The sequence below is a fragment of the Gemmatimonadales bacterium genome, from assembly GCA_036500345.1.
Classification (GTDB): domain Bacteria; phylum Gemmatimonadota; class Gemmatimonadetes; order Gemmatimonadales; family GWC2-71-9; genus Palsa-1233.
Window position 1 is genome coordinate 1 of the sequence record DASYCE010000017.1, and the last position, 57,671, is coordinate 57,671.

Annotated in this window: 50 protein-coding genes (1 of these 50 running past the window's edge); 30 read left to right on the forward strand and 20 right to left on the reverse strand. The window is 66.2% G+C overall.

Annotated elements, in window-relative coordinates; genetic code table 11:
* From VGM20_09145 to infA, 3 genes are all read left to right on the forward strand, one after another.
* Positions 1-531: MFS transporter (locus VGM20_09145; GenBank protein HEY4101028.1), on the forward strand; the 531-nt coding region annotated here is incomplete at its 5' end.
* A 24-nt stretch (positions 532-555) separates the two neighbouring features.
* A complete protein-coding gene (locus VGM20_09150) occupies positions 556-2,271 on the forward strand; it encodes a M3 family oligoendopeptidase (GenBank protein HEY4101029.1) in 1,716 nt (571 codons plus the stop codon).
* A gap of 100 nt (positions 2,272-2,371) precedes the next feature.
* Positions 2,372-2,590: a translation initiation factor IF-1 gene (gene infA / locus VGM20_09155; GenBank protein HEY4101030.1), complete on the forward strand. Its 219-nt coding sequence runs from the start codon at positions 2,372-2,374 to the stop codon at positions 2,588-2,590.
* A 21-nt stretch (positions 2,591-2,611) separates the two neighbouring features.
* On the opposite strand, the gene VGM20_09160 is transcribed toward infA, so the two are convergent.
* The 7 genes from VGM20_09160 to VGM20_09190 all read right to left on the reverse strand — a co-directional run bounded on the left by VGM20_09160 (position 2,612) and on the right by VGM20_09190 (position 8,593).
* Positions 2,612-4,372 (reverse strand): serine/threonine-protein kinase, encoded by a 1,761-nt coding sequence (locus tag VGM20_09160; GenBank protein ID HEY4101031.1) that lies wholly within the window; start codon positions 4,370-4,372, stop codon positions 2,612-2,614.
* A 12-nt stretch (positions 4,373-4,384) separates the two neighbouring features.
* Entirely contained in the window at positions 4,385-4,993 is a 609-nt protein-coding gene (locus VGM20_09165) for an HD domain-containing protein (protein ID HEY4101032.1), read from the reverse strand.
* The gene (gene queE, locus VGM20_09170) at positions 4,990-5,628 is read right to left on the reverse strand and encodes a 7-carboxy-7-deazaguanine synthase (protein ID HEY4101033.1); all 639 of its coding nucleotides are present in this window, start codon (positions 5,626-5,628) and stop codon (positions 4,990-4,992) included. Before queE ends, VGM20_09165 begins: the two co-directional genes overlap by 4 nt.
* The gene (gene queC / locus VGM20_09175) at positions 5,629-6,321 is read right to left on the reverse strand and encodes a 7-cyano-7-deazaguanine synthase QueC (GenBank protein HEY4101034.1); all 693 of its coding nucleotides are present in this window, start codon (positions 6,319-6,321) and stop codon (positions 5,629-5,631) included.
* Between the two features lie 9 nt (positions 6,322-6,330).
* A complete protein-coding gene (locus VGM20_09180) occupies positions 6,331-6,873 on the reverse strand; it encodes an inorganic diphosphatase (protein HEY4101035.1) in 543 nt (180 codons plus the stop codon).
* A 143-nt stretch (positions 6,874-7,016) separates the two neighbouring features.
* A complete protein-coding gene (locus VGM20_09185; GenBank protein ID HEY4101036.1) occupies positions 7,017-7,898 on the reverse strand; it encodes a TIGR01777 family oxidoreductase in 882 nt (293 codons plus the stop codon).
* Complete coding sequence (locus VGM20_09190) at positions 7,898-8,593, reverse strand: site-2 protease family protein (GenBank protein HEY4101037.1); 696 nt, start codon at positions 8,591-8,593, stop codon at positions 7,898-7,900. The genes VGM20_09185 and VGM20_09190 overlap by 1 nt, the downstream gene beginning before the upstream one ends.
* 163 nt (positions 8,594-8,756) lie before the next feature.
* On the opposite strand from VGM20_09190, the gene speA reads away from it, so the two are divergent.
* Positions 8,757-10,736 carry a biosynthetic arginine decarboxylase gene (gene speA, locus VGM20_09195; GenBank protein HEY4101038.1) on the forward strand — a complete coding sequence of 660 codons (1,980 nt, stop codon included), beginning with the start codon at positions 8,757-8,759 and terminating at the stop codon, positions 10,734-10,736.
* On the opposite strand, the gene VGM20_09200 is transcribed toward speA, so the two are convergent.
* Positions 10,737-13,451, reverse strand: a complete 2,715-nt coding sequence (locus VGM20_09200; GenBank protein HEY4101039.1) for an ABC transporter permease — start codon at positions 13,449-13,451, stop codon at positions 10,737-10,739. It lies immediately after the preceding gene.
* Positions 13,452-13,461: 10 nt separating this feature from the next.
* Positions 13,462-13,791 carry a PadR family transcriptional regulator gene (locus tag VGM20_09205; protein ID HEY4101040.1) on the reverse strand — a complete coding sequence of 110 codons (330 nt, stop codon included), beginning with the start codon at positions 13,789-13,791 and terminating at the stop codon, positions 13,462-13,464.
* A 164-nt stretch (positions 13,792-13,955) separates the two neighbouring features.
* On the opposite strand from VGM20_09205, the gene VGM20_09210 reads away from it, so the two are divergent.
* The 6 genes from VGM20_09210 to VGM20_09235 all read left to right on the forward strand — a co-directional run bounded on the left by VGM20_09210 (position 13,956) and on the right by VGM20_09235 (position 21,812).
* Positions 13,956-15,125: a hypothetical protein gene (locus VGM20_09210; GenBank protein HEY4101041.1), complete on the forward strand. Its 1,170-nt coding sequence runs from the start codon at positions 13,956-13,958 to the stop codon at positions 15,123-15,125.
* On the forward strand, positions 15,122-16,285 hold the full coding sequence (locus VGM20_09215; GenBank protein ID HEY4101042.1) for a 6-bladed beta-propeller: 1,164 nt from the start codon (positions 15,122-15,124) through the stop codon (positions 16,283-16,285). The genes VGM20_09210 and VGM20_09215 overlap by 4 nt, the downstream gene beginning before the upstream one ends.
* A 98-nt stretch (positions 16,286-16,383) precedes the next feature.
* Complete coding sequence (locus VGM20_09220) at positions 16,384-16,896, forward strand: hypothetical protein (GenBank protein HEY4101043.1); 513 nt, start codon at positions 16,384-16,386, stop codon at positions 16,894-16,896.
* 74 nt (positions 16,897-16,970) lie between these two features.
* Positions 16,971-17,306: a PadR family transcriptional regulator gene (locus VGM20_09225; GenBank protein HEY4101044.1), complete on the forward strand. Its 336-nt coding sequence runs from the start codon at positions 16,971-16,973 to the stop codon at positions 17,304-17,306.
* A 4-nt stretch (positions 17,307-17,310) separates the two neighbouring features.
* Positions 17,311-19,920, forward strand: a complete 2,610-nt coding sequence (locus VGM20_09230; GenBank protein ID HEY4101045.1) for an ABC transporter permease — start codon at positions 17,311-17,313, stop codon at positions 19,918-19,920.
* Between the two features lie 32 nt (positions 19,921-19,952).
* Positions 19,953-21,812 carry a DUF2779 domain-containing protein gene (locus VGM20_09235; GenBank protein ID HEY4101046.1) on the forward strand — a complete coding sequence of 620 codons (1,860 nt, stop codon included), beginning with the start codon at positions 19,953-19,955 and terminating at the stop codon, positions 21,810-21,812.
* Between the two features lie 170 nt (positions 21,813-21,982).
* Here VGM20_09235 and VGM20_09240 read toward each other — a convergent pair whose 3' ends face one another.
* Complete coding sequence (locus VGM20_09240; GenBank protein HEY4101047.1) at positions 21,983-23,269, reverse strand: citrate synthase; 1,287 nt, start codon at positions 23,267-23,269, stop codon at positions 21,983-21,985.
* Between the two features lie 91 nt (positions 23,270-23,360).
* Between VGM20_09240 and VGM20_09245 the strand changes: the two genes are divergently transcribed.
* Complete coding sequence (locus VGM20_09245; protein HEY4101048.1) at positions 23,361-24,194, forward strand: ADP-ribosylglycohydrolase family protein; 834 nt, start codon at positions 23,361-23,363, stop codon at positions 24,192-24,194.
* A gap of 19 nt (positions 24,195-24,213) precedes the next feature.
* On the opposite strand, the gene VGM20_09250 is transcribed toward VGM20_09245, so the two are convergent.
* From VGM20_09250 to dinB, 3 genes are all read right to left on the reverse strand, one after another.
* Complete coding sequence (locus VGM20_09250; protein ID HEY4101049.1) at positions 24,214-26,052, reverse strand: acyl-CoA dehydrogenase family protein; 1,839 nt, start codon at positions 26,050-26,052, stop codon at positions 24,214-24,216.
* Positions 26,053-26,058: 6 nt separating this feature from the next.
* Positions 26,059-26,454, reverse strand: a complete 396-nt coding sequence (gene queF, locus VGM20_09255; GenBank protein HEY4101050.1) for a preQ(1) synthase — start codon at positions 26,452-26,454, stop codon at positions 26,059-26,061.
* 74 nt (positions 26,455-26,528) lie between these two features.
* On the reverse strand, positions 26,529-27,722 hold the full coding sequence (gene dinB / locus VGM20_09260; protein HEY4101051.1) for a DNA polymerase IV: 1,194 nt from the start codon (positions 27,720-27,722) through the stop codon (positions 26,529-26,531).
* A gap of 84 nt (positions 27,723-27,806) precedes the next feature.
* Between dinB and VGM20_09265 the strand changes: the two genes are divergently transcribed.
* The 9 genes from VGM20_09265 to VGM20_09305 all read left to right on the forward strand — a co-directional run bounded on the left by VGM20_09265 (position 27,807) and on the right by VGM20_09305 (position 39,640).
* The gene (locus tag VGM20_09265) at positions 27,807-28,697 is read left to right on the forward strand and encodes an NAD(P)-dependent oxidoreductase (GenBank protein ID HEY4101052.1); all 891 of its coding nucleotides are present in this window, start codon (positions 27,807-27,809) and stop codon (positions 28,695-28,697) included.
* Positions 28,694-29,503: a TrmH family RNA methyltransferase gene (locus VGM20_09270; protein HEY4101053.1), complete on the forward strand. Its 810-nt coding sequence runs from the start codon at positions 28,694-28,696 to the stop codon at positions 29,501-29,503. The genes VGM20_09265 and VGM20_09270 overlap by 4 nt, the downstream gene beginning before the upstream one ends.
* A gap of 66 nt (positions 29,504-29,569) precedes the next feature.
* Complete coding sequence (locus VGM20_09275; protein HEY4101054.1) at positions 29,570-30,145, forward strand: cytochrome c3 family protein; 576 nt, start codon at positions 29,570-29,572, stop codon at positions 30,143-30,145.
* 34 nt (positions 30,146-30,179) lie between these two features.
* A complete protein-coding gene (locus VGM20_09280) occupies positions 30,180-33,185 on the forward strand; it encodes a molybdopterin-dependent oxidoreductase (protein ID HEY4101055.1) in 3,006 nt (1,001 codons plus the stop codon).
* A 1-nt stretch (position 33,186) separates the two neighbouring features.
* Positions 33,187-34,545 (forward strand): NrfD/PsrC family molybdoenzyme membrane anchor subunit, encoded by a 1,359-nt coding sequence (gene nrfD, locus VGM20_09285; GenBank protein HEY4101056.1) that lies wholly within the window; start codon positions 33,187-33,189, stop codon positions 34,543-34,545.
* Entirely contained in the window at positions 34,545-35,060 is a 516-nt protein-coding gene (locus VGM20_09290) for a DUF3341 domain-containing protein (protein HEY4101057.1), read from the forward strand. The genes nrfD and VGM20_09290 overlap by 1 nt, the downstream gene beginning before the upstream one ends.
* Entirely contained in the window at positions 35,053-35,655 is a 603-nt protein-coding gene (locus VGM20_09295; GenBank protein HEY4101058.1) for a cytochrome c, read from the forward strand. Before VGM20_09290 ends, VGM20_09295 begins: the two co-directional genes overlap by 8 nt.
* A complete protein-coding gene (locus VGM20_09300; protein HEY4101059.1) occupies positions 35,655-36,953 on the forward strand; it encodes a hypothetical protein in 1,299 nt (432 codons plus the stop codon). The genes VGM20_09295 and VGM20_09300 overlap by 1 nt, the downstream gene beginning before the upstream one ends.
* An 83-nt stretch (positions 36,954-37,036) precedes the next feature.
* Positions 37,037-39,640, forward strand: coding sequence for a response regulator (locus VGM20_09305; GenBank protein ID HEY4101060.1), 2,604 nt, complete (start codon positions 37,037-37,039; stop codon positions 39,638-39,640).
* Positions 39,641-39,745: 105 nt separating this feature from the next.
* Here the strand turns inward: VGM20_09305 and VGM20_09310 are convergent, their stop codons facing one another.
* From VGM20_09310 to VGM20_09320, 3 genes are all read right to left on the reverse strand, one after another.
* On the reverse strand, positions 39,746-40,660 hold the full coding sequence (locus VGM20_09310; GenBank protein ID HEY4101061.1) for a zf-HC2 domain-containing protein: 915 nt from the start codon (positions 40,658-40,660) through the stop codon (positions 39,746-39,748).
* Entirely contained in the window at positions 40,641-41,243 is a 603-nt protein-coding gene (locus VGM20_09315) for a sigma-70 family RNA polymerase sigma factor (GenBank protein ID HEY4101062.1), read from the reverse strand. The genes VGM20_09310 and VGM20_09315 overlap by 20 nt, the downstream gene beginning before the upstream one ends.
* Positions 41,244-41,316: 73 nt before the next feature.
* The gene (locus tag VGM20_09320; GenBank protein HEY4101063.1) at positions 41,317-42,084 is read right to left on the reverse strand and encodes a hypothetical protein; all 768 of its coding nucleotides are present in this window, start codon (positions 42,082-42,084) and stop codon (positions 41,317-41,319) included.
* Between the two features lie 163 nt (positions 42,085-42,247).
* Between VGM20_09320 and VGM20_09325 the strand changes: the two genes are divergently transcribed.
* Positions 42,248-42,730, forward strand: a complete 483-nt coding sequence (locus tag VGM20_09325; GenBank protein ID HEY4101064.1) for a plastocyanin/azurin family copper-binding protein — start codon at positions 42,248-42,250, stop codon at positions 42,728-42,730.
* A gap of 12 nt (positions 42,731-42,742) precedes the next feature.
* Here VGM20_09325 and VGM20_09330 read toward each other — a convergent pair whose 3' ends face one another.
* The 4 genes from VGM20_09330 to VGM20_09345 all read right to left on the reverse strand — a co-directional run bounded on the left by VGM20_09330 (position 42,743) and on the right by VGM20_09345 (position 46,951).
* A complete protein-coding gene (locus tag VGM20_09330) occupies positions 42,743-43,648 on the reverse strand; it encodes a phosphatase PAP2 family protein (GenBank protein HEY4101065.1) in 906 nt (301 codons plus the stop codon).
* The gene (locus tag VGM20_09335) at positions 43,639-44,613 is read right to left on the reverse strand and encodes an NAD(P)-dependent oxidoreductase (protein ID HEY4101066.1); all 975 of its coding nucleotides are present in this window, start codon (positions 44,611-44,613) and stop codon (positions 43,639-43,641) included. The genes VGM20_09330 and VGM20_09335 overlap by 10 nt, the downstream gene beginning before the upstream one ends.
* Complete coding sequence (locus VGM20_09340) at positions 44,610-45,671, reverse strand: GNAT family N-acetyltransferase (GenBank protein ID HEY4101067.1); 1,062 nt, start codon at positions 45,669-45,671, stop codon at positions 44,610-44,612. The genes VGM20_09335 and VGM20_09340 overlap by 4 nt, the downstream gene beginning before the upstream one ends.
* Before the next feature lie 71 nt (positions 45,672-45,742).
* Positions 45,743-46,951, reverse strand: coding sequence for a pyridoxal phosphate-dependent aminotransferase family protein (locus VGM20_09345; GenBank protein HEY4101068.1), 1,209 nt, complete (start codon positions 46,949-46,951; stop codon positions 45,743-45,745).
* 174 nt (positions 46,952-47,125) lie between these two features.
* Between VGM20_09345 and VGM20_09350 the strand changes: the two genes are divergently transcribed.
* The 9 genes from VGM20_09350 to VGM20_09390 form a co-directional block, all read left to right on the forward strand.
* Positions 47,126-49,276, forward strand: a complete 2,151-nt coding sequence (locus VGM20_09350; GenBank protein ID HEY4101069.1) for a M6 family metalloprotease domain-containing protein — start codon at positions 47,126-47,128, stop codon at positions 49,274-49,276.
* Positions 49,273-49,659, forward strand: a complete 387-nt coding sequence (locus VGM20_09355; protein ID HEY4101070.1) for a hypothetical protein — start codon at positions 49,273-49,275, stop codon at positions 49,657-49,659. The genes VGM20_09350 and VGM20_09355 overlap by 4 nt, the downstream gene beginning before the upstream one ends.
* A complete protein-coding gene (gene hemG, locus VGM20_09360) occupies positions 49,656-51,041 on the forward strand; it encodes a protoporphyrinogen oxidase (protein ID HEY4101071.1) in 1,386 nt (461 codons plus the stop codon). Before VGM20_09355 ends, hemG begins: the two co-directional genes overlap by 4 nt.
* Positions 51,042-51,111: 70 nt before the next feature.
* Positions 51,112-51,396: a hypothetical protein gene (locus tag VGM20_09365; protein HEY4101072.1), complete on the forward strand. Its 285-nt coding sequence runs from the start codon at positions 51,112-51,114 to the stop codon at positions 51,394-51,396.
* A 516-nt stretch (positions 51,397-51,912) separates the two neighbouring features.
* Positions 51,913-52,506, forward strand: a complete 594-nt coding sequence (locus VGM20_09370; GenBank protein HEY4101073.1) for a porin family protein — start codon at positions 51,913-51,915, stop codon at positions 52,504-52,506.
* A gap of 124 nt (positions 52,507-52,630) precedes the next feature.
* Positions 52,631-55,291 (forward strand): response regulator, encoded by a 2,661-nt coding sequence (locus tag VGM20_09375; GenBank protein HEY4101074.1) that lies wholly within the window; start codon positions 52,631-52,633, stop codon positions 55,289-55,291.
* On the forward strand, positions 55,288-55,674 hold the full coding sequence (locus VGM20_09380; GenBank protein ID HEY4101075.1) for a response regulator: 387 nt from the start codon (positions 55,288-55,290) through the stop codon (positions 55,672-55,674). Before VGM20_09375 ends, VGM20_09380 begins: the two co-directional genes overlap by 4 nt.
* A complete protein-coding gene (locus tag VGM20_09385) occupies positions 55,671-56,801 on the forward strand; it encodes a hybrid sensor histidine kinase/response regulator (protein HEY4101076.1) in 1,131 nt (376 codons plus the stop codon). The genes VGM20_09380 and VGM20_09385 overlap by 4 nt, the downstream gene beginning before the upstream one ends.
* Positions 56,802-56,866: 65 nt before the next feature.
* Positions 56,867-57,671, forward strand: the 5' portion of a protein-coding gene (locus tag VGM20_09390; GenBank protein ID HEY4101077.1) for an efflux RND transporter periplasmic adaptor subunit. 443 nt of this gene lie beyond the right edge of the window; the window shows 805 of its 1,248 coding nt (coding positions 1-805); its start codon is at positions 56,867-56,869; its stop codon lies off the right edge, out of view.

Sequence of the window (57,671 nt, forward strand, 5' to 3'; positions counted from 1 at the left end):
GGGATGTTCGCGTTCACGCTCCTCACGGCGGTGCTGGCGCTGTGGCTCAACGCGAGATTCGGCGTGACCGAAAAGACGATCGGCTTCTTCTTCATGTATTACGGCGGGCTTTCGTTCGTGATGCGGTCGGCCTTCCTCGGCCCGGTGGTCGACCGGATCGGCGAGATCGGCGCGCTCCGCGTCGGGACGATCCTGCTCACCGTGGGAATGCTGCTTTATCCCCTCGTCCCCACCGTATGGTTGATGGCGGTCGTCATTCCATTTGTTCCGATTGGTACCGCGCTGATGTTTCCCTCGGTCACTTCGCTCCTCTCACACGCGGTGAACCAGGCCGAACTCGGGACGATGATGGGGGTGGCGCAGACCTTTGCCGGGTCGGCGCGGGTGCTGGCACCGATTCTCGGCACAATTGCATTCCAGCGCCTGGGCGTGAATTCGCCGTTCGTCCTCGGCGGGTGCATCGTGGCAATGGTCAGTTGGGTGACATTCCGCCATATTCGGGCCCCGTCTCCGGCCGAATCCATCGTCTGAGGCGTTCGGCGTTATCATCAAGGGATGGCCATGATTCCTCTGCCTGAGAGCAGCGCCGGCTTTGCCGACGCTACCTGGGATACGCTTGCGCCTTTTTACCGGGAGCTGGAGCTCGCCCCGGTCGACGCGTCGTCGCTCGAGGAATGGCTGGCGCGGTGGTCACGGCTCGACGAGCTGGTGACCGAGGCGGCGTCGCTCGCGATGATCGCCTACACCTGCGACACCGCCGACGAATCCAAGAAGACAGCCCATCTCCGGTTCACGACGTCAATCCTTCCGCGCCTCGAAGAGGCTGAGGTTCTGCTCGCCAAGCGCTTGATCGCCATCGGGACCGACCGCCCCGATTTTCAGACTGCATTGCGCCGCTTCCGCACCGCGATCGAGATCTTCCGCGAGGCGAACGTCGCGCTGGTCTCGGAGGCCGAAGCGCTGGCGGCGCAGTACCAGCAGACGACCGGCACGATGACCGTCGATTGGGGTGGAGAGCGCGTCCCGCTGCCGCGGCTGGCTCCGTTTCTCAAGAGCCACGATCGGGCGGTGCGCGAATCGGCGTGGCGCGCGTCGAATTCTCCGTACGTGGCTGCACACGACGACCTCGCGGCATTGTTCGATCGGATGGTATCGATCCGGCAACAGATGGCGCACAACGCAGGGTTCCGCGATTTCCGCGACTACTCCTTCACGGCGAAGTGCCGCTTCGACTACACCCCACCCGACTGCGAACGGCTGCACGACGCAATCGAGCGTCACGTTGTCCCGGCGACGTTGCGGACCCTCGAACATCGGCGCGCCAGGCTGGGGCTTCCGGCGCTTCGCCCCTGGGACCTTGCCATCGATCCGTGGCGCGAAACGTCGCCGGTACCCTATCGTGACGTGAAGGAATTGCAGGAGACCGCCGCACGGATCTTTACGTCAGTCGATCCGGCGCTCGGCGATCAGTTCCGCACGATGATGACGGAACATCTGCTCGATCTCGAATCGAGATCCGGCAAGGCGCCGGGCGGGTACTGCGACACGCTGCACGCGCGCGGCCGTCCGTTCGTGTTCATGAACGCCGCGGGTGTGGCCGAAGACGTCACCACACTGCTCCACGAAGCCGGTCACTGTTTCCATGCGTTCGCGTCCCACGCCAAACCGTTCATCTGGCAGCGGCATCCCGGTGCCGAGTCGGCGGAGCTGGCGTCGATGTCGATGGAACTCCTGGCGGCACCGCACCTGGCGCGTCCGGTCGGGTACTACACCGACGCCGACGCGATGTCGACCCGGCTCGAGCATCTCGAGGACGCGCTCCTCTCGCTGGCGCACATCGCCTCGGTCGATGCCTTCCAGTCATGGATCTACACCAGCGCCCAGGGGAACGATGCCGCCGTGCGCGACCGGACGTGGCTGGCGCTGCGCGAACGCTTTGAACCGGGAATCGACTGGAGCGGGTTGACCGACGAACGGGTGGCGCGGTGGTATCGCCAGCTGCACATCTTCCTTTACCCCTTCTACTACATCGAGTACGGGATCGCGCAGATCGGCGCGTTGCAGGTCTGGCGCAACGCGCGGAAGGATCCCGCCGGCGCCGTTGCCGCGTACCGGCGCTTCCTGGCGCTCGGCGCGACGCGCCCTCTCCCGGAGCTCTACCGGGAGGCGGGGGTGCAGCTCTCGTTCGATGCCGGGCTGGTCGGGGAGTTGGTGGCCCTGGTCGAGGAGGAGATGACGCAGTTGCGGGGCGCGCTCCTCAAGGCGGCCTAGAGGCCGGTCGATGGTTGCGCCGCTTCAGGCGCCCCGGCAGATTAGCTTCCCGCCAACCCGCCTCGCCACTTGGGAGGAGGTTCTTCAAACCGGAGATTGGATGGCAAAAGAAGAAGGAATTGAAATGGAGGGCGTTGTCCAGGAAGTCCTCCCGGATCGCAACTACCGCGTTCTACTGGACAACGGACACACCATCCTGGCGTATGCGGCAGGGAAGATGTCGAAGTTCAAGATCCGCGTCCTCGAAGGCGACCGTGTCAGCGTTGTCCTCTCTCCGTACGATCTCACGCGCGGCCGGGTGGTCTACCGCCACAAGTAAGCCGGAATTCGTCCCCGCCGGCTAGGTGCCGAGAATCCTGGCGGCGAGCCGGGCGAGGTCGCTCCCCTTCTTCCGCAGTCCTTTCTGCACGGCGTCGTCAATCGCGGCGAGGAAGTCGCTGGCTGTCGGCCAGCGCGCGTTGACGTCGTTGAGCATCCCGCGCGCGAGGACTGCCGCAAGCGCGTCGCCGACGTCGGGGCGCTCCTCCACGAGATCGGGAACCACGTCGGTCGTCTGCTTGGCGAGAATCTGCTCGACCGTGCCGCCCGCGAACGGCGGCCGGCCCAGGAGCGCGAACGCCGCCACCGCCGCCAGCGAATAGAGATCGGTGCGTTGATCGACCCGTTCGCCGAGGAGCTGCTCCGGTGACGCGAACTGGGGCGTCCCGCTCTGTGAAGTCGCGCCGCCGAACCTTCCGGCGCCTCGAAGCGCCAGCGCCAGCCCGAAATCGGTGATGCGAAGCGACCCGTCTGCTTCCAGGAGCATGTTTTCCGGCTTGATGTCGCGGTGCACCAGCCCGAGGGTGTGGGCGTGCCCCAGCGCCGAAAGCGCCTGGCGCAAAAGGCGAAGGACGCGATCGAGCGGAATCGGTCCTTCGGCGGCCACGAGCTGCCCGAGATTGGGACCGTCGACTATCTCCATCGTATACCAGAGGAGACCCGAGCGGCCCGAGATGTCGTAGATGTTGACGATGTTCGGGTGATTGAGCCGGGCGGCAAGCTGCGCTTCGCGGCGGAATCGTTCGACCGTCGCGGCATCCTGCGTGAGATGCGGATGCAGCACCTTCAGCGCGACCTCCCGCTCCAGATGCAGGTCGCGAACGCGGTAGACCCGACCGAAGCCGCCTTCGCCCAGCGGTGCGAGCAGCTCGTAATCATCGCCCAGCGCCCGGCGCAGGCGCGCTTCCCAGTGCGGTCCCTCCCAGCGCGACGCATCGCCGAGATCCCCGGGAAGTGGCGTGAGGCTCACCACCGGTGTCTCGAACGTTCCCGCCTCGCTGGCGAAATCCTCGAGCATCTCGATGGCGGTGAGGTAGCGGCGTCGCGGCTCGGGGAGGAGCGCCCGCTGGATCACGCGTTCGAGCGCGGCCGGCACGATCGGTCGAATGGTGCGCGGTGGAATCAGGTCGCGTGAATCGACCGGCGGTGTCGTTGCCGTCACCGTGTAATAGAGAATCGCGCCGGCGGTGTAGATGTCGCTGGTCGGGTCGCCGGGGGATCCGCGACGCACTTCCGGTGCGATGAACGGCGTCCCGCTCGGCATCTCGTTCGCGGGAATCTCCGGCAACGTCAGATTGCAGTACCGCAGGTCCGTGACACAACCGCGACCCGACATCGTGAGGAGCAACCCCGCGGGAACGACGCGACGCACCACGACACCGCGCGAATGTGCGTGCTCGAGCGCGCCGAGGAGGTCGCGCGCGAGGACATGCACCGTCGGGATCGGCCGCGGCCCGCGCTGGATCGCCTCGGCGAGGCTCTCACCCTCGATCCAGTTTCCGACGCGGTACGCCACGTCGCCGTTGACCGCCGCTTCGTAGACATGCCGGATGGCAGGATGATCGAGGCGGCCGAGGGCCTCGGCTTCCTTGAGGAACCAGCCGCGCTGCGCCCCGGTGCCGCCCACGGTCACACGGATCGACACGTTCCGGCGGAGCATCGTATCCCAGCCGAGAAAGAGAAAACGGTCGGACGACGCGGCCACCGCCTGGTCGAGACGGAAGCGGGGGGAGAGCGTCGATTCGATGTGGTGGAGCGTCGTCTCGGGGACAGTCACGGCCATCCCCAAAGATAGTTATTCGTCGGACTGGAGCGCGGACCAGAGCCGCAGCTTGAGCGCATGGAGTTCGCTCTTCATTCCCCGCGCATGCCAGTCGCTGCGGCGGTCGAACGCTTCGAGGATGTCGTCGTAGCAGCAGAGTTCGTTCAGCGTCGACGGCAGGCCGCTTGGCGCGAGATACTCCGGTCCGAGACGTTCGGCGATTGCCAGCGCCGTGCCGCACTGATGGATCTCGTCGCCGCAGCAGATGTCGAGCGCCCGGCTCGAGACGCCGAGGAGATGATTGATCAACGCGTGCTTGCGCTGCAGCCACGACACGCGCGTTCCGCGATCATCCTCCGACACCTCGACCGCTTCGCGCGCCAGGTTGAGCACCGCCACGCCGAATTTGTCCTCGATCTTGACGAAGACCTCCTGGTGCAGCCGCGGCGGAGTCACTTCGATCACATTGTGCAGGATCGCGGCGACGAGGGTGACTTCGTCAGCACCGTGGCGCGCGAGGATCACGGCGACATTCGCGGGATGCGCGAAATACGTCATCGCCCCATCCACCGGGGCGTACGGCGCCCGGTACTTCGCCGCAAAGGCGAACGCGTGGTTGATGTCGTCGCTATATCCGTTCATGGCAGCCCGAGGAACTTATGCGTCTGGAGCGAGAGCGCCCAGCGCGGGTGGGCCAGACAGTATGCGGTGGCGGCTCGGGTATTGGCGTCGCGGTCGGGCCCGTCCATCGGCTGCAGCAGGAAATGGCGGAAATCCAGCTCCTCGAACGCCTCCGGACGGGCGGCGTCCTGCGGAAAGACCAGCTTGAGCTCATCGCCGGTCGTCTGGGCGAGGGTCGTCCCGGCCTTGGGCGAGATGCAGATCCAGTCGATCCCGGCGAGGACCGGCAGGGTGCCGTTCGACTCGATGGCGATCTCGAACTGTCGGGCGTGGAGTGCATCCACCAATGCGTCGTCGAGCTGGAGCGTCGGTTCGCCGCCGGTGCAAACGACGTAGCGACCTGCCGCGCGGTCGTCACTCGGCCAGGTTGCGGCGATGGCGTCGGCGAGCGCGGCAGCCGTGGCGAACTTGCCGCCGCCGGGTCCATCGGTCCCCACAAAGTCGGTGTCGCAGAACTGGCAGACTGCGGCGCGACGATCGCTCTCGCGTCCGCTCCAGAGATTGCAGCCGGCGAACCGGCAGAAGACGGCGGCGCGCCCCGCCTGGCGACCCTCACCCTGCAGCGTGTAGTAAATCTCCTTCACGGCGTATGCCATTCAGCGCCCCATGCCCTGATACGGAGCCGGGTCGGCGAGGCCCAGGCGCGCAAAGGCGTCGAGCCGAAGGATGCAGGCGTCGCAGTGACCGCACGCGTGCCCCGACGGATCGGGATCGTAGCAACTGCGGGTCATCCCGAAATCGACGCCGAGTTTGCGGCCGAGTTCGACGATCTCCGGTTTGGTGAGACGGAGCAGCGGCGCGCGAATCGTCATGTCGGTGAGGCGCGATCCGAGCCGGGCCGTGGCCTGGAACGCGGCGATGAACGGCGGGCGGCAATCGGGATACCCGGAGTAGTCGAGTGCATTGACCCCGATGTAGATGTCGTGAGCCCCGATCACTTCCGCGTGCGCCAGTGCGAATGAGAGAAAGATGGTATTCCGCGCCGGGACGTAGGTGATCGGCACTCCCATCCCGATCTCATCGGACGTGCGGTCCTTCGGGACGTCGAGGTCGGCGGTGAGCGCGGAGCCGCCAAATGCTCGCAGGTCGATATCGACGATGCGGTGCTCGGTGGCGCCCGTCGCGGCGGCAAGTGCCGCGGCGGCGGTGAGCTCCACGGCGTGCCGTTGCCCGTAGCGGAAGGAGAGGGCGTGTATCTCGAAATTCGCGGCGCGCGCGACCGCGAGGCAGGTCGCCGAGTCCATGCCGCCGGAGAGGAGGACGATCGCCTTCGCGCGCTGGCCGGTCATCCGCCAAACTTAGTCCGCCTTGGGCGACGTCAATCCGGCTCGGGCGAGATGGCGTGCCTCCTTGGCACCGGCGATCCGGAGGACCCGGAAGGTTCGGCCGAGGATCCGGTTGTAGTCCTCGAAGAACCGCCCGATATCCTCGATCTGCTCCCGGCCGAGGTCGGTGATCGTCTCGACTTCGCAGAACCGCCGCGACTGTGCTGCGACGGCAATCAGCCGGTCATTGCGCTCGTGCTTGCCGCGCTCCTTCTGCTTCCCTTCGACCACGCCCGCCAACCGCGACCAGACCGCACACCCCGGAAAGGGTGGCGAGTCGGCGAGGAGCATCACGTCGAGCGGGTCGCCATCCTCGCCCCGGGTCGACGGGATGAATCCGAACGAGTAAGGGAAGGCGAATCCCTCGGGAAGGAAGTGGGCAACCTCGAAGGTGCCGATCTCAGGTTCATATCGATACTTGGCGAACGACCCGGCCGGCGTCTCGATGATCACCCGCCAGAGCTTTTTCTTGCGATCGTATCCCGGCAGGCGCTCGGGGTTCATGGCGCAGCTCATTGATGAGGAGATCCCGCGCGGCCGGCATCATCACCGTGACCCGGCCCCACTGAATTGTGACGCGGGATTTGTCGTTGCTGGCACGCCTCCGACTGACCGACCCCGTCGCACCGAGCGGCGAACGGCATGCAGCACTGATCGTCTCAGATTTCCGCGAACGCCTGCGGCAGCGAGCGAACACGGTACGGATAGTCGTGCGCCTGGAGCACCGCTGGGCTGGCGCGCTGGCTGGCAAGGAGCGCGGCATCGGCGACTTCGCCGAGGACGAGTCGCAGCGCGAACGCGGGCGCCGGGACGATCGCCGGCCGGTGCACTGCGGCGCCGAGCGCGTGTGCGAAGGTCGCGTTGCGAACTGGTTCGGGCGACACGACGTTCACGGCGCCGGCGATAGCTGTGTACTGCATGATGAACGCAACGGCGTGAACGACGTCTTCGAGGGCAATCCACGACATCCATTGGCGCCCCGATCCGAGCCGGCCACCAATCCCAAGGCGAAAGACGGGGAGCATTTTCGCGAGCGCACCGCCGCGCGAATCGAGAATGATCCCGAACCGGGTGTGCACCACACGAATCCCGGCGGCACGCGCCGGATCGGCCGCACCTTCCCAGTCCGCGGCGAGATGCGCCAGGAAGTCGTCTCCGGGCGGGGACGATTCGTCGAGCAAGTCGTCGCCGCGGTCGCCGTAAATCCCGACTGCAGACGCGGTGATCAACAGCTGCGGCGGTTGGGCAAGCTGCGCCAGCACGCTGCTGAGCCACGCCGTGACCGGGACACGTGATGCACGGAGTGCCGCCTTGCGGCGCGTCGTCCAGCGGCCGCTCGCGAGGTTTTCTCCCGCGAGATGGATCACCGCATCACACCGCTCCAGCGGTGCCGTGTCGATTGTCTGGCGGTCCGGATCCCAGACGATGGTGCCCGGGCCGGGTCGGCGAGAAATCCTGATCACATCGTGGCCAGCCACTGCCAGGTGACCAGTCAGCGCTGTCCCGAGAAATCCGGTGGCCCCGGTGATTGCGACCCGCATCAGGGGGCCGGCAGGACGGCGGCGCGTTGGGCCATGCGCAGCTCCGCTTCCGCCGCGGTAAAGACGAAGACGCCGACCAGCAGCAGGATCACGTTGCCACGCACGCCGAGGAAGACGAAGACCAGAGCGAGACATTGTCCGACGCGAGCCGCGATGCGCGTGGCACGGAGCGCGCCGAGCCTCGTGGCGACCAGCGCCCGAAGGACGCGGCCACCATCCATCGGGAAGGCGGGAAGGAGATTGAAGACCAGCAATGCAGCGTTGGTCGCGATGACGGTGGGCCAGAGCGCGCCGTGCGCCAGGTCGAGGAAGAAGATCCCTCCGTTTCCGGTCGCCCAGAACGCGACGACGCCGACCACGACGATGGCGAGCGTCACCGCCGGCCCCGCCAGCGCCACCACCAGTTCCTGCAGTGGCTTGCTCGGGAGTGCCTCCAGCCGCGCGATCCCGCCGATCGGTGAGAGGAGGATCTCGGGAGTGTGGATGCCGTAGCGGCGTGCCGCCACGATGTGCCCGAACTCGTGGAGCAGCACCGAGAGGAAAAGCAGCAGGATGAACGCCGTCTCCTGCACGGCGCCGGACGGCCCGTCACTCCGCCATCCGGTCCAGGCGTACCACGCCACCAGCAGCACGAAGGTGAAGTGGATCAGCACCCAGGTTTCGCCGACCCGAAAGATCCTGAATGACCAGCGCATTGCGGCTCCTCTGACCAGCCCCGGTCGGCGGGGGGCATCCGTCGGACGCAGTAATCTGCCACCGCCGGCGATCGGCCGCGCTGCAGGCTCGACGGGCCGTGGCCGCAATATCGGCAACGCGCCGCCGCGATTACTCTTACTGGCACTTACGCCGGAGAGGTCGATGGCAGCAACGGCAGCACCCGTTACACACTCAGCTTCGTCCCAGAACTCGCCGTCATCAGCCGCCCCGGCCGCCGGGGAGGCGCCCCGCTGGACCACTCGTGACGCCGAGAAGCTCTACAACATGAAGGGGTGGGGCCTTGGCTACTTCCGGATCAACGACGAGGGGCACGTCACGGTGCATCCCGATGGGTCGTCGAACCGGGAGATCGATCTCTACCACATCGCCATGGACCTCAACGCGCAGGGCGTCGGGCTGCCGCTCCTGCTGCGCTTCTCCGACATTCTGAAGTCACGGATTTCCGAACTCGCCACACGCTTCCGCACTGCGATCGAGGAGTTCGGATACGAGGGGACCTACACGACGGTGTATCCGGTGAAGGTCAACCAGCAACGCCACGTGGTGCAGGAGATCGTCGAGTTTGGTGCCGCGCACAACGTCGGACTGGAATGCGGCTCCAAGCCGGAGCTCATGGCGGTCCTCGGCCTCAAGGAGAGCACCGAGTCGCTGATCGTCTGCAACGGCTACAAGGACGAGGAGTTCATGCGCCTCGCCCTGATCGGCCAGCAGCTCGGTCACACCGTGATGATCGTGCTGGAGCAGCTCAGCGAGCTCGAGGTCCTCCTCAAGGTCGCCGCCGAGATGAATGTCGAGCCGACCGTCGGCGTGCGAATCAAGCTCGCCACCGAGGGGTCGGGGCGCTGGGCGAAGAGCGGCGGTGAAAAATCGAAGTTCGGATTGTCGGCGGTCGAACTCGTGCGGTTGCTCGACACCCTCCAACGAAGCGGCAAGCAGCACCTCCTCAAGCTGGTGCACTTCCATCTCGGCAGTCAGGTCACCGACATCCGGTACGTGAAGGCGGGACTGGAGGAAGTCGGCCGGTACTATGTCGAACTGCGCAAGATGGGATTCGACATCACATATGTCGACGTCGGCGGCGGTCTTGGCGTCGACTACGACGGTTCGCGGACGACGCGTCCCGCGTCGATGAACTACACGATGCGCGAGTACGCCAACGACGTGGTGTACACCATCGGTGGAATCTGCCGGAACGAAGAAGTGCCGATGCCGGCGCTGATCTCGGAGTCGGGCCGCGCGGTCACTGCACACCATTCGCTGCTGCTGATCAACGTGATCGACTGTGAGTCGCAGTTCGAGCCGCAGCCGGTGGCGCTCGGTGACGATGCGCAGCCGCTGCTGGTCGAGATGAAGGAGAATCTCGATACGCTCACCGTGGATCGCATCGACGAGGCGTTCCACGACGCCGTCTTCGCCAAGGGACGCGCCCAGGAGTATTTCGCGAGCGGCGTCTACTCCCTTCGCGATCGCGCCAATGCCGAGCAGCTGTACCTCACCACGCTCAACGCGCTTGCCGCGGTGATCGGCGACGATCGTGCGCTCTATCCCGAGATCGTGAACCATCTCGATACCGCGCTGGTCGACCGGTACTTCTGCAATTTCTCGCTCTTCCAGTCATTGCCCGACAACTGGGCGATCGATCAGCTCTTCCCGATCATGCCGATCCATCGTCTCATGGAGGCACCGACGCGCCGCGGGACGATCCAGGACGTCACCTGCGATTCGGACGGGGTGATCGATCGCTTTGCCGGCGGGCGCAAGGGGAAGCCGTCGCTCGAACTCCATCCGTGGCGCGAGAACGAGCCATACATCCTCGGCATCTTCCTCACCGGCGCGTACCAGGAGATTCTCGGCGACCTGCACAACCTCTTCGGCGACACCAACGCCGTGCACGTGCGCCTCAAGGATGGCGGCTACGAGATCACCGACCTGGTCCACGGCGACACGGTGACCGAAGTGTTGACGTACGTGCAGTTCCACGGGTCGGACCTGTTGGCGACGTTCCGCCGCAAGGTGGGGCGCGCGGCGGGGCTGTCACGTCACGATGCGAATGCGTTCATCGCGGACTACGTCGCGGGCCTCGAGGGGTACACGTATCTCGAAGGGGATCTGCCGGAGTAACTATTCCGCCCTGAGCGCCCGCATCGGATCGACGCGCGCCGCCCGGCGCGCCGGAATGAAGCTCGCCAGCGCCGCCACGACGAGGAGCACCGCCGCGACGACGCCGAAGATCACCGGATCGTGGGACGATTCCTGGAAGAGGAGCGGCTCGATCCAGTGACTCCCGCCAAGGGAGACTGCGACACCAAGAATGACACCGGCCGCCGCGAGCTTGAGCCCACCGGTCACCACGTGTCCCACGATATCGCGTCTCCCCGCTCCCAGCGCCACGCGAACGCCGATCTCATGCATTCGCTGGCCCACGTTGAACGCGATCACGCTGTAGAGTCCGATCGCAGCGAGCAGCAGCGCCAGGGCGCCGAAGATGACGAACATCGAGGCACCGAGTTCCCACGCCTGTGTCTGGTCTCCGATGATGTCGCGGATTGGCGTCACGGTGACGTACGACGCCCCCGGCATCACCGCCTGGAGCGCCTTGCGAACCGGCTCCAGCATCGCATCGGGGTCGCCCTGCACCCGGACGAAGAGTCCTCCGTGATCAGGCTGGACCTGCTCCGCAGGCCGGAGGATGTAGTACCCGGCGTGGTCGCTGAGCGAGTTGTCCTTGATGTCCTCGGAGACGCCGACCACCGTCGTGCACACCGGCGGGTTGCCGCCGCCCAGAACGCACTGGCCGATCGCGGAGGCGTGCGGCCAGAGCGCCTTGGCCATCGACTCGTTCACCACCATCACCGGCGGTGCGCCGGCAGCGTCCTGGATGCCGATGCCGCGACCGGCGATGATGCGTGTCCCCATCGTGGCGAAATAGTCGGGCGACACGGCATTCATGTCGAAACTTCCCGGCACCGAATCGATCCCGTCGACCCCGCGCACGCGAATTCCGGTCGCAGTGCTGGTATTCCAGAAGGGCATCGTGAGCTGCCGCGACACGTGCTCCACGCCGGGAATCGTCCCCGCCTTCGCATCGAGCGAACGGATCAGTGCGACACTGCTGGCACTGTCGAGGGCAACGCCGCGCATGTTGCGCTCGACGAGGAGGACATGCTCCGGCTGGTACCCTAGCGGGACGGCACGCACATGGCGCAGCGAACGGACGAAGAGCCCGGCGCCCACCAGCAGCACCACCGACAGCATCCCTTGCACGACCAGCAGGGCGGAGCGCAGCCCGGAGCGTTGGTAGGTCCCTTCGCGCGCCCCTTCCTTGAGGTCGCGATTGAGATTCATGCGGCGCGTCTGGGCGAGCGGCGCGAGGCCGGTGAGGAGGCCCGCCAGCAATGCGGCGGCGCCCGCGAAGATCAGCGCCCGCGGATCATTGACAACGCTCGCGGTCGACGTCTTCGACAGGAACTCCGTGCGCAGGACTGCGCCGCCCCATTGTGCGAGCAGCACGCCGCTCACCCCGCCGAGGACCGCCAGGATGAGGCTTTCGGTGAGGAGCTGGCCGGCGAGGCGCCCGCGGGTCACACCGAGCGCCAGGCGAACGGCGATCTCGCGGCGGCGCTGCAGTGCGCGCGCCAGCAGCAGGTTGGCGACGTTGGCGCAGGCGATCAGCCAGACGATCAGCGCCACGCCGCCGATCCAGGTCGCGACCTTGGCGAGCGAGGATTCAGTCGGCCCGCGTTCGCTCAGGATCGACGCGGCAATGGCGTGCGGCTTCGCTATATCGACCGGCGGCTGTCTTGGCCTCGCGGCGAGGTCGATGCGGTAACTCTGCACGAACGCCTGGGTGAGGTCGGCGCTTGCCTGGGCAACGGTCACGCCCGGCTTTCGTTCAACGATCATGTCAGCCCAGTACAGCGCATACGTCTTCGACCAGTCGCCGTGCTGTCCCAGTCCCGCCCACTGTTCGGCGGCAAAGACACTCGCCGGGACGAACGCCGCCGGCGGTGTCTCGGGCCAGAGGCCGGCGAAGTGCTTCGGCGCGACGCCGATGATGGTGTACAGCGTTGAGCCGATCTGCACCTGCTGTCCCACCACGTCGCGGCGCCCGCCATACTGTGTCTGCCACATCCCGTAGCTCAACACCGCAACCGGGCTCCCTCGTGGCGGGGCGTCCTCGGCGGCGGTGAAATACCGTCCCAGCACCGGCGTCGCGTCGAAGAATCCGAAGAACCCCGACGTGACGACTCCCACCTGCATCTCGCGCGCATCGGCTCCCACGCCGACGGCCAGCGAGTTCTCCACGAAGAGCGCAGTCCGTTCGAACGAATGGGTGTTTTGCGTCAGGTCGACGAACCGGGCATACGGCGCGGAGGTGCCCTGGTTGATTCGGCCACGGAAGGTGCTCGTCAGCACCACTCGATGCGATCGCGACGCGTCGTGCATGAACGGGGGCGCGCGGAAGAGCAGTCGGTCAACGATCGAGAACATCGCGGCATTGGCGCCGATGCCGAGCGCGAGTGTCACGATGACCCCGATGGCAAAGCCGGGGCGATTGCGCAGGCCTCGGACGGCGTAGCGGATATCCTGGCCACGCTGTTCGATCCAGCGAACGCCGCGTGCGTCGCGATGTTCTTCGCGGTAGCGCTCGACGCCGCCGAATGACGCCAGTGCGCGGCGCCGTGCCTCGTCGGGCGGCAGGCCTTCGGTGCGGACCAGCTCGTCGGCCTCGAGATCAACGTGCAGCCTGATCTCATCGTTCAACTCGTGATCGACGGCCTCGGCGCGAAAGAGCGCTCGCAGGCGCCGGGCGATCCGGGCGCGGAAGTTCGGCATGGTCGCTTCCTCAGCTGGCGTGGAGGACCTGATCGACCGCGGCGGAGAAGAGGCGCCACGCCGATCGCTCGGCGGTGAGCCGTTTCTTCCCCAGCGCGGTGATGGTGTAGATCTTCGCCCGGCGTCCTTCCGCGCTGATCCCCCACTCGGCGCTGATCCACCCCTCGTCTTCAAGGCGGTAGAGGGCGGGGTAGAGGCTCCCCTGGCCGACGTTGAGGACGTCGCTGGAGAGGGCACGGAGGCGCTTGGAGATCGCCCACCCATGGAGCGGTCCGAGGAGGAGGGCCTTGAGCACCAGCAGATCGAGGGTGCCCTGGAGGAGGTCGGCGCGATTCGGCATATGATGGTCCCTGATATTATGACACTCGACAACAAAGAATCGTTGCGTGTTGTCGGATGTCAAGGTATCGACGTTCCATCGCTGCGCCGTTCCGGCCTTGGAACCAGCGCGGCGGCGAGCGTAGCTTCCGCCGGCGGGCAGAACCCTGGCGGAGAGGAGCGGCGATGACGCGTCCAGGCGGTTTCCTCACCAGCTCCGTCGCCGCGCTCGTAAGCATCGGCTGTGCCCGATCGGCCGCGCGCAGCGCCACCTACACGGTGGACACGACGGCTGACACCGTGCACGTGGTGAACACGGCCCCCTCGACGTGGACCGGCACCACGGGGTGGCACCTCGTGCTCGAACGGACGATCCATCCCGGCGCCGGCGCTCCCGAAGAACTGATTCATCCGACCGCGCTCGTTGCATCGAGTACCGGCGAGCTCTTCATCCTCGATCGCCAGCCGGCGGTGATCAAGCGCTTCTCCGCCGATGGACACTTTCTCGGCACGATCGGCCGTCAAGGAAGCGGCCCCGGAGAATTCGGTGAATACGGCGTGCTCTACATCGTGCACGACACGCTGCTCGTGCAGGACGCCAGCCAGACACGCGCGACGGTCTTCGCGCCCGACGGTCATTTCGTGAGCAGCTGGTTGAGCGTCCCGATCGCCGCAACCGAGATGGTGGCAGACGATTCAGGGAGGGTCCCGATGGAGGCGCCGACCGGGACGCATGCGATCAACAGCGGACACCTTGTCGTGCGATACCACGCCGACGGCCGGATCGCTGACTCCGTCTGGTATCCCGCCGCGCCCGAACCCGCGGTCTGGCACCTCAAGACGGCGCACGCCGACATGGGGATGGTCGTGCCATTCACGCCTGACCATGTCGATGCATTCGATCGGGCCGGGCGATTGATCAGTGGCGAGCAGAACCGCTATCGTCTGACCTATTCGTCCGGCGGACACCATGTCGACCGCCTTGTCGACGCCCCCGCGGCTCCGGTGCGAATTCCCGATTCATTGCGAACAGCCGAGTTCACCGCCGCGACGACGCGAAGCGCGTGGCTCGCCGGCGTGGCGCATCTGGACGACATTCCGCGCGACTATCCGGTCTGGACCGCGATCGTCGCGGATGGGGCGAACAATCTCTGGGTCCTTCGGCCCGGGCCGGCCGGCGATGGCGATCACTGGGATGTCTTCGGCGCTGATGGTCATCTCCTGGGCGCGGCGGAAGCACCGTTCCATCACGCCGATCACACCTTCTGGACGCGCGACCACGTCTATGTCCTGCAGGACGCCGACGATGGGACGCCGGCGGTGATGGTCTACCGAATCGATCGAGGTGGCGCATGAGGAGCAAATCGCTGCTGGCCGTGCTCGTCGGTACAACGGCCGTCACGCGGGTCAGCGCGCAGGCGCACCTCGCCAGGCCGGTCATCGACACCCTCGACCATCACATCGTGCGCGTGATGAACAGCGGTCCCACGGCGTGGACCGACACCAACGGCTGGAAGCTCGTGTACGAACGGACCGTGCAGCCGGCGGACGGCGCTCCGGGAGAGCTTGGCAAGATCAGCGGCATCGCACTCCAGTCGAACGGGCGGCTTGTTGAAGCCGAGACCGAGCATCCCGCAGTGCAACTCTTCGGCGCAGACGGCCGCTTCGTTCGCGCCATTGGGCGTGAAGGCGCAGGCCCCGGCGAGTACCGCAATCCGTATGTGATGCTCTATCACGACTCGATCGTGGTGCAGGATCAGCAACTGCATCGCGCGACCGTGTACGATCCCGACGGCAAGCTGGTCCGGAGCTTTTCGTCGGCGTGCTGCGCCTTCGGCGTGAACCACTGGGTTGATGACCATGGTCACCTCATCGCCAACGGGCTGCGCGGCTGGGAAATCTTCGACCTAACCGGGAAGCGGCTCGATTCACTGGTCCCGCCCGAAGCCGAGACGTTCCGTCGCTGGGTGGTGCGCAATGCCTCGGGCCAGACCGCGATGAGCAGCACCGTCCCATTCAGCGGGCGGAACGAGGCGATGCCGCTCCACAACGGAAGTGTCGTGTACGGTGCCACCGATCGCTATCTGCTGCTGATCACCACCACCGGTCGCGACACGGTGCGGATCTTCGGACGGAGCGGTCTCCAGCCGGAACGCGTCAGTACCGCGAAGCGCGATTCCGTGTACGGTGAAATGATCAAACGGGTCCCCGCAATGGCCGGCGTTGCAAAGGAGTCCGACATTCCGAGCACCGGACCGCTCTGGGACGATCTGGTGCAGGACGACGCCGGCAACATCTGGGTGACGCGCGCTGTGGGCGCGAAGCGGCTGATCGAGGCCGACGTCTTCACCGTAGATGGCAGATACCTCGGTGCGGTGGCGACGCCGTTTCCGGTGCATGTCGGCATCGGTGCCTGGTCGCGGGATCATCTCGCGGTGTTCGACGCCGACGAGAACGACCTGCCACGGGTGCGGATCTACCGGATCGACCGGCGGGTGCGGGGCGGAGGGCATTGATCCCCAGTTCGCGCAAATCTGACACGCCTTGCGCCAATTGGTAGTAATCGCGGATCTGGATACTTTCCATTGTTGACGGTTCCGCAATCGGAGCGTCAATGCCGGTGACCGCGAAGCTGTCCAGACTCTTCTATGAGCGTTTCGGTGATGAGATTGTCGCCGAGATGGTCGACTGGTTCAACCAGGTGGACGCAACCTACCGTAGCGATCTGCGGGAGCTCAATGAGCTGAACTTCGCGCGTTTCGACGCGAAGCTCGAGCAACGCTTCGCGCAATCGGACGCAGAAGTTGAGCGTCGCTTCGCTCAGTTCGAGATGAGACTCGAGCAACGGTTTGCACAGTCCGAGGTGAAGCTCGAACAGCGCTTCGCGCAGTCCGACGTGAAGCTCGAGCAGCGGTTCGCGCAGTCCGAGGTGAAGATTGAGCAGCGATTCGCGCAATCCGACGCCAAGGCAGAGCGGCGGCTGGCGGAGATCCAGGTCGGCCTGATCCGGCGCATCGCCGAGCTCGACGCAAAGATCGAGCAACGCCTCGGCGAGCAATCACGGGGGCTCCTGGCAATCCTCCTGACGATGGTCGCGACGGCGATCGCCTTCTGGTTCAAGCGTTGAGTCGCCCTCACTCCTATTGACATTCTATAGGACCATCGGCACACTTCCTATCGACGTTCGATAGGGAGCACCTCGTGGCCGGCCCGTCCAGCACTCCCCTCCTGCAGGGGACCCTCGACCTCCTCATCCTCAAGGCGCTATTGCTGCAGCCGCTTCACGGCCTCGGCGTCTCGCGCCGGATCGAGCAGCTCACCCGGGAGGAGTTCCAGGTCAAGCCGGGATCGCTCTTTCCGGCACTCCACCGGCTGGAGCAGGCGGGGTGGATCGAAGGCTCGTGGGGCGAATCGGAGAACAATCGCCGGGCGCGATTCTACCGACTCACTCGCACCGGGCGCCGGCAACTGGAACGTGAGACCGCCGAATGGCATCGCGTCGCCGCCGCGATGGCCGCGGCACTGCAGGCGGGGTAGCGCGATGCAGATCGGATCGCGCTGGCGCAGGTGGTTTCGTCGCCGAGAGGCGGACGAGGCGCTGGCGCAGGAGCTCGATGGATACGTCGACCTCCTCACGGCCGAGACGATTGCGGCAGGCGTCCCCGCCGACGAGGCGCGACGTCTCGCGCGGGCGGCGACCAGCATCGCGAGCACCACGGAAGCGGTGCGCGACGTGCGCCGCGGCGCTCGCGTCGACGCACTGATCCGCGAGATCTCGCAAGCGATCCGCACTCTGCGTCGCACCCCGCGCTTCACCGTCGCCGCCGTGCTGACCCTCGGCATCGGCCTCGGTGCCTCGACCGCGATCTTCAACCTTGTCAATGCGGCACTGCTGCACCCGCTGCCGTTCCCCCGCGCCGACCGGCTCGCGATCCTTACCGAATCGCACCCTGGGAAGGCGGAGAAGACCGGCGCGCCGTATCCTGACTTCCTGGAATGGAAGGCGCAGAGTACCTCCTTCCACCGGATGGAGGCATACTGGAACCTTCGCGTCGACGGCGTTGTCTTCGGCGCCGGCGGCCCTCCGGAGCGCCTGCGCTACGCCATCGTGACAGACGGATTCTTCTCCCTCCTCGGGATCACGCCGGCGATCGGCCGGAGTTTTACGGCGACCGACAATCGTGCCGGGAGCGGAAAGAGCTTCATTGTCAGTGATGCGGTGTGGCGCCGAGATCTTGGCGCGCGCAAGGATGCGATCGGCAAGTCATACGTGGTCGATGGTTCTCCGTACGTCCTCGTCGGCGTGCTGCCGCCGCGGACGCAGTTTCCCGATGACTGCGACATCTGGTTTCCAATGAGTGTGCTCAATGGATTCCCGACCGACCGGATCTCGCACCAGTTCTGGGTCGTCGGCGAGCTGAACGGCGGCGCGTCGCTCGAGCGGGCGCAGGCGGAGATGAGCGCCATCGAGCACCGGCTCGCCGTGGCGTATCCGGGAACCGATGACGGCTGGCAGGTGTCGGTCCGGTCGCTGCGAAGCGAATACATCGGCAACCTGCGCACCACGTTACTGGTCCTCTTCGGCGCCACCGGATTCATCTTGCTGATCGCCGGCGCCAGCGTCGCCAATCTTACCCTCGCCCGCGCCCTCGGCCGCGATCGCGAGTTCGCCATCCGCACCGCGCTCGGCGCCAGTCGGGCGCGGCTGATGATGCATTGTCTCGTGGAGAGTGCGATCGTGACGGTCATCGGCCTCGCGCTCGGTCTGGCGATCGCGATGATCACCCGAAGGATCCTCTTCGCCACGACGCCGTTCGGGGCGTCGCGAGCGATCACCAGCAACCTCGACCTGCGTGTCTGGCTCTTCGGCGGCGTGCTCGCTGCGATCGTCGCGACCGTGATTGGCGCGGTTCCAGCCATTCACGCGATCGGTCGCGCTCCGCACGATGCACTCCGCGGCGGAGAACGTGCCGGCACCGGGCGGCGAGGGCGACGGGCCCAGAACGCGCTGGTGATCGTGGAGCTTGCGCTGACCTTGCTCCTCCTTGCGGGCGCGGGCCTCATGGCGCGCACGCTGGTTGCGCTCAACCAGATCGAACCGGGCTTTGCTTCCGACCATCTCCTGACCGCGCAGATCGCGCTCCCCGACGATGCCTACCCGCACGCCGCGCAGCGGATCGCGTTTCATCAGGCGATGCAAGCGCGAGTCGGTGCGCTTCCAGGCGTGCAGTCGGTGACGATCGCAGACGAACTGCCCTTCGCCGGCGGCGCCGGCTTCGCGGAGAGCTTCAACGTCGACGATCAGCCACGAGTCGATTGGGCGACGGCGCGCGCGGCGATGGATCATGAGGTCGGGCCCGGTTACTTCGCCACGCTGCGGATGCCGCTGATTCGCGGTCGCTTCCCGCTCGCCGGCGACAGCAACGTCGTGGTGATCAACCGCACCATGGCCGCCGCGTTCTGGCCCGGGATCGATCCGCTGGGTCACCGGATCATGACGCTCGACGAACCGGATCGTCCGCTGCAGATCATCGGCGTTGTCGGCGACGTGCGGACTCCCGGCGTCGACCGACCCGTCGATCCGGCGATGTACGTCCCGGGTGTGTCGGGGCGGCATGTGGCGCTGGCAGTCCGTACCAGGGGCGATCCTACCGCGATCGAGCGCGACGTGGAGGAGATCGCGGCGGCGATCGATCCGGGCGTCGCGGTCTACCGGTTCGCTTCGATGGATCAGTTGATCGACGCCTCGCTCGGCGATCGCCGGCTCGGCATGGTGATGCTGGCCTCCTTCGCCGGATTCGCGATTCTCGTCGCGGCGATCGGCGTCTTCGGGCTGCTGACGTTCACGGTGAGCCGGAGGACCCGTGAGATCGGCGTGCGTGCAGCGCTTGGCGCGCGCCCGCGAGATATCGTGCGGAGTGTCGGAGTCGACGGACTACGGCTGCTCGTTGCCGGGGTGGTATTCGGCCTGATTGGCGCGCTGCTGCTGACGCGATTCATGCGATCGCTGCTCTACGGGGTGGTGCCGCTCGACGGCGTGACGCTGGGGAGTGCGGCGGTGGTCGTTGTCCTGGTGGCACTCACTGCGGCGGCGCTGCCGATTCGCCGGGCGCTGCGAGTAGATCCGCTGACGGCGCTCAGGGCCGAGTAGGGGGAGCGGCGGGGCGATATACTTCTCGCCTGATGCGCACCCTCTCCAAATCCGATTTCAAGCTCGCCAGCAACTGCGCCACCAAGCTCCACTACAAGGAGCGCGGCTACCCGCAGCGCGAGGATGACAACCCCTACCTCGCCATGCTCGCCGAGGGCGGCTACATGGTCGAGCAGCTAGCGCGTCTCCGCTTTCCCGAAGCGATCACGCTCAGCTACGGCCGCGATCCGGTGCTTGATGCCGCTGAGACGCGCCAGGCGCTTCATGCTGACCAGGTGACGCTCTTCGAGGCGACGATCCTTTCCGGCCGCAAGCTTGTCCGCATCGACGTGCTCCGGAAGAATGGCAATCGTGTCGACCTGATCGAGGTGAAGTCGAAGTCGTTCGATCCATTGGCAGGCGGTGCCGCAGGGCCGTTCCGCAACAGCAAGAAGCGTGGGAACGAGTATCCGATCAACAGTGAGTGGATCGAGTACATCGACGATGTGACGTACCAGACGATGGTCCTCCGCGAGGCGTGTCCGGAATTCATCGTCACGCCATGGCTTCTCGTCGTCGACAAGACGGGCGAGACGAGCGTCGAGGCGTTGCCGCAGCTCTTCGAGATTCGCCGCGACGTCGAGATCGACGGCCGGATCAAGGATCTCGACATCCGCTACACCGGCGCTTCCGACAATCCGGCGGCGCAGGAGATCCTCACGCAGGTGAATGTCTCCTCGGAAGTCGAGCAGCGCCTTCCCGAAGTTGCAGCGATCGCGGAGGAACTGCTGGCGCTCTATCACGACGACGTCGTCGACCGCGCCCCACCTGATCTCCGTTATGTCACCTGTCGCGACTGTGAATTCCGCGTGGCGGAAGGAGTCGAGCAGAACGGCTTCGCCGAGTGCTGGGGCGCCCTTGGAGCGGTGAAGCCGAGCATTCTTGAGCTGTACAAATTCAGTACGACGAAGCTCGGCGACGAATCGCTCGCCGACGTGATGATCCGAGCGGGGAAGGTCTCGCTGTACGACGTCAACGAAGCCGACCTGGTGAAGAAGTCGGGGGAGCCGACTGCGGCATCGGTACGGCAGCTGCGGCAGATCGCGTGCACTCGTGACGACGAAGTGTGGATCTCACCGCGCATGGCCGAGGCGCTGGGGTCGTGGCAGTATCCGCTCCACTTCATCGACTTCGAGACGTCGATGATGGCGCTGCCGTATCACGCCGGGATGCGGCCGTTCGAGACGATCGGATTTCAGTGGAGCTGTCATTCGATTGACGTTCCCGGCGGCGAGGTTCGCCACGCCGAGTGGCTCAACGACCGCGACAGCTGGCCGTGCCTCGAGTTCGTCGAATCGCTGCGCGAGGCGATCGGCGACGACGGGACAGTGCTGATGTGGGCGACGCATGAGCGGACGACGCTCAACAAGATCGCCGATCAGATGGAACGGTACGGAGTCGGCACGCCGGAGCTACGCGCGTGGATGGAGCGGCTGGTGGGAACGAAGGACGAGCCCGGGCGGCTTCGCGACATGAACCGCTTGTGCGAGCAGTACTTCGTACTCCCGGGGACGGGGCGGACCAGCATCAAGGTGATTCTCGACGGGTTGTGGCAGCGCGATGCGGTGATGCGCGAGCGATTCCGCGAGTGGTTCGGCGGCGACGCGTATGAGGTGGCCGCTGGGAAGGGGCCATATGAAGCGCTGCCGGAGCTGACGATTGCGGGGACGACGCTCGATGTCTCGGAGGGGACCGGCGCGATGCGGGCGTACCAGGCGATGCTGTACGGGGCTGAACGGCGCGATCCGGCGCTGGTGGAGGGGTATCGGATGCTGCTGAAGCGCTACTGCAAGCTGGATACGCTGGCGATGGTGCTGGTGTGGGATAGTTGGAGGCGGAGGGGGGAGGGGTGATGGTCTTGCCAACCAGCAGCAGGGCCCAAGCCAGGCGCGGCAGTTCATCCTTCGCGAAGCGCAAATGACTAGATCGGCGGCACTAAAGACCGTAGATCGAGTCCCGCCGCGACCCGATCCCTCGGTCGCTGCGCCCCTTCGGGATGACAACGTGGCCTGCCGCTACGCTGTCACTTCCGCTTGTCGATCGGCACGAACGGCCGCTCGTCAGCGCCGGTGTAGATCTGCCGCGGCCGCGCGATCTTCTGTTCCTTGTCGTTGATCATCTCTTCCCACTGCGCCAGCCACCCAGGCAGCCGCCCCAGCGCGAAGATCACGGTGAAGTAATCGGTCGGATACCCCATCGCCTGGTAGATCAACCCCGAATAGAAGTCGACGTTGGGGTAGAGCTTCCGCTTGATGAAGTAGTCGTCGCTCAGCGCGATCCGTTCGAGCTCGAGCGCGATCTCCAGCTTCTTGTTGAGGCCGGTCTGCGCGAAGACATCATCCGCGACCTTCTTGATCAGCTTCGCCCGCGGATCGTACGACTTGTAAACGCGGTGGCCAAATCCCATCAGGCGCCCATGACCCGCCTTCACGCTCTCGATGAACGCCGGGATCTTGTCCTTCGTCCCGATTTCGTCGAGCATCCGCAGCACTGCCTCGTTCGCCCCGCCATGCAGCGGACCGTACAACGCGGCAATACCTGCCGACACCGCCGAGAACGGATCGACACCCGACGAACCGACGGCACGCACCGCGCTCGTCGAGCAATTCTGCTCGTGATCGGCGTGAAGAATCAGGAGGATCTCGAGCGCGCGCTGCAGCACCGGATTCGGCTCGTGCTTCCCGCCGATCGAGAACATCATGTTGACGTAGTTGCCGACGTAGCTCAGGTCATTGCGCGGGAATTCGTACGGCAACCCGCGCGAGTGACGGAAGAGGAACGCCGCCAGCGTCGGGAGCTTCGCGAGGAGCCGCACCCGCTGGACGTAGCGGTTCTGCGGATCCTCGATGTCCTTGGCGTCGGGATAGAAGGTCGACAGGCCGCCGACGATGCCGAGCAGCATTCCCATCGGATGGGCGTCGTAGCGATATCCTTCGAGGAACTTGATGATGTTGGTGTGGACGTAGGTGTGGAAGCGGATGTCCTCGGTCCACTTGTCGAGCTCCGCCTTGTTGGGGAGCTCGCCGTTGTTGAGGAGGTAGGCGACTTCGAGGAAGGTCGCCTCTTCGGCGATCTGTTCGATCGGATAGCCACGATAGCGGAGGATCCCGCGGTCGCCGTCGATGTAGGTGATGGCACTGCGACACGCGGCGGTGTTCATGAACGCCGGGTCGTAGGTCATCATCCCGAAGTCGTCGTCCTTGACCTTGATCTGTCTGAGGTCGAGGGCCCGGATGGTGTCGTCGGTGATCGGGACGTCGTACGACTTCCCGGTCCGGTTGTCGGTGATGGTGAGGGTATCGGCAGCCACAGTCCGCCTCCCGCGCGGGATCGTCGAAACGGTTGTCTGACGGGGTGGAAGATATATCGGTCGGGAAACAGTGCCGCCTTATCTTCCCGCGATGTCACGACCCGATGACGACGCCGCCACCGCGGTCCGGTCCCGGCGCGAAGGTTTGCTCGTGGGAGCCGCTGTCGGCGCGGCGCTGGCGGCTGGTTCGCCGCCTCCGCCGGAGCGCTCGCGGGCCCCGATTGCCCTCGCCGACGCCCTCCTCGGCGAACTGGTGGGCGGCGGCGTCGACCTGCGCCGGATGAGCCGGAGCTGGGTGACGTGGTACCGCAGCGACGGCCTCGATGCCGACCCGATCCTGGCGATGGCGCTGCAACACCTGGAAGAGTTCGACGCGCCGACCGACCAGTTGCCGCAGCCCTCCGCCATCGCGATCGCGGCGGCACTTCCGGCGGCGCTCGCAGCGGCGTCACCGCGGGCGATGGTCTCAGGGACGTTTCATGTCGCGCGGATGCTCGACCCGAGACCGACGACCGGGCTCGTCGCCACGGCGATCGTGGTCGCCGCCGCCGCATTGATCGACGGGCAGCGCGACGTCCTTCCGGAAGCGGTGACCTTCCTTCGCGCCAACGACGCACCGGCGCCGCTCGTCGAACAGTTCCGCGCGGTGGCGCGCGACCGGCACATCCCGCCGCCATCCCCTCGCGGTCCGCATCCCGATCCTGCCACCGTGGCGACCTGGGTATTGGGCGAGCTCGACCGGCACTCGCGGAGCGTCGACCTCCTCCACAACCTCGTCGACGCCGGCGTCTCATCGACCGCCGGTGCGATTCTCGGCGCGCTCGCCGGCGCGCGGGACGGCGTCGCTTCGTGGCCTGATAGATGGTTGCAGGGCGGTGGCGATGACGTGTCGCGCCGGCAGAAGATGGCATCGCGACTCGGTTGAGCCGCACAACGGCAGCGGGTTACTCTGCTCCCTCTGGATCTTCGACGATCCCCCGTTCGAGCCACGTGAAATCGCCGTGCAGCACTCGCCGGGCGAGTGCGCGCGTTGCTGCGTCGTCGTTGTCGCGGACAGAGCCGAGGAGCGTGTCGACGCGCCGAGCCGAGTGACGGCAGAAGAGAAGCGCCACATCGACGGCACTGGAGTCGCCGGCACGGGCGAGGGCGTCTGCACGGGAGATCGCGGCACTCATCGCAAAGAGTTCGGCGCCTGCGTCAACAAGACGGAAGAGGATCGCCTGCTTCTGCTCCAGTTTCGGTCCCCAGCGCACCATCGAATGGAAGAGTGTGCGGGCAAGTTTGCGTGATCGACGCTCGACGATGCGCAGGGGTACCGCGAGTGGTCCCATTCCACTGAAACGCGGCCACCAGCCCCAGCCGAGCCAGAGCCGCGGATACCAGATGGCGTAGTATCTCGCGGCGCGCGCGAGCGACTTGAAGCGGGCGGCGCGCGGCGCCTTCGGATTGACCAGATCGCCGGCGACCTTGAGATGCGTGTCGAGTGCTTCACGCGCAATGAAGAGGCGCATGATCTCGCTCGATCCCTCGAAGATCCGGTTGATCCGGTAGTCACGCGACATCCGCTCGACCGGGTCGGGACGCTCGCCGCGCAGCCTGAGCGACGCCGCAGTCTCGTAGCCACGGCCGCCGCGAATCTGCAGGCAGTCGTCGATGATCCGGAACCCGATCTCCGAATTCCACAGCTTCGCGACCGCTGCTTCGAGGCGAATGTCGCTGCGTCCCTGGTCGGCGAGCGACGATGCGAGGTCGGAGACCGCGTCCATCGCGAAGGTGTCGGCCGCCATCGTCCCGATCTTCTGCGCGATCGCGTCGTGCTCGCCGATCGGTTTACCCCACTGGACCCTTTCGTTCGCCCACCGGCGGGTGATCCGCAGGGCGCGCTTCGCGCCGGCGGCGCATGACGCGGGGAGGGTGAGCCGTCCGGTGTTGAGCGTCGTCAGCGCGAGCTTGAGCCCTTTCCCTTCGCCCCAGATCACATTCTCGACCGGAACGCGCACGTCGGTGAAGCGCAGCACGCCGTTCTGCATCCCGTGCAATCCCATGAATCGCAGCCGGTGCACCACCTCGACGCCGGGCCATTCGCGTTCGACGATGAACGCGGTGATCCGCTTGCCGGTGCGCGCCATCACCACGATCAGCTCGGCGATCGGTCCATTGGTGCACCAGAGCTTCTCGCCGTTGAGGATCCAGTGCGTGCCGTCGGGATCGAGCTCGGCGTGCGTCGAGATCCCGGCGGGATCCGATCCGACCTCAACTTCCGTGAGCGCAAACGCAGAGATCGCACCGGCGGCGATGCGCGGGAGATACTTCGCGCGTTGCGCATCGGTGCCGAAGAGCTGCAGCGGCACGCTCACGCCGATCGACTGCGACGCCGAAAGGAGTGCGGTGAGCGAACCGTCCCATGAAGTGACCAGCCCCATCGCGTGGGTGTACGACAGCTGCGAGAGACCGAGGCCACCGTACTCAATTGGAAGCTTGATCCCGAAGGCGCCGATTGAGCGTAGCCCTTCGATCACCTCATCGGTGATCCGCCCTTCGCGATCGATCCGGTCGGGGTCGACATGATCGAGCAGGAAGGTGGAGAGCGCCTCGAGAAACGGTGCGGCGCGGGCGGTGTCGGCGGGATCAGGCTCGGGAAACGGGTGAATCAGCGAGAAGGGAAGGCGGCCATCGAAGAGGGCGCGAAGAAAGCTCGGATTCCGCCACTCGGTTTCCCGCGCCGCCTCGGCAGTGGCGCGGGCGTCGTCAGCTGAGTGGGCGGGGCTCGCGGCGCCGGACATCGTGCGTCACGGAGCGAGCGAGGGAAGTGTCACCGAGCAAGTCGTTTCGAATCCGCCGCGCACGTTGTAGACAGTCGACACGGTGAGCGATTTCGCGTGCAGGACGCGCTGCAGATCTTCGGCGATCCGAGCGGTGGCGTGTTCCTGGAAGATCCCGACGTTGCGATAGCTCATGATGTAGTACTTGAGGCTCTTGAGCTCGATGCAGCAATCGCCGGGCACGTAACGCACCGTCAAGTCGGCAATATCGGGGAGGCCGCTGAACGGACAGACCGCGGAGAATTCGCGGGTGGTGGTGACGATCTCCTGGACCGGGCCGTCATAGGGGAACGTCTCCAGCACCGCGATGTCGATCGCGTCGGTACCGGTGAACGGTATGGTGCGGCCTTCGGCTGTGGCCATGCTAGGGTCCCCCTGCGGTAGTGTCATTCCGAGCGGAGCAGTCGCAGCGCGATTGCGCAGTCGAGGAACAAAATTTACTTCCTATCGCGCTCCTTGGGGCGCACCCGGCCGCTGTGGACCGCGTCGAAACCGAACTTGGCGCGGACCCGGTCGACCGCGCTGGTGAGGTCGCGCTGTCGGGTACGGTCCGGTTCCTCGAAGAGATCGCCGACATCGGCGGGGGCGAGGCCGGTCGCGGCGATGCCGAGGAGGCGCACCCCCTGGCGGCGCGCGCGTGCGGCGGCGAATGCCGGTCCCATCAGCGCGCGAGCCGGCGCCATCAGTTCGGCGTCGAGCGCCGTCGCCGCATCGAGCGTCTTGCGCCGGGTGACGGTGACAAAGTCCCCGTGGCGCAGCTTGAGGACAACCGTCCGTGCCACCAGTCCCTCTTCGCGAAGCTGATTCGCCATCCGAGAGGTGAGAACAAGGAGGACGCGATCGAGCTCGTCGAGCGAGGTCAGGTCGCGCCCGAAGGTCGTCTCGCGGCTCACCGACCTCGGGAGATCGTGGGCGCGGAGCGACGTGCCGCCGCGTCCGTCAGCGCGGCGCGCCAGCCAGAGTGCTTCGTCGCGCCCGACGAGCTTGGCGAGTTCATCTGCCGGCATCGTCTGGATCTGTGCCACATCGGAGAGGCCGCGCTCGGCGAGCCGCTTCGCCGTCTTCGGTCCGATTCCCGGAAGTGCAGCGAGCGACAGCCCCGCGACAAACGCCCGCTCCCATCCGGGGCGCACTTCGCAGATCGCGCGCGGCTTGGCGTAGTCGCTGGCGATCTTGGCGATCATCCGGTTGGGGCCGATGCCGATCGAACAGCTCAGTCCGCTCGCGGCGGCGACCTCGTTGCGGATCAGCTCGGCGTGTTCGAGGAGCGAGACGGGAAAGAGGAGATCGGTCCCGGTGAAATCGAGGTATCCCTCGTCGAGGCCGGTCATCACCGCGACCGGTGCGTGTTTCGCCATCACCTTCTGCACCGCGCGCGACGCCGTGCGGTAATGGGTGAATTCGCCGCGGACGAAGGTTGCGTCGGGACAGAGCCGCGCCGCCTGCGCGATCGGCATCCCACTCCGCACGCCGAACTTGCGCGCGCCGTAGCTTGCCGACTGCACCACGCCGCGCGACTCGCGCCGCCCACCGACGATCAGCAGCTCGACGTCGCGGAGCTCGGGTTGGTGCTGCCGGCAGACCTCGACGAAGAACGCGTCGAGATCGACGTGCATGAAGCGGGTGGACAATGGTGCCCTCGTCCTGAGCGAAGCAGCCGCTCAGCGGCTGCGGAGTCGAAGGATAGATTGCAGCGCCATTCTTTGGAGCGTGTCATGCGAATCGGATTCGCCGGCCTGGGCGCGATCGGCGCCCCCATGGCGGCCCAGTGCGCCGCCAAGCACGAGCTCACGGTGTGGAACCGCACGCGGTCGCGGGCCGACCAGTTCGCCGCCGAGCACCCGGGAGTGCGCATCGCCGCCACGCCGCGCGAACTCGCTGCCGCAAGCGATGCCGTCATCACCTGCCTGCCGACCTCGGCCGACGTCGGGGCGATCATCGCCGGTCCCGATGGATTGCTCGCCGGCTTCCGCTCTGGCAGCCTTCTCATCGACTGCACCTCGGGCGATCCGTCGACATCGCGGACCATCGCGAAGGATCTCGGCGCGCACGGGATCGAGTTTGTCGACGCGCCGGTGAGCGGCGGGCCGCCACTTGCCCGCGAGGGGCGCCTCACGGTGATGTGCGGCGGCGATGCCGCGGCGATCGAGCGGGCGCGCCCGGTGGTCGGATCGTTTGCGGCGAAGGTGGTGCATCTCGGGCCCGTCGGCGCCGGCCACGCGATGAAGGCGGTCAACAATGCGCTGCTCGCGGTCCACATCCTCGCGCTGGCCGAGGGACTCGTCACCCTGGCGAAGGCGGGGCTCGCGCCGAAGGCGATGGTCGAGGTCCTCAACGCATCGAGCGGGCGGTCGTTCGTGAGCGAGGCGCTGGTCCCGGAGCGGGTGCTGACCGGGACGTGGCCGCAACTCTTCCGCCTGGCGCTCCTCGAAAAGGACATCGGCATCGCCGAAACGCTGGCGACGTCGATGGGAGTGCCGCATCCCGTCCTCGGCGAGGCGCGGGAGCGGATGCGCGCGCTCCGGGCCAAGCTTGGAGAATCCGCTGACTATATGGATCCGATCCGGGACGCCGAGCAGGGGGCGGGTGTGGAGCTGCGCGGGTGAACGACGGAGCAGGGGAGGCGGAGGAGCTTCAGGCGGCAGGGATGTCGGCGGTCGCGCCGCCGGTGCTGGTGCTGGTGGCGGTGCAGGATCTCGTCAACCTCGCCTCGTGCATCCGGATCGCGAAGAATTTCGGCCTCGAAACGGTGCGCCTCGTGGCTCCGGAGTGCGAGGTCGATCTCTACCGGATCGAAGGGGTGGCCCACAACACCGCCGACCTCCTCGATCGGATGACGATTCACGAGACGCTCGACGAAGCCTTCGCCGACCTCATCTGTGTGCACGCCCTCACCGGACGGGAGCGCACCGCGAAGCGCACGGTGGTGCGGCCGCGCGCGGGAGCGGCCGATCTCATCGAGCGCAGCGCCAGCGGTCGCGTCGGCATCCTGGCGGGGCGCGAGGACAAGGGGCTCAGCAACGAGGAGCTCGACCGTTGCAACGCGCTGGTGACGATCAGCGCGAATCCTGCGTACAACTCGCTCAATCTCGCGCAGGCGGTCGCGGTCTACTGCTACGAGCTCTGGGTCGCGCGCGGTGGCGACGATCTCCCGTTCAAGCCGCCGCGCAAGGCGTCGGAGCCGCCGACGCAGGCGCAGATCGAAGCGCTCTTCGCGACCTGGCGCACCGCGCTCGAGGAGATCGAGTTTTTCAAGACGCGGCAGCCCGACCTGGTGATGCGCTCGTTCCGCGAGGTCCTCTACCGGGCCGATCCCGACGCGCGCGAGGCCGCTCTGTTCCGCGCCATCGGGCTCGAAATCGGCCACGTCCTGCGGCGACGCGGCGCCGAATCAACCCCGCCGCCAGTCTGAGGTTGAACCGCTTTCGAACATCCACTACTTTTTCGGCTCTCCCAACTGCGTGGGTGGACAAGCGATATGCGAAAACGGCTCTTCCTGGGACTTGGTGTCCTGGCGATCGCTGCGGTGGCGACCCTGACTGTCTTCCGCCGCGGTAGTGCCCAGCAGACCACGGCAGGAAAACCCGTCGTCGCCAATGTCGACCCCGCATCACTCAAAGGTCCTCGCCAGCCGATCTTCTTCCGGCACGATATTCACGTCGGTCGGAACCAGATGCAGTGTCAGTATTGCCACTACTCGGTTGGCGTCTCCAACGAACCGGGGATCCCGAGCATGCAGACGTGCATGGGGTGCCACTTCTCGATCGCCGGAAGCACGCCGCAGAACAAGGCCGAGATCGGCAAGCTGACCAAGGCGTGGTACGCCAAGACGCCGATCGAATGGGTCCGCATCCACGCCGTCGCCCGTCACGTCCACTTCCCGCACAACCTGCATATCAAGGCGCTCGGCCCGCAGGCGTGCGCCACCTGCCACGGCAACGTGGCCCGCATGGCGCAGGTGTACAAGGTGAACAACGTGAACAACATGGGCTTCTGCATCAATTGCCACATCGAGCGGAAAGTTTCGCGCGATTGCAGCCAGTGTCATTTCTGAGATGACGACTCGGAATCCCGAAGACGGAGCCGCGATGGCGGGTCAAACCGAAGGTGCGGGTGTCGACCGGCGGCAATTCCTCAAGGTGCTCGGAACCGCCGGCGCAGGTGCCGCGGTCCTGACCGGATGTTCGACCGAGAAGGTCCAGAAGCTGGTTCCGTATCTGGTGCAGTCGGAGGATCAGGTCCCCGGGATCCCCACGTGGTACGCCAGCACCTGCGCCGAGTGCAGCAGCGGCTGCGGGATCTACGTCAAGACCCGCGAAGGGCGCCCGATCAAGCTCGAAGGGAATCCTGATCACCCGGTCAACGCCGGCACCCTCTGTTCGCGTGGACAGGCCGGTCTGCAATCGCTCTACAATCCCGACCGCCTCACCGGACCGATGGCGAAGAACGCCGCCGGCAAGTGGGACGCGATCAAGTGGGATGACGCCATCGCTCGTTTCGCCGCAAAGGTTGCCGCGGCGCAGGGCGAACTCGCCGTGATCAACGGCTACGGCCCGTCGACCTTCTCGTCGCTCCTCACCAAGTGGACGTCGGCGCTGGGCGGGTTCATCACGAACTACCAGACGTTCTCGCGCGAGCCGGAGCGCCTTGCCAATCAGAAGTCGTGGGGCCGGACCGATCTCCCGGTCTACGACTTCGGCGCGGCCAAATACATCATCTCCTTCGGCGCCGACTATCTCGAAACGTGGGGCTCGACGGTCGAGCAGCAGCGTGGATTCGCCACGTCGCACGGCTTCCACGACGGCATCATGGCGCGGGCGGTCTTTGTCGGGCCGCGCCTCTCGCTCACCGCAGCGAATTCGGACGAGTGGGTCAACGTGCCGGTCGGGACGGAAACGCTCGTCGCGCTGGCGATGGCGCAGGTCATCGGATCGAAGAAGGGGAACGCCGGGGCCGCATCGCTGGGCGACTACACGCCCGACAAGGTCGCTGCCGCAACGGGGCTCACCGCGCAGAAGATCACCGCGCTCGCCGACGCGTTCGTGGCCGCATCGCCGTCGCTCGCGGTGGCTGGCGGCGTTGGCGCGCAGCATCGCGGCGCGATCGAACTCTGCCAGGCGGTCAACCTGCTGAATGAGATGGCGGGGAACGTTGGCCAGACGGTGAAGTTCGGGGCAGCACCCGCCGAGAGCGAAGGATATGGCAGCGTCGAGGCCCTGTTCGAACGGATGGGGAAGGGCGAGTTCCAGGTCGTGCTGGTGCACGATTCGAATCCACTGTACACCCTGCCGCGCGGCGGGAAGTTCGGCGACGCGTTCGCGAAGGTGCCGTTCAAGGTGTCGACCGCGGCGATCCTCGACGAAACCGCTGCGGCGTGCGACCTGATTCTGCCGAGCCTCCATGGGCTCGAGCGGTGGGACGACCTGATGCCGCGCGCCGGCGTCCACGGCGTGATGCAGCCGGTGATCGAGCCGGTGCGCGACGGGATGCACATCGGGGATCTAATCCTCAAGGCATCGAAGACAATCGGCGGCGCCGCCGCGGCGTTCAACGCGCCGAGCTTCGAGGACTATCTCAAGGGCGAGTGGCAGAAGACGCTCGGCGGCAACGACTTCGCCGACGGCTGGCGCGAGACCCTCGGGAAGGGTGGCGTCTTCGGGCCGGCGGTGGCTGTTGAAACACCGAAATCGACCGGTGCGGCGGTGTCGTACACCAAGCCGACGTTCGACGGCACCGGCGACTATGTCCTGATGCCGTACCCGTCGATGCAATACTACGACGGTCGCGGCGCCAACAAGCCGTGGCTCCTCGAGAACCCCGATCCAATCACCAAGATCACCTGGCAGTCGTGGGTCGAAATGCACCCCGACACCGCGGCGAAGATCGATGTCCGTGAAGGCGAAATCGTCGAGTTGACGTCGCCGCATGGAAAGATCCGCGCGCAGGTCTACGTCTACCCCGGTGTTCGCCCAGAGACACTGGCGATGCCGCTCGGTCTCGGCCACACCGAGTACGGCCGGTACGCCAAGGGACGCGGCGTCACCCCGCTCGAGCTGCTCGGCGGCGGCGACGGCAACGGATTCCTCCCGTACGTCGGGACCAAGGTGAGCGTGGCGCTCACCGGCGATTATCACAAGACGGCGCGTGTCGACGGGATGCCGCGGCAGCTCGGTCGCGGAATCATCCAGACGATGCCGCTGGTGAACGCGGCGAAGGGGATGACGCCCGAGGAGTCGTACAAGGCGGTCGGGCTCAAGATCGCCGAAGAGAACACGGCGCTCGAAGAGAAGGCGCTCGAAGGATGGCAAGAGCGGCAGATCGAGCAGACGAAAGTCGGCGACTACGAGCCAACCGACATGCCGCAGTGGGGAATGGCAGTCGACCTCTCGCGCTGCACGGGCTGCTCCGCGTGCGTCACGGCGTGCTACGCCGAGAACAACATTCCGACCGTGGGTGAAGAGCAGGTCTTCCGCCGCCGCGAGATGAGCTGGATGCGCATCGAGCGCTACTGGGAAGGCGGCACCGACGGCGAACAGATCCAGGCGCGCTTCTCGCCGGTGATGTGCCAGCACTGCGGCGCGGCACCATGCGAGCCGGTCTGCCCGGTCTATGCGTCGTATCACACCCCTGATGGGCTCAACGGACAGGTGTACAACCGCTGCGTCGGCACCCGCTACTGCAGCAATAACTGTCCGTTCAAGGTGCGCTACTTCAACTGGCTCAAGTACACCGACATCGCATGGCCGGAGCCGCTCAACCTGCAGCTCAATCCCGATGTGGTGACCCGCGTGCGCGGTGTGATGGAGAAGTGCACCTTCTGCATCCAGCGGATCCGCGGCGCGCAGCACACGGCGATTCTCGAGAACCGCGGGCTCCGCACCGGCGAAGTGGTCACCGCATGCGCGCAGGCGTGCCCGTCGGGCGCGATCAAGTTCGGCAACATCAAGGATCCGGCCGAGGAAGTGGTCAAGTGGAAGAACGATCGGCGGGGCTACACGATGCTCGAGGCGACCAACGTCCAGCCCTCGGTGACATACCTCGCCAAGGTGTTGAATGTCGAGACGGCCGACTTCCACGGCGGGGAGGAGCGCTGACATGGCGGTGATCGCACACGATCCGAGCATGCCGACGCAGACCCACGCGGAAGTCACGCGGGATGTGGTCCGCACCATCACCGAGAAGCCGGAGCCGGGATACTACATCCTCGCCGGCGCGATGGCGTGCCTTACGCTGCTGCTCTTCTTCACGCTGGGCGCCCTGCTCAAGTACGGACTCGGGATCGCGGGGTATTCGCCGCCGATCATGTGGTCGGTGTACATCACGACCTTCGTCTTCTGGATCGGCATCGGCCACGCCGGCACGCTGATCTCGGCGATTCTTTATCTCTTCCGGTCGCGGTGGCGCACCGCGGTCTACCGCTCGACCGAAGCGATGACGGTCTTCGCCGTGATGACGGCAGCACTCTTCCCGATCATTCACATCGGGCGGCAGTGGCTCTTCTACTGGCTGATTCCGTACCCCAACCAGCGCTTCCTCTGGCCGAACTTCAAGTCGCCGCTGATGTGGGACGTGTTCGCGATTTCGACGTACCTGACGGTGTCGTCGACGTTCCTGGTGATCGGGCTGATCCCCGACATCGCGGCGGTGCGCGACCACGTGAGCGGCTGGAAGAAGAAGCTCTACTCGGCACTCTCGCTGGGATGGACCGGTGCCGATTCGCAGTGGCGCCACTACAGCCGGGCGTATCTCTACCTCGCCGCCCTCGCGACGCCGCTGGTCCTCTCGGTGCACTCCGTGGTGTCCTGGGACTTCGCCATGTCGATCATCCCCGGCTGGCACGGGACGATTTTCGCGCCGTACTTCGTGGCCGGCGCGATCTACTCCGGCATCGGCATGGTCCTGACGCTGATCATTCCGCTCCGCAAGGTGCTGCGGCTGGAGCACATGATCACCGACTACCACTTCGACAACCTCGCCAAGCTGACACTGCTGACCGGCTCGATCCTCTTCTACGCGTATTCGATGGAGTACTTCGTCGCGTGGTACTCGGGGAGCCCGTTCGAGCAGGCGACGTTCTGGCGCCGCGTCTTCGGGCCGAACTGGTGGGCGGGCTGGTCGATGGTGATCTGCAACGCCTTCGTGTCGCAGCTTCTGTGGTTCAAGAAGATTCGCACCTCGCTCCCGGCACTCTTCGTCATCTCGATCTTCATCAACATCGGGATGTGGTTCGAGCGGTGGGTGATCATCTCGATGTCACTGACCAACGACTACGTGCCGTACGCCTGGGGCCAGATCAATCCGACCTGGGCTGACTGGTGCATCCTCGCCGGCTCGTTCGGCTGGTTCGGACTCTGGTTCACGCTCTTCTACAAGAACTTCCCGATCGTCGCGATTCAGGAGATCAAGGAAATGATCCCGATGGCGCGCCGGAAGTCACACGCGGGGGCGCACTGATGGCCGCGGTGACGTCGGTTCCGGGAGTGCTCGGCTCGTTCGATCACGTCGACGGCGCCGCCGACGCGATCCGCGAGCTCAAGTCGTCGGGGTTCAAGGACCTCACGGTCTACACTGCTGCGGCCAATCACGAAATCGAGACGGCGATCGGCGATCCGGTCTCGCCGGTGCGGATGTTCACGCTGGTTGGTGGGCTCTGCGGCGTCGCGGCCGGCTTCGGCATGACGATCTGGATGTCGCGCGACTGGCCGCTGATCACCGGCGCCAAGGCGGTCGCGGCGATCCCGGCGTACGTCGTCTTCGGCTTCGAGCTGACGGTGCTGGTCGGCTCGCTCTGCACCGCATTCGGGATCGTGATCCTGTCGATGCGCAAGTCACTCAAGGGCCGCGCCTACTCGCCGCGATTCAGCGACGACCGAATCGGGATCTTCGTTCCCTGTCGGTCCGATCAGGCCAATGCCGTCGAACAGGTGCTGGTGCACCACGGCTCGGTGGAGGTGACCCGTGATGCGTAAGGCGATCCTGTTCGCCGGGCTGGTACTGCTCAGCGGCTGCAACTTCTGGTACAACGACGTTCCGTCGCCCGACGATCTGATGCACCACATTCCGTGGTTTGATCACATGATCGTGGCGAAGTCGGTGAATCCGTATTCGAGCGCGGCCGTGCCGCGGTACACTCCGGCCGGCGCAGTGCCGGTGGGCGGCGGTGAAGCCGACTGGCGCACCACCGATCCGTCCAAGCTGCAATACGGCTTCGACACGCTGTACGCCAAGAAGCTGGTGCGTCCCGCCAACCTGACGACGCGCCCCGACTCGCGCAGCGGGCAGGAGGTCTTCAATACCTACTGCGCCGTCTGTCACGGCTTCGCCGCCGACGGGAACGGTCCCGTGAAGGAGATGCTCGCGCCGTCGCTGCTCACCGCGCAGGCGCGCGCTTTCCCTGACGGCTACCTGTACAGCATGGTGCGCTACGGCCGCGGCCGGATGCCGCAGTACGGCGACAAGATCACCCGCATCGACGAACGCTGGGCGGTCGTCGATTACCTCCGCTCGCTGCAGGCGAAGTCGCCGGCGCCGCCGGCACCCGCACCGACCAAGGGGAGCCATTGATGGCCACCGACTTCGCCAAGATCAAGGATCAGCTCGCTGAGCGAAGCGTGAACGCGAATTACAGCGCGTTCTTCACCAGCGGTCTGGTGCTCGCCGCGATCGGCCTGGTGCTGTTCATCGTGTCGCTGCTCGGTGACGGGAGTCATCGCGCCTGGCAGGCCTTCCATGTGAACTGGATCTTCTGGACCGGGATCTGCGCCGGCGCGATCGCGATCACGGCCGTGCACAAGATCGTCGGCGCCAAGTGGTCCGGGGTGATCCTCCGCCTCTCGCAGGCGACGTCGTTCTTCATCCCGGTGTCGCTGATCGGTCTGGTGCTCATCATGACCGTCGGCTACCACGACATCTACGGCAACATGGCCGCAGCACTCCCGGGGCTTTCTCCCGGCAAGGCGCGCTGGCTGTCGCACAGCTGGATGGCGATCCGGATGTTCGTCGGGCTCGGCCTGCTCTTCTGGATCGGAATCCGGATGATCCGCAGCGATCTCCTCCCCGATCTCGTGACGGTGCGCGACCGCGTCACCGGACCGCGGCGGGTGCGCTACGACCGGATGCTGCAGGGATACGACGAAGCGGCCAACCACGACCGGATCTATCACTCGGCGGCGATCTACGCGCCGCTGTACGCGTTCGTGATGACGATCGTCGCGTTCGACGGCATCATGGCGCTGCAGCCGCACTGGTATTCCAACCTGCTCGGCGGCTGGTACTTCATGGGGGCGTGGCTCGGCGCGCTGATGCTCGACGCGTTGCTGATGCTGTACGCGCGCAAGGCGGTCAACCTTCGCGAGTTCATCACCGACAAGCAGCGCCACGATCTTGGCAAGCTCTGCTTCGGCTTCACCGTCTTCTGGACCTACCTGATGTGGGCGCAGTTCCTGGTGATCTGGTACGGGAACATGCACGAGGAGACCGGCTTCGTCTTCGCGCGGCTCTGGGGGCCGTGGCGCCCGGTCGGGGCTGCTGTCGGGATCGGTGTCTTCCTGATTCCGTTCGCGGGACTCCTTGGCGTCGCACCGAAGAAGGCGCCGCTCACGCTCGGCTTGCTCGCGACGATCTCCTTCGCCTCGCTCTGGCTCGAACGGTACCTGCTCGTGACGCCGTCGGTCACCGCGGCGGCGGGGCCGGTCTTCGGGCTTCCCGAGCTCGGGCCGATCTGTCTCTTCCTTGGACTCTTCCTCACCTGCTACGCGATCTTCGCGCGGACGTTCCCGATGGTTTCACCCCGCCTTGCGCTCATCACGCTTCAGAAGGAAGCGGCGCATCACGGCGAGATTTATGAAAGCCAGGTCGGCTAGCTGACGGCGCGCTGACACGGCGCGCCGCCCTCCGCATCCCCGCCTCTGACAGGCCGGTGCGATTCTTGAAGTAGGGGCAAGCCATGACCGAGTCACGGCGGCGATTCTCCGGAATGTCGCTCGAGTGGAAGGTTCCACTCGCGGCCGGGGGAGTTCTGCTGCTTGTGACCGGAGCGCTCTGCTGGACCGCCTACCTGCAGGTCCGTCGTTCGGTGGACGTGGCGGGCAATACGAGGCTGAGCGGTCTCGCCACCCAGATTGCCGTCGCCCTCCAATCGCAGGTCTCGCAGTCCTCCCGCCGCGCCCAGCTGATCGCTGCGCAACCCGCGATTCATTCGATCGTGCACCGCGATACGCCGTTTCAGCCGGGAAGTGCGGTGGCAGCGGTTCACGCCGCCTTGCCGACGGACACCAATCTCATCGCGGTCGAAGTCTGGGATGATTCAGGGCGTAAAGTCGCGGTCGACGGACCTGCTGCGGCGGCAGTGCAACGGCTCGGTTCCGAAGACCTGCTGAGATCGCGCCACGACCCTGATTCAAGCCACGTCGGTCGCTTCCAGGCGATCGGTGACACGGTGGTCGTCCCGATCATCGCCAAGATCGCCGAGGACGGCGCGCTGGCCGGGTACGTCGTCGTGTGGCAACGAGTCTCCAGCAGCCGGCGCTCGACCACGAGCGGCCAGGTTGGCGCAATCATCGGCGCCGGCGGTCGATTGCTGGTCGGGTCGCCGAACGGCGCATGGACTGATCAGTCGCAGGCGGTGGCAGCGCCACCGATTGACTTCACCAGACAGGACTCGCTGGCCAAGTACGACGGGCCCGACGGTCACGAGCGGATGACCGCTTACACGCGCGTCACCGGCGTACCATGGGTGGTGGCGCTCGAGGTGCCGGCCGACGCGATCCGCGCCCCGGCGCACCACTTCCTCGGTTCGTTCATCGGGATGGCCGCACTGATTCTCGTGATCGGGCTCGCGGGGGCGTGGCTCTTCATTCACCGGATGACCTCGCCGATCATCGAACTCACCGACGCGGTCGCTGCCATGGGCACCGGGCGGCACGGCGTCCGGGTGCCACCCGGCAAGAACGACGAACTCGGTCGACTCGGCGCCGCGTTCAACACCATGGCCGATCGCGTCGAGGACGAGGTTGCCGCGCGCACCTCCTCGGAAGAGCAATGGCGGCTCCTCTTCGACAACAATCCGCATCCGATGTGGCTCTACGACCGCAACACGATGCGCTTCCTGCAGGCGAACGACTCCGCCATCCGGCAGTACGGCTACGACCGCGAAGAATTCCTGCAGATGCACCTGCGCGACATCTACCCGCCGTCGGAGTACGGCACGCTCGACGGCATCATCTCCTCGATGACACCGCATGAGGAGACGATGGCGATGATCAAGCATCAGCGGAAGGATGGCTCGATCCTCGACGTCGAGGCGCGTGGTCGTCCGTTGCCGCAGATGGGCCCGGCGGTCCGGCTGGTCGTCGCGACCGACATCACCGAGCGGCTCGCCGCACAGCGGCGCGCCCACGAAGCCGAAGAGCAGCTGCAGCAGTCGCAGAAGATGGAGGCGATCGGCCGCCTCGCTGGTGGCGTGGCGCATGACTTCAACAACCTCCTCACGGTGATTTCGGCGTGCGCCGAGCAGCTGATGGAGGGTGCACTGCCCGCGGAAGAGCGGGAGAACGCGGTCGAGATCAGCGCCGCGGCGTCGCGCGCGTCGGCGCTGACGCGTCAGCTCCTCACCTTCTCCCGCAAGCAGATCATCCAGCAGCAGCGGCTCGACCTGAGTGCCATCGTGCGCGGCGTGCAGCCGATGCTCAAGCGGCTCCTGTTCGAGAATATCGAACTGCTGACCAATCTCGCGGCGGGCCACGCGCCGGTGATCGCCGATCCGAGCCAGATGGAACAGGTGATCCTCAACCTCGTCGTCAACGCCTCCGACGCGATGCCCGGCGGCGGAACGCTGGTGATCGAGACCGCTGTTGTCGATCTCGACGATGCCTACACCGAGCACCATGTCGAGGTGGTCGCCGGCCGGTACGTCCGGTTGATCGTGAGCGACACCGGCAGCGGAATGGACTCGGCAACGCTGGCGCGGATCTTCGAACCGTTCTACACCACCAAGGCACCGGGGATGGGGACCGGTCTCGGCCTCTCGACGGTCTACGCCATCGTCAAGCAGTTCGGCGGGCACGTCTGGGTCTACAGCGAAGTCGGCCTCGGGACCACGTTCAAGGTCTATCTCCCACTGGCAGTTGAGGAGAGCCAGGCAAAGCCTGAAGTAGTGCCGCTCCCGGGTGTTCCCGATGCCACGGCAACCGTGCTGCTGGTCGAAGACGAGGATACCGTGCGCCGGGCGGTGCGCCGGATGCTCGAGCGCTCGGGATACACGGTCATCGAGGCGGCCAATGGCCAGGACGGACTCGATGTCGCGGCGACGCATGACGGGACGATCGACGCGGTCGTCACCGACCTGATGATGCCGGGAATGGATGGCCGCACCTTCTCCGAGCGGCTCCGGACGACCCATCCGAACATCCGTGTCGTGTTCACCTCCGGCTATACCGACGACGCCGTGATCCGCCGCGGAATTGTCGACGCGTCCCATCGCTTCCTTCAGAAGCCGTTCACCCGCGACCAGCTGGCGCGGGCGGTCCACGCCGTCCTTGACGGGAGCTGAGGCGGCGCGAGCGACGTACGGCGCGGGACTCCCATGAGATCCATGGCAAAGCAAACGGGCCCCCGCGAGGAGGCCCGTAACGCAGTGTCCGGTGACTGCCAGGATCTACTGCAGCTTGACTCGTCCACTCAAGGCGTTGAGCGAATCCACCGAGAGATGTCCCACGACCGTGACCATGCGTGACGGGCGGGTCACACCGCCGTTGGCGCCGAAGACGTAGTCCGGATGGGTACGGCTCGGCGTGGACATTGCAATTCCGCTCGCCTGCAGCATCTGGTTGACCGGTGTCACATCGTCGACCGGCCCTTCGAAGACCCAGACCAGGTTGCCGTCGGCGAGCTGCTGCCGCACCATGAAAGTCGGGCGACCGCCGCTGGTGCTCGGATGCATCCGCACCTCGGTCACGGCGAGGCCAGCCACGCGTGCCAGCGATCCATCGCCGGCGGAGAGCGCGTCATCCCACGAAGCGTTGTTCCATTCGTTCGCCACGACCGGATCGACATCGGCCGTGGTCGAGACGAGGTGCGGACGCGGCTGCGTCGACACGACCGCCGGCGGAAGGACCCGTGCCGGCACCGTGGTGCGCGACGCGATTGTCACCTGGCGCTGCCACGACGCGGCGCGATCGCTGGAGGCGTGACCGGGCAGCAGGAAGTCGGCGGCCGGCAGCGACGAAGCGAGTTGCTGGCTCGGCGTCCCCTGATCGGCGATCCGATCGGGTTGCAACGAGAACCAGACGCCGGCACCCACGACCGCGGCAACGGCCGCAGCTGTGATGCGCGGCAAGCGCCGACGCCGGCTGGCGTCGGAGAAGGCCGGCATCGCCGGTCCGCGGACCGTCCGCGGCGCTGCGATCGCGAGCAGTCGTGCGGTGCGCGCACGAAGTTCGGTCACCTCGGCGTGCTGCGCACGACAGATCAGGCATCCCAGCAGATGCTCGGCGATCTCTACGCGCTGCGGCGGGGAAAGCTCCCCGTCGGAGTAGGCGTGCAGTTCCTCTTCAGGAATGTGCGGTCGCACGACGTTGCTCAACCCGGTGTTCCTCCATCATATCGTGGGCGGCCACGAGTCGCTTGCGCGCCCGGGCCAGGGTGGTGCCAACGGCTCCGACGGCAAGACCTGTCTGTTCGGCGATCTCGGGATATGACATCCCGGCGTCCCAGAGAAGGAGCACTTCGCGATCGCGCGGCGACAGCGTGGCCAGCGCGCGCTTCACTTCCGCTTCCTGCTCCTCGTGATCCATGCCGTCTTCCACATCCGAGTTCTTGGCCGGTGACGCGATCGGTTCGTGCGTCAGGAGCACCAGATGCTTGCGACGGCGGATCGCAGCCCGGGCTTCGTCGCGGGCGATATTGGCCGCCACCGCGAAGACCCAGGAGCGTGGTTTTTCAGGTTGGTGTGCCAGCGCCCGCATGAAAACTTCCTGGGCGAGATCCTCGGCTCGATCCGCATCCCACACCTTGCGGTAGAGGAAGCGAACGACGGCATCGTAGGTTGTCCGGTACAGGCCATCCAGATCGAACGCCATTCCGGTTCTCCTGGCTACAAGTGCAAGTGTACGAATAGTCGGTTTGGTGACGTCCGGGTAGCAGGGAATGCACACACAGGTAGTATGGTAGTCGCCGAGGCCCGAAGGAATGCCGAAAACGGCGGGGCGAGCCTCCTCGGAACGGCCGTCACACTTTGAGACGGGTATTTCGGAAGGCGCACCCAGGATGGAGCCCCGACCGCTTCTCTGGCCACTTGCTGCACATGATCGGCTTCGCCGGGCGCCCGTCGGCGCGGGTCCGGCCGTGGAGTCGGCACGCCCCCGAGGTATCGAGGTACCCGCAGGCCGAGATGATCTCGACCACGAGCCGGTCGTCCTCTTCCCGATCGGTCTTGCAGAGCAGCGGCGACTTGCGTGAGCGAATCAATGCTTCGAGATGCGTGGCGCGTGGCGAGCAGGCGATGTCGACCTGCACGTCGCGGCAGCACGCGGCGCCCTGGCGATTGTCGGCGGTGCGACAGCGCGCGGTCGCGCAGGGATTGGACTGCTCCGCGACAACAGGGAGGGCACGGCGCGCCGGAGCGGCCGGAGGCGCGGCCTCGATCTGCCGCGTCACCAGTCGCTGTCGCTCGACGATCGCAAAACGATCGTCGCCCAGCGCACGCAGTTCGGGTGTCCGCTCCGGCATCTTCAAGCGACCGTCAAAGCCGTGCGCGGTGCAGCGAACCGAAACGGCGTCGTCTCCGGTGGCGAGGAAGCGGCACGGGACGTGGATCGATGCGTCGCACCAGAGTTCGCCATCACGCTCGAACAGCGGTCCGAAATCGATGCGTTCGGTATGGCCAAGGAGCCAGGTCGCGTCGTGATCTTCCTCACCTTCGATCGCGGCGACACGAAGGGTGACATCGAGGGTACGGCAGTGACGACCAAGACGGCGGCAGGACGGGGGCGACATGGGAGCGGAAAGTAGTGGCGACAGTGATGAACAACCACGCTCCCTCTGGGCGCGAAGCAGATTTCTCATTATGTTGTCGCTGCCCGTGAGGCAACGGAATGGAGCCGGACGGCAATCGGGCCACCCGGCGATCAACATCAATTGGATGCGAGGCGAGTTCAGAATGCGTGTTCCTGCGATGGTGGCGGCTGCGGCGCTGCTGCTAGCGGCGTGCGGCGGCAGCAAGAACGGTTCGACGGATACCTCTGCGGCGGCGGCAACGCCACCCGCGGCAACCACGCCCCCGGCGGCGACGCCGGCCGGCACCGGGACGACTCACGAGATCGACATGGTGCAGGAGGGCACGAACAGCTACAAGTTCAAGCCCGACAACATCACGATCAAGCAGGGCGACGTGGTCGTCTTCAAGGGCGTCTCTGGTCTGCAGCACGACGTCTCGTTCTATCCGGACAGCATTCCCCCGGGCGCGGCCGATGTCCTGAACGCTGCGATTCCGAACAAGACGCAGCCTCTCTCGACCGAGATGATCTCCGACGGCAGCCAGGTGTCGATTTCGTTCGCGGGTGCTCCGGTGGGCGTTTACAAGTTCTTCTGCATTCCTCATCAGCCGATGGGAATGCACGGCCAGATCACCGTCACGCAGTAACCGCGCGGCGGGTCAGCTGACGACGGAAGGGAGATGCGGGTTCGCCTGCGTCTCCCTTTTCCGTGCCACGGCCTGATGCGCCCGGTGCCCGGCAAGACCGGCGACAGTCACGCCGAGGATGAGTCCGCACCCGCTGTCGACGGCGTAGTGCATCTGGCAATAGACCACGGCGACGACGAGCATCCCGGTCGGAATGGCGAGAATCGCGCCCCAGCGTGGTGAGGCGCGCCACACGCCGACCGTGGCGGCTACCGTCGCCGCTACATGCGACGACGGGAACGCCGCACCGTACGCGCTCCCACCACGCAACGCCGAATAGACCATCCGCGCCGGGAGATTGGCGACGAACAATCCGCTCGGCCGCGGGAATTCGTAATACGGGCCGGCCACCGGGACGAAGAGATAGAAGAGGTAGCAGATGAGGTAGGTCGTGATCAGCCCGTCAAGGTACGGCTCGAGCGACTCGCCGCGTCCCGCGATCAGCATCACGATCACCGGCACCGCGACGATGAGGTAGTACGACAGGTAGGTCGCGTGGAGGATCGTCGACCAGAAGACGCTCGGATGCATTCGCCACCAGTCGCGGCTCGGTTGCATCCCGAAGATCGCGTGCTCGATCAGCTGGATCTGGTGGTCCCAGGTTCCCGCCGCGCCGAAGCCGTTGAGCACGTCGATCGCGGAGTAGAGCCCGGTGAGGAGGAGCAGGGGATAGATGTTGCGCAACACGCGCATCACCGCGGAATCGCGAGCGTGAACCGTCATCCACGCCAGGGCGGGGATGGCGAGATGTGCCGCGAGCACCAGCGGAATGCCGGGACGGCCGATCCGTGTCAACGCCAGCACCGCAACCAGCACGCCGTAGATCGCAAGGATGCGATCGACCAGCCGCCAGCGTGGTTGATTCCCGTTCAAATCCACCGAGCCTCCCGATACGATGCGAGCGTGTCGGCCAGCCCGCGATCAAGATCCCACGCCGGATGCCACGCGGTTGCCGCGATGAACGGCGCCGGATCCGCGGTCCACGCCTCCTGGTAGAACTCGTGCACCTTGTCGGGATGCAGGATCGACTTCTGGTGGAAGAGATCCGCCCACGCGCCAGTCACTGTCAGTGCAGCGCGTGCGGCCCATTCCGGCAGCGGCAGCGGCATCACCGTGCGCTGCATCAATGCCGCGATCCGTCGCAGCAATTCCGCACCGGTGACGATCTCGGGATGATTCACATAGAAGATGCCGTGCTCGACGGCGTTGCTGCCTGCGGCATCGATCAGCGCGTCGGCGAGATCGCCAACATGGATCAGGCAGACTTCCATCGATCCGTCGCCGAACATCGGCGCGATGCCCCAGCGCACCGCCTTGAAGAGCGGCAGGAATCCGTCGCGGTCGCGGGGACCGTACACCACCGGCGCGCGCACGGCGCACCACGACGGCGCGGCGTCGGCAAGCGCTTTCTCTCCGGCGAGTTTGCTGCGGCCATACATCGTGACGGGATGATCGTCTCCGGCGTCGCGCTTCGGCGTTCCGCGCGTCGATGGTCCCCCTGCCGCCATTGACGACACCAGGACAACGCGGGGCGGTCGCCGTGCCGCCGCCGCTGCATCGGCGATATTCCGTGTCCCGTCGCGGTTGACGCGCATCAGCTCGGCTTCATCGCTGGAGCCAAGCTGTGCCGCGGCGTGATACACGATCTCCTGATCGCGGACGGCGTCGGTCAAAGCTGCGCGATTGGAGAGGTCGGTGGCGACGAGCCGCACGCCCCGGCTGGCGAGGGCTGACGCGCGCGACGGTGATCGCACCGTCGCCGTGACGGTGTCGCCGCGCGCAAGAAGGCGGTCAACGAGGTGACCGCCGACGAAGCCGGTCGCCCCGGTGACCAGGACGTTCATGTCGGACGATCGAGGACGCGGAAGGTCTGGTAGGGTGTGAAGCCGGCCTTGCTCAATCCCTGGATAATGCCGTGGTTGTCCTCGAGGAGCCAGCTCGCCTCGCCCCAGCCGATGCCGCGCTCCGCCGTCTTCGACCAGATCCAGTGATAGAGTGCCGAGTCGATCCCCTTGCCACGCCACTCGGGGACGACGCCGAGGAGGAGGATCCGCGAGCGGGTCAGCTTCTTCATCTTGATCTTGTACAGCATCGTGAGCGACGCCGGAAACATCGCGCCGTTGCGATTGTACCGCAGCGCTTCATTCAGGTCGGGGAGCGTGAGACCGAACGCGATTGCCTTGCCGTCCTTCTCGACGAACGGCACCAGTTCCGGGATCACCACCGGCTTGAACGCCGTCGCGAGAAGATCGATCTCCGCGTCGGTCATCGGGATGAAGCCCCAATTGTCTTCCCAGCAATCGTTGTAGAGCTTCTTGACGAGTTCGACCTCGTCCTTGAACCGCTTCATGTTGAGTGGGCGGATGGTGATGCCGTACCGCTGCTTGAGCAGGGTGACGGCGCGTTCGGTGCGCTCCGGCGGCGTCACCGGGCCGTCGAGCGATCCTCCCTGCAGCGCGATGAGGTCCTTCGCCTTGGTGAACCCGGCGGTCTCGAGAAGGGTGAGATAGTACGGCGGGTTGTGCGGCATCATGATCGAGTTCGGCATGTCGAAGCCGTCGATCAGGAGACCGCATTCATCGTTGACCGAGAACGACATCGGCCCGCGGAGGGTATCGAGCCCACGGGACTTGACCCAGTCGCTGGCGGTCTGCAGCAGTGCCTGCGCGACGGTGAAGTCGTTGATCGTCTCGAAGAAGCCGAAGAATCCGACCTTGTCGTGGTGGTACTCGTTGTGGAGTCGATTGTGGATCGCGGCAATGCGGCCGACAATCTTCCCGTCGCGTTCGGCGATGAAGTAATCGGCTTCGGCGTGCTGGAAGAACGGGTTGTGGGCGCGGTCGAGCAGCTTCTTCACCTCGGCGCGAAACGGCGGGACCCAGTTGAGGTCCCGCCGATGCAAGACGTAAGGCAAATCGATGAAGCGGGCGAGATCCTTCGCCGTCTCGACGCGCCGGATCGCCGGCGCGGTGTTCAGATGACCCCCAGCTCCTTCCCGATTCGCGCGAAGGTGTCGAGCGCGTAATCGATCTGTCCATCACTGTGCGTCGCCATGACGCTGGTGCGCAGGCGACACTGGTCGAGCGGCACCGCGGGCGGGACCACCGGATTGGTGAAGACGCCGGCATCGTACAGCTTGCGCCAGAATAGGAACGTCCTGTCGAGCGGACCGATCAGCACCGGGACGATCGGCGTCTGGGTCGGCCCGATGTCGAACCCGAGCGAACGGAAACCGTCCTGCAGCCGCTTGGCATTGACCCAGAGTGCGTCGCGGCGTTCCGGTTCGCGCTGCATCACCTCGAGCGCCGCGAGGACGCCCGCGGTATTCGCCGGCGGGAGCGACGCGGTGAAGATGAACGGCCGCGAATGATGCTTGAGGAAGTGGATCACCGATTCGTCGGCGGCGAGGAAGCCACCGACCGACGCGAGCGACTTCGAGAAGGTGCCGGCGATGATGTCCACCTCGGCCTGCAGGCCGAAGTGTGCGCCGGTCCCTTCGCCGCGCGGGCCGAGGACGCCGAGGGCATGCGCGTCGTCGACCACGAGGGCGGACCCGTGCTTGCGCGCCAGGCGCACCAGCTCGGGGAGATTGGCGATGTCGCCTTCCATCGAGTAGATGCCGTCGACGACGATCATCGTGCCCTTGCCGCTCGTGTTGCGGTCGAGCAGGAAGGCGAGATGCGTCATGTCGTCGTGATTGAACCGCTCGGTCCGGCCGAAGGCGAGCTTGGCGCCGTCGACGATGCAGGCGTGATCGAGCTTGTCGAGGTAGACGGTCTCGTTGCGGCCGAGGATTCCCGAGATCAGGCCAAGGTTGGCGCCATAGCCGGTGGAGAAGACGATGCACGCTTCCTTGCCCAGGAACTCGGCGAGTGCGGTTTCGAGTTTCTCGTGCAGGTCGAGCGATCCGTTGAGGAATCGCGACCCGGTGCACCCCGATCCGTACCGGTGGAGCGCCTTGGCTGCAGCTTCGAGCACCTTAGGGTGGTGCGTCAGCCCGAGGTAGTTGTTGGAGCCGAGCATCAGGCGCTTCTTCCCCTCGATGACTACTTCCGTGTCATCGGATTCGGAAATCGCCTTGAAGTAGGGATAGAGACCCGCGGCCTGGACTTCACGTGCTGCGGTGAAATTCCGGCACTTGTCGAAAAGTGCCACCTGGGACTGGAGCGTCTCGGTCGCCACGGGTCCTCGCGGAGCTCGGGTGGAACTTCGTCGAATTGGGGGGCAAGTTTGTTGCCTGTTCAAGGACTCAAAATTAGGACCTCGACCATACTGACACAAGCCGAAAACCAGTTTTCATTCGCCCCTCTCCGGCCTAACCCTCTGTGGTTCCTTGTCTTAGCGCTACTCTCGGGATTGGCCGGCCCGGCTGCGGCGCAATACCCGCGCGCCAGGATCGGGGATTTCGAGGTCCGGGGGTTCGACTTTACCCCCAATGGCGCCTGGCGGCGCTCCTCCCGGCTGGTGATGGACGCACGCCGCAGCATGCTCCGCACCGGCGCCGTTGCATCGCTCAACGCGGGCACGCCGCGGACCACCGTGCGGGGGCATTACTTCGTCCCGGTAGTCCCGATCCTCTTCCGCAACGCGACCGCACCATTCTCGGCGCCGCAGTATCAGGACCTCTTCTTCAATCCCGCGCCGGTGGGACGGGCATGGAGCGTCCGCAGCTACTACACCGCGGCGTCACGCGGCAACATCGTCCTCGATGGCAATGTCTTTCCGTGGGTGCCGGTCGACAGCAACGCCGCGTACTACGAAGACGGGTGCAACGGGATCGGTGTGCTGGCGCCGTGTCCGGCGCAGACGCATTCGCGAATGGGAGCATTGCTTCAAGCGGCGCTCGATTCGATCTCGCGCGGACCGGGCGGCGACACGGTGTGGAGCCGCTTCGACAATGACGGCCCCGACGGCATCCCGAACTCCGGAGACGACGATGGCGTGATCGACGTCGTCGCGTTCCTGCAGCCCGGCGTCGATGGAGCCTGTGGCGGGGAAGGGATCTGGTCGCACCGTGGCGGGTTCTCGCTGTGGAACAATGGGCAGCCGTATGTGACCCGCACGCCGCGCCGTGATGCCGGCGGCAATCCGATCGCGGGCCAGTTTCTCACCATCGATTCCTACACGATCCAGTCGGCGGTCGGCGGCGACGACGCCTGCACGGCGTCGCAGATCATGCCGATCGGCACCGTCACGCACGAGACCGGCCACGCCTTTGGCCTTCCCGATCTGTATGACACCGATCCCAATTCGGCGACGCAGGGCGCGGGGGAATGGAGCCTGATGTCGTCGGGGACATACGCTCGCCCGTATTCGCCGTCGTCATTCGACGCCTGGTCGCTGGTGCAGCTGGGATGGGTCACCGTCGACACGCTGGCGAGCGGCACGACGCGGATCGCGGCGCCGGTGCAGACAAGTGGGACCGTGTATTACGCGTCAACCGACGGACCGCTCTATCTCCTGCTGGAGAACCGAGGCAACGTCGGTACCGATACCGCCCAGATGAATCCGGCGTTTGCGCACGCCAAGGTTCCCGGCCTGCTCGCCTGGCTGATCGATGATGCGCGCGTCAGTCAGGGCGCGCTCCCCGTCAATCGCGTCAACACCAGCCCGCACCAGGGGGTCGCGCTGGTGCAAGCCGACGGCCTCGACCAGTTGCGCACGGCGTTCGGCGGAAATCGTGGCGACGGTGGCGACCCATTCCCCGGCACGACCGGCAATCACGATTTCGGATTGATGACGCTCCCCGCGGCGATCGACTGGAACCTGCAGCCGCTCGATATCCGGCTCGACCAGATCGTGGCGCATCCTGATGGAAGCGTTTCGTTCCGGTATCTGCGGCGGGCACCGTCGCTGATCAGTTCCAACGATCCGCTCGCGCACCTGCTCGTCAACGGCTTTTCCACGTCGCGGTACACCGAGGTCGTGGCGCCAGGTGATCCGCTGCAGCTGTCCGCCGATTCGACGCAGCTCTCATTCGACGGACGGAGCGCCGCGCGCTTCGTGTCGTGGAGCGACGGCGGTGACCGGACCCATCTTGCCGTGGCGCGCGCCGGTGCACCCGACTCGATCGCCGCGACCTTCGCCGTGGCGAACCGGTTGCGCATCACAGTGGCGGGGGCGGGAAGCGTGACCTCGAGCGTGAGCGGCGCCGTCGGCTCCGGCGCGTTCCTCGACGCCGCTACCGCCGTCCACCTCGTGCCGGTCCCGGCCAACGGATCGACCTTCGTCGGATGGCGCGGCGATACCGCCGGGACCGGCCTGCTCGACATCACCATGCAGCACCCGTTCGATCTGACCGCGGTCTTTGCCGTCGCCGTGACGATCGACGCCGCCGCCGCCGCGCGCTCCCTCCTCGGCGGGCCGCCGCTCGACGCCGCAAGCGCGGCGTATCTTGATGCGATCGGCAATCAGAACGGGATCTATGACGTGGGCGATTACCTCGCGTGGCTCAACCGGACGGGGCAGCAGATCCCGGCGGCGCTGCAACGGGTGAGGGGATCGTGATGCGGTACCGGCGCGTCGGATGGTTCGCGATGGGCGTGGTGCTCTGCGTGGCGTGCGACAACGGCAGGGCGCACGCCGGCACGCTCGCCGTCGATCTCGTCGCTGCCGGTGCCAACGACGGCGCAATCGTGCTGACGATCAGTGGTGGTCCGGTCACGGCGGTTCATCCTCCCGCGGGTTTCCAGGTGGCGAGCAATGCCAACGCAACGGGCACACACGTGATGGTGACCGGCACAATCGCTGCGGGTACGGTGGCATTCATCGACGTCCCCGACATATCGCGCGCCAGCGCATACGCGGTGACGGTGGATCAGGTGGCTGACCGGGCCTCGTTCGCGCTCCTCGATCCGGCACCATACCGGGCAACGGTGGTGCCGCGGTGACCGCACCGCGCGTCGCGGTGATCGGCGGCGGTCTCGCCGGGCTCGCCGCAGCGGGACGACTGCGAATGCTGGGCATCGAGCCGACGGTATTCGAGCGCGACGCCATCGTGGGTGGCGTGGTGCGGACGACGGTCGAAGACGGATGGATCATCGAGCAGGGACCGTGCCTCGCGGCGGAGCCCGATCCCGCGGTGCGCGCGCTCCTCGACGCAGCGGGCCTCGCGGAGTGCACCGTGCGCGCCGCGGCGTCATCGCGCAACCGATACATCGTGCGCAACGGCGCACCGGTGCCGCTGCCGCACACCACCTCCGATTTTGCGTCATCGCCACTCCTGTCGATCGCCGGCCGGCTGCGACTCCTCAAGGAACGATTCATTGCGCCCGCGCACGACGCGACCGACGAATCGGTCGACGCCTTCGCGCGGCGCCGGTTCGGCGACGAGATGGCAGAACGCGTCTTCGATCCGCTCCTCGCGAGCACCGCTGCCGGTGATCCGCGTGAGGTACTTGCGCGCTATGCGTTCCCCGCCGCGGTGGGACACGAGCGGCGCACCGGATCGGGATTGCAGGGGAGCGCGCGCTCGCGGATGGAAGCGCGGCGGCGAAACCGCGGGGCACCGCAGGCGAGCTGGAGTTGCTCCGCAGGAATGGCCGAGGTGCCACGCCGGCTGGGCGCATCGATCGGCGATGTTCGCACCGGTGTGATGGTCGCTCGCGTCGAAGCCGATGCGACTCACGCAATGATTACCGCCTCCGGCGCGGCAGCCGAGGTGTTCGATGGTGTCGTTGTCGCCGTTCCGGTGACGGCACTCGGCGCGATGCAACTGCAGTGCGCCGCAGCCGATCGGCTCGCCGAGATTGCCACGATGCCGTGTCAGTCGATCGCGGCAGTGTCGCTTGGTTTCCGGCGGGTCGATGTCGGACACCCGCTCGATGCCGGCCGCCTGCTCGTGCCGACAGTGGAGCGCCGTGCGATCCTGTCGGCCGTGTTCCCGAGCTCGCTCTTTGAATCCCATGCGCCCGCGGGACACGTGCTCATCACCGCGTACGTCGGAGGCGCGCGCCGACCCGACGTGATGGAGCTCGACGACTCCGCGCTGCGCGAGCTCGTGGTGTCGGATGTCACCGCGCTGCTCGAGATCCGGGGAGAGCCGGTCGTCACCCGCATCGACCGCTGGCGGGATGGCTTGCCGCAGGCGGTGGCGGGGCACGGTCGCCGGATCGCGGCAGCCGATGCCATCGAAGGAGCCACGGAAACGATCGTCTTCACCGGGAGCTGGCGCGATGGGTTGTCGGTCGGCGAGGTGCTGCTCGGTGGCGTCCGAGCGGCAGAGCGTCTCGCAACCCGCCGGCGGTGGCTCGAGGTTCCGACTTCTCAGTAGGCTCGGCGCGGGGGTGTGAGCGTCGCCGCGTCACTGGCGTCTCCGCGTTACTCACCAGCGGAGAGCCGCCATGTCTGTCGCCCGGCAATCAATCACGATGCGAGGTCTCGCGATCATCCTCTGCGGCATGATGTTCGCCGCGGCGCCGCCGCTTCGCGCCCAGATCGTCGCAACTCCGATGTCGGCAGCCGGTGCCGGACCACGGCTTCCGACACGTCCCAGCGCGGCACGCGTGGACTTGCCGGGAGAGTCGCTCGGCTACCGGATGATGCCCCGACGGCGCGACACGGTGATTCGTCTGTCGACCGCGGCGATCGTCATCGGCGTCGTGATTCTGGTGCTGATTCTGGTCTGAACGCCGGTGCGCGCGATCGCGCCGCCAACGTCATCATGCATGACCACTCCTCGCGCGTGCGCATCACGCGCGAGGCCCCGGATGAGACCAGCACCGCGGCCATCGACCGCACCTTCCCATGTCGAGAAACGACTATTCGCAGTCCCCGCAAGAGTCCGCCGGTCGCCGGCATCCACCGGCACATCTCCGTGACGGCGACGAGGCAATGCCGAGCGAACGCGCTGCGAAGGGGCGACTGAAACCGCGCGACTACCGGCGGCGTGCGCGAGGGAATGCTGGCCCGATCTCGCCGAGCGGCACGCCTTGGCGAGCGGCTCCGGCGGACTGGCGACGCGAGCGCGGCACCGATGACGAGTACGCCCCGGTGCGCCGCGGATCCCCCGACTGAGCCACGACGCGCCGCGGCAAGCGGCGCGATGTGCGTGGCGCGCGGCAACTGCGCGTCCTGTCTCCTGCATTACAGCTCACGCCGATCGTTGCAAGGTGCAGCACGATGCAACGGTCTCACCGGTCACCATGCTGAAAAGGAGTGGAGATGCGAGCAATTCGCATTGCGGTCATTGCGGTACTCGGGGCGAGCGTCCCGGTCGCCGCGCAGGCGCAGTTCTCACTGGGTCTCAAGGCGGGCGCTTCGTTCGCGACGTTGTCGAACAAGGCCCCCGGAAGAGCCGGACCGGCTTTGCCGGCGGCCTGGCGTTCGATTTCCGGGCCAAGGTGATCGGCCTCCAGCCCGAGGTGCTCTACGTCCAGAAGGGGGTCGATTTCGAGGGGACACCGTCGGCGTCGTCCGATGCGCCGCACATCAGCTACATCGAGGTACCGGTGCTGGTGAAGGTGACCATTCCGACGCCGGCGATCGAACCGATGTTCTACGCGGGTCCGTCGGTCATGTTCCGGCTGCAATGCCGGGTCAATGATACGGATTGCGGCGACCAGACCAAGAGCACCGACTACGGCGCGGTACTTGGCGCCGGCCTCCGTTTCGGGGGCGCGCGCGGTTTCACGGTGGAAGGGCGCTATACCTGGGGACTTCGGGACATCCATGACCCCGATGCCGGGGTGAAGAACAATACCCGCACCTTTCTGCTGCTCGCCGGCGTCTCTCTCTAGCTCTTAAAGTGGCGCCCATCCGGGGGCCTGGCGATCGCTCGCCAGGCCCCGGGTGGTTGCAGGTCAATCGGCTTGCGATAGAGTTTACCGCAGCAATTTCCTTCAGGTCCAGGAGCCCGCTGCGATGGCCGCCTCCCCGCTCGAGGATCCGACCACATCGGCAGGGCCGGTTTCGCCCCCAGCAATCGTGGAGGCGAAAAGCGGTCCTCCCGCTCGGCGTGCCGCGTTGCGCTGGCGAATCGCGCTCGCGGGCTCGGCTGGTCTGGTCATCCTGATCGTGGTGTTCGGCCTCACGGTGGTCAACGCCGTGCGCGTGCGCCGATCGCTCGATGACCTGTCGAATCTCCATCTCGCGGCCGAAAGCTTCCGCTCGATCAACAACACCCTGCTGAGCATGGAGTCGAGCCAGCGCGGTTTCCTCCTGACCGGCGATTCGATCGATCTCGCGCCATTCGACACCGCGATGCGCGCCCTGGAGCGCCGCATGGACAGCATGCACCGGGTGCAGTCGGCGTTCCCGGCCGATTCGAGCCGCTTCGAACTCCTCGACTCGCTCGTCGGCGTCCGTCTGTCGCAGATGAATGCGACGATCGCCGCCTTTCATGCGCAGGGAGCAGCGGCCGCCACACGGCAGTTGAATCGGAATCGCGCGACCGGATCGATGGACAGCATCCGCTCGACGCTGCGTGCACTCAATGCGGGCGAGGAAGCGGAGCGGATCAAGGTGCGCACCGTCAGTGCGCGCGCTGGTCAGACCCTCGTCCTGGCCGAATTGCTGGGCGGTGCCTTCGCGCTGGTCCTGCTCCTCGTCGCGCTGCGGCGGATCTTCGCCGACCTGGACGCACGCGAAGGCGCGGAGGGTTCGCTCCGCCGGTCGCAGCAATTCCTCGATTCGGTGATCGATCTCCTCCCGGTGATGGTGTTCGTCAAGGACGCGCGGGAGATGCGGTTCGTGCGGTTCAATCGCACGGCGGAGCAGCTGGTCGGGTTGCCGCGGAGCGCCGTTCTCGGCCGCACCGACGCCGACCTCTTCCCGGCACCGATGGCGGAGGGGTTCCGAACGGTCGACCGCGCCGTCCTCGCGAGCGATGAAGTTCGCGACATCCCCGAAGAGGTCATGGTCGCGTCCAACGGTGCGGTGCGAACGATGCACACCCGCAAGGTGACGATCCGTGACGAGGAAGGGCACCCGACCTTTCTCCTTGGCGTCTCGGAGGACATCACCGCACGGAAGCGGGCGGAGCAGGACATTCAGCGGGCCCGCGACACCGCGGAGTCCGCCAACCGGACCAAGTCGGAATTCCTGGCCAAGATGAGTCACGAGTTGCGCACGCCGCTCAATTCGATCATCGGCTTTTCGCAATTGCTCGAAGAAGAGAGCTTCGGTCCGCTCAACGACCGGCAGCGCCGCTACGTCGGAAACGTCCTGACGAGCGGACGGCAGTTGCTCGAACTGATCAACGACATCCTCGATCTCTCCAAGGTCGAAGCCGGCCGCATGGAACTGTCGCTTGCTGCGGTCGCGCTCGTGCCGCTGCTGCACGAAGCGATCGCCCTGGTCGAGCCGCTCGCGGTGCAATCGCGGCTGCACCTCTCACTCGAGATCGAGGAGCCGCTCCCCGCGGTCCTCGTCGATGCGTCACGATTGCGTCAGGTGCTCTACAATCTCCTCGGCAACGCGATCAAATTCACCGGGCCCGGCGGACGGGTCACGCTGCGTGCCGCATGGACCAGGACGCGCTCGCGCGCGGGAGCGCGGATGATTCGCATCACGGTTCAGGATAGCGGCGTCGGCATTCGGCCCGACGATCTCGAACGGATCTTTCGCGAATTCGAACAGGTGGATTCCGATCCCACGCGCAACCATCAGGGAACCGGCCTCGGGCTGGCGTTGTCCCGCCGGCTGGTCGAACTCCACGGCGGACGGATCTGGGCCGAGAGCGAAGTCGGACTCGGCAGTTCGTTTCATGTCGAGCTGCCGGTGTCACCCGAAGCGGGGGTGGATCGCACAACCTCCCGTTCCTCGCGCGATCAGGTCGCGCCCGACGGGCCGCTCGTGCTGGTGGTCGAGGACGATCCCCATGTTGCCGAACTCGCCCGTGACTGTCTCGAATCCGCCGGATATCGCGTGGCGCATGTGGCCGACGGCGACGTCGTGACCCAGCGTGTGGCGGAACTGTCGCCGGATGCGATCACGCTCGACGTGGTCCTCCCCGGTCGGGACGGACTGGCGGTCCTTCGTGCCCTCAAGGCCGACCCGCGCTCGGCGGCGATTCCGGTGCTGATGATGTCGATCGTCGACGAGCGCGTTCGCGGACTCGCCCTCGGTGCGTTCGACTGGCTGCTCAAGCCGGTCCGCCGCGAGGCGCTCGTCGCCGCCATCCAGCGCGCCGTGACCGGTGCGGCGGCGCGCCATCCCACGGTGCTGGCGATCGACGATGATCCAGGTGCGCTCGACATTCTCACCGCGATCATCGAAGGTGCCGGTTTCCGCGCGGTGACGACAACCGATGCGCGACACGGCCTCGAACTCGCCGACCTCGATCCGCCGGCGGCGATCATTCTCGATCTGGTGATGCCGGGGCTCTCGGGCTTCGAACTCGTCGCGGCCCTCCGCGAACGCGCCGCGACGCGCGAGGTGCCGATCATCGTCTTCAGCGCGCGAGACCTCGACGCCGCAGAACGGGCTCGCCTCGAACAGCAGGTATTGCAGGTTCTCGCGAAGCCCGATACTGGTGAGCTGGTGGCCGCGTTGCGCCGGCTCGACCCGGCGGCTGCACAATGAGCAGCGGCCGCCGCGTCCTGGTGATCGAGGACAATCTCCTCAATCTTGAGCTGGTGTCGGGGGTGCTCGAGTCGTGCCGGTGCGATGTGATCACGGCACGAACCGCGGAGGAGGGGCTCGACCTTGCCGAAACGATGCACCCCGACCTGGTCCTCCTCGATATCCGGCTGCCGGGGATGTCGGGGGAGGCGGCGATCAGTATCATCCGGAGCGATCCGAGGTTGCGCGGCCTGCCCGTGATCGCGGTGACGGCGCAGGTCATGCAGGGCGACGAGGCGGCGGCCCTGCAGGCAGGATTCGACGCGTTCCTCAGCAAACCGATCGACACCAGACGACTGCGTGATCTGGTGGACGTTCATCTCCGAGTGCGGACGCCGCGATGACATCCCCCGAATCGATGAAGCACCGTGGGCGCGTGCTCGTGGTCGACGACCAGGAGCCGAACCGGCAGCTGCTGCACGACATGCTCTCGATTGACGGCCACGACGTGATCGAGGCGGCCGATGGCGTGACGGCGCTGGCACTCGCGGCAACGCGCGATCCCGACGTGATCCTCCTCGACGTGTCGATGCCGGGTCTCGATGGATTCGAGGTGTGCGAACGGCTGCGCCAGTCGCCGGTGACGGCGGCGACGCCGGTCTTGCTGATCACCGCCCTCGATCAGCGCGAAAATCGAATCCGTGGCGTCGCGGCGGGAGCCAACGACTATCTCGTCAAGCCGATCGACCGGGACGAGGTCTCGCTCCGCGTGCGCAACGCGATTCGCATGCGCGCAATGCACCGGACGGTCGAGCACCAGTTTCAGGAACTCCAGCGCCTCGAACGGATGCGCGACGATCTGGTCGTGATGGTGGCGCACGACCTCCGCTCACCGCTCACCGGGCTTCGCGGGTTTCTCGAACTGATGCAGGAAGACGTCGGCCACGAACTCGCGCCCACGTACCTCGAGATGCTGACCGAATCGATCCGGGCGGTGGACCAGCTCAACGGCATGATCGGCGACATGCTCGACGTGAGCCGGATGGAAGCCGATGCACTGCCGATCAACCGCCGGTCGCTCGATCTCCGGCAGGTTGCGGTCGAAGCGCTCTCATCGTTGGGGCCGCAGCCGTCGTTTCACCGGATCCCGGTCGCGATCGGCGGCGATGCAGCCAAGGTCTCGGCGGACGGCCCGTTGCTCCAGCGCGTCGTGACCAACCTGATGGCCAACGCCATGCGCTTTTCGCCGCGCGGCGAAGAGGTTCGCGTCACCGTGGCCGAGGAGGACGGCGGCGGGGTGATGCGGATTCGCGACAAGGGGCCCGGGATCCCGGAAGCCGAACAGGCGCGCATCTTCGACAAGTTCATTCAGATCGGTGATTCGCGGACCACCCGCGCGCGCAGCAGCGGCCTCGGCCTCACCTTCTGCCGCATGGTCGTCGAGCGCCATCAGGGGAAGATCGGAGTGCGCAGCGCGGTGGGGACCGGCAGCGAATTCTGGCTCTGGCTGCCAGCGGTCGAGCGGGGCTGATACCGTATCCTGACGGTGCGAGGCCGGTCGTTCATGTATGAATTATGACCGGGGCGGATTAGCTTGTGGCGCCATTCCTCCACCTGTTCGACGAGGTCGTCGTGCGCGCCCACAGTTCCCGTTTTGCTCACCGGTCGGCCCTGCCGCTCCTGGCCACCGCCCTTGGGGCCGCGTGCAGCAAGCCGGCGCCGATGATGCCTCCGCCTCCCGCCGTCACCACAATGGTCGTCCAGCCGGAGCGCGTCGCCGAGACGAGCGAGTTTTCGGGCGAGGTGCAAGCGGTGCGCGAGGTCGAGGTGCGGTCGCCGGTGGCGGGCGTGATCGTGGCGCAGCCGATTCCCGAAGGCGCCGAGGTGAAGGCCGGAACCGTTCTTTTCCAGATCGACCCGACCACCTACTCCGCGGCAGTTCGTGGCGCCGAGGCGCGCCTCGCCCAAGCACAGGCCGGATACGACAACGCGGTGCGTACCTTGACCCGTCTCAAGCCGCTGCTCGCCGAGCACGCGGTGGCGCAGAAGGACGTTGACGACGCGCAGGCGGCGCAGGAGCAGGGACGCGCCGCGGTGGACGATGCCAAGGCGTCCGTCGACCAGGCACGCAAGAATCTGAACGACGCGACGGTGAAGGCGGAGATTTCCGGTCGGGTCGGCAAGGCCAACATGATGCTCGGCGCCCGCGTCACCGGTCCCGCCGATCTCCTGACCACCATCGATGTCCTCGATCCGGTGCGGATCCTGTTCCGCCCGTCGACACAGCAGATCCTCGCGTGGCGCCGCGATGCGCGCGCCACCCGGGCGCTGCAGGCTGGCGGCTCCGCCAAGATCGAGGTCGTGCTTCCCGACGGGTCGGTCTATCCGGAAACCGGCAAGC

Excerpts from the sequence above, each read along its gene's own strand:
- VGM20_09215 (HEY4101042.1), top strand. The coding sequence starts at position 15,122 with ATGAGGAGCAAATCGCTGCTGGCCGTGCTCGTCGGTACAACGGCCGTC.
- speA (HEY4101038.1), top strand. The coding sequence starts at position 8,757 with ATGGCAGCAACGGCAGCACCCGTTACACACTCAGCTTCGTCCCAGAAC.
- VGM20_09165 (HEY4101032.1), bottom strand. The coding sequence starts at position 4,993 with ATGAACGGATATAGCGACGACATCAACCACGCGTTCGCCTTTGCGGCG.
- VGM20_09200 (HEY4101039.1), bottom strand. The coding sequence starts at position 13,451 with ATGCCGAACTTCCGCGCCCGGATCGCCCGGCGCCTGCGAGCGCTCTTT.
- VGM20_09280 (HEY4101055.1), top strand. The coding sequence starts at position 30,180 with ATGGCGGGTCAAACCGAAGGTGCGGGTGTCGACCGGCGGCAATTCCTC.
- nrfD (HEY4101056.1), top strand. The coding sequence starts at position 33,187 with ATGGCGGTGATCGCACACGATCCGAGCATGCCGACGCAGACCCACGCG.
- VGM20_09290 (HEY4101057.1), top strand. The coding sequence starts at position 34,545 with ATGGCCGCGGTGACGTCGGTTCCGGGAGTGCTCGGCTCGTTCGATCAC.
- VGM20_09160 (HEY4101031.1), bottom strand. The coding sequence starts at position 4,372 with ATGGCCGTGACTGTCCCCGAGACGACGCTCCACCACATCGAATCGACG.
- VGM20_09220 (HEY4101043.1), top strand. The coding sequence starts at position 16,384 with ATGCCGGTGACCGCGAAGCTGTCCAGACTCTTCTATGAGCGTTTCGGT.
- VGM20_09295 (HEY4101058.1), top strand. The coding sequence starts at position 35,053 with ATGCGTAAGGCGATCCTGTTCGCCGGGCTGGTACTGCTCAGCGGCTGC.
- VGM20_09385 (HEY4101076.1), top strand. The coding sequence starts at position 55,671 with ATGACATCCCCCGAATCGATGAAGCACCGTGGGCGCGTGCTCGTGGTC.
- VGM20_09320 (HEY4101063.1), bottom strand. The coding sequence starts at position 42,084 with ATGTCGCCCCCGTCCTGCCGCCGTCTTGGTCGTCACTGCCGTACCCTC.
- VGM20_09210 (HEY4101041.1), top strand. The coding sequence starts at position 13,956 with ATGACGCGTCCAGGCGGTTTCCTCACCAGCTCCGTCGCCGCGCTCGTA.
- VGM20_09335 (HEY4101066.1), bottom strand. The coding sequence starts at position 44,613 with ATGAACGTCCTGGTCACCGGGGCGACCGGCTTCGTCGGCGGTCACCTC.
- VGM20_09205 (HEY4101040.1), bottom strand. The coding sequence starts at position 13,791 with ATGCCGAATCGCGCCGACCTCCTCCAGGGCACCCTCGATCTGCTGGTG.
- VGM20_09190 (HEY4101037.1), bottom strand. The coding sequence starts at position 8,593 with ATGCGCTGGTCATTCAGGATCTTTCGGGTCGGCGAAACCTGGGTGCTG.
- VGM20_09180 (HEY4101035.1), bottom strand. The coding sequence starts at position 6,873 with ATGAGCTGCGCCATGAACCCCGAGCGCCTGCCGGGATACGATCGCAAG.
- VGM20_09305 (HEY4101060.1), top strand. The coding sequence starts at position 37,037 with ATGACCGAGTCACGGCGGCGATTCTCCGGAATGTCGCTCGAGTGGAAG.
- VGM20_09380 (HEY4101075.1), top strand. The coding sequence starts at position 55,288 with ATGAGCAGCGGCCGCCGCGTCCTGGTGATCGAGGACAATCTCCTCAAT.
- VGM20_09150 (HEY4101029.1), top strand. The coding sequence starts at position 556 with ATGGCCATGATTCCTCTGCCTGAGAGCAGCGCCGGCTTTGCCGACGCT.
- VGM20_09265 (HEY4101052.1), top strand. The coding sequence starts at position 27,807 with ATGCGAATCGGATTCGCCGGCCTGGGCGCGATCGGCGCCCCCATGGCG.
- VGM20_09300 (HEY4101059.1), top strand. The coding sequence starts at position 35,655 with ATGGCCACCGACTTCGCCAAGATCAAGGATCAGCTCGCTGAGCGAAGC.
- queE (HEY4101033.1), bottom strand. The coding sequence starts at position 5,628 with ATGGCATACGCCGTGAAGGAGATTTACTACACGCTGCAGGGTGAGGGT.
- VGM20_09230 (HEY4101045.1), top strand. The coding sequence starts at position 17,311 with ATGCAGATCGGATCGCGCTGGCGCAGGTGGTTTCGTCGCCGAGAGGCG.
- infA (HEY4101030.1), top strand. The coding sequence starts at position 2,372 with ATGGCAAAAGAAGAAGGAATTGAAATGGAGGGCGTTGTCCAGGAAGTC.
- VGM20_09325 (HEY4101064.1), top strand. The coding sequence starts at position 42,248 with ATGCGTGTTCCTGCGATGGTGGCGGCTGCGGCGCTGCTGCTAGCGGCG.
- queF (HEY4101050.1), bottom strand. The coding sequence starts at position 26,454 with ATGGCCACAGCCGAAGGCCGCACCATACCGTTCACCGGTACCGACGCG.
- queC (HEY4101034.1), bottom strand. The coding sequence starts at position 6,321 with ATGACCGGCCAGCGCGCGAAGGCGATCGTCCTCCTCTCCGGCGGCATG.
- VGM20_09235 (HEY4101046.1), top strand. The coding sequence starts at position 19,953 with ATGCGCACCCTCTCCAAATCCGATTTCAAGCTCGCCAGCAACTGCGCC.
- VGM20_09370 (HEY4101073.1), top strand. The coding sequence starts at position 51,913 with ATGCTGAAAAGGAGTGGAGATGCGAGCAATTCGCATTGCGGTCATTGC.
- VGM20_09365 (HEY4101072.1), top strand. The coding sequence starts at position 51,112 with ATGTCTGTCGCCCGGCAATCAATCACGATGCGAGGTCTCGCGATCATC.
- VGM20_09375 (HEY4101074.1), top strand. The coding sequence starts at position 52,631 with ATGGCCGCCTCCCCGCTCGAGGATCCGACCACATCGGCAGGGCCGGTT.
- VGM20_09275 (HEY4101054.1), top strand. The coding sequence starts at position 29,570 with ATGCGAAAACGGCTCTTCCTGGGACTTGGTGTCCTGGCGATCGCTGCG.
- VGM20_09185 (HEY4101036.1), bottom strand. The coding sequence starts at position 7,898 with ATGCGGGTCGCAATCACCGGGGCCACCGGATTTCTCGGGACAGCGCTG.
- VGM20_09245 (HEY4101048.1), top strand. The coding sequence starts at position 23,361 with ATGTCACGACCCGATGACGACGCCGCCACCGCGGTCCGGTCCCGGCGC.
- VGM20_09250 (HEY4101049.1), bottom strand. The coding sequence starts at position 26,052 with ATGTCCGGCGCCGCGAGCCCCGCCCACTCAGCTGACGACGCCCGCGCC.